General features: G+C 52.3%; 49 protein-coding genes, 4 pseudogenes and 1 riboswitch (2 of these 54 only partly in view). Of the genes and pseudogenes, 30 read left to right on the top strand and 23 right to left on the bottom strand.

The window, feature by feature from the left end:
* The 4 genes from uca to Electrica_RS12620 form a co-directional block, all read left to right on the top strand.
* On the top strand, positions 1–1,511 hold the end of the coding sequence (gene uca, locus Electrica_RS12635) for an urea carboxylase (RefSeq protein ID WP_141964614.1). Its footprint begins 2,095 nt before the window's first position; only the last 1,511 of its 3,606 coding nucleotides appear in the window; its start codon lies beyond the left edge, outside the window; the stop codon is at positions 1,509–1,511.
* Entirely contained in the window at positions 1,508–3,307 is a 1,800-nt protein-coding gene (atzF, locus tag Electrica_RS12630) for an allophanate hydrolase (protein WP_141964613.1), read from the top strand. The genes uca and atzF overlap by 4 nt, the downstream gene beginning before the upstream one ends.
* 222 nt (positions 3,308–3,529) lie before the next feature.
* Entirely contained in the window at positions 3,530–5,452 is a 1,923-nt protein-coding gene (gene mrdA, locus Electrica_RS12625; RefSeq protein WP_167686235.1) for a penicillin-binding protein 2, read from the top strand.
* Positions 5,453–5,618: 166 nt separating this feature from the next.
* On the top strand, positions 5,619–6,359 hold the full coding sequence (locus tag Electrica_RS12620; RefSeq protein ID WP_100684229.1) for a glutamine amidotransferase: 741 nt from the start codon (positions 5,619–5,621) through the stop codon (positions 6,357–6,359).
* Between the two features lie 163 nt (positions 6,360–6,522).
* Here Electrica_RS12620 and Electrica_RS12615 read toward each other — a convergent pair whose 3' ends face one another.
* From Electrica_RS12615 to Electrica_RS12590, 6 genes are all read right to left on the bottom strand, one after another.
* The gene (locus Electrica_RS12615; RefSeq protein WP_167686234.1) at positions 6,523–8,004 is read right to left on the bottom strand and encodes a pyridoxal phosphate-dependent decarboxylase family protein; all 1,482 of its coding nucleotides are present in this window, start codon (positions 8,002–8,004) and stop codon (positions 6,523–6,525) included.
* Between the two features lie 9 nt (positions 8,005–8,013).
* A complete protein-coding gene (locus tag Electrica_RS12610) occupies positions 8,014–9,399 on the bottom strand; it encodes a diaminobutyrate--2-oxoglutarate transaminase (protein WP_131049083.1) in 1,386 nt (461 codons plus the stop codon).
* A 306-nt stretch (positions 9,400–9,705) separates the two neighbouring features.
* Positions 9,706–10,641, bottom strand: a complete 936-nt coding sequence (locus Electrica_RS12605; RefSeq protein WP_141964611.1) for an ABC transporter substrate-binding protein — start codon at positions 10,639–10,641, stop codon at positions 9,706–9,708.
* A gap of 9 nt (positions 10,642–10,650) precedes the next feature.
* Positions 10,651–11,391 (bottom strand): ABC transporter permease, encoded by a 741-nt coding sequence (locus Electrica_RS12600; protein ID WP_131049085.1) that lies wholly within the window; start codon positions 11,389–11,391, stop codon positions 10,651–10,653.
* A complete protein-coding gene (locus tag Electrica_RS12595; protein ID WP_160703375.1) occupies positions 11,388–12,116 on the bottom strand; it encodes an ABC transporter ATP-binding protein in 729 nt (242 codons plus the stop codon). Before Electrica_RS12595 ends, Electrica_RS12600 begins: the two co-directional genes overlap by 4 nt.
* Positions 12,113–12,805: a TenA family protein gene (locus Electrica_RS12590; RefSeq protein WP_141964609.1), complete on the bottom strand. Its 693-nt coding sequence runs from the start codon at positions 12,803–12,805 to the stop codon at positions 12,113–12,115. The genes Electrica_RS12595 and Electrica_RS12590 overlap by 4 nt, the downstream gene beginning before the upstream one ends.
* Positions 12,806–12,870: 65 nt before the next feature.
* A riboswitch (TPP riboswitch) is annotated at positions 12,871–12,972 on the bottom strand.
* Positions 12,973–13,356: 384 nt separating this feature from the next.
* Between Electrica_RS12590 and Electrica_RS12585 the strand changes: the two genes are divergently transcribed.
* The 5 genes from Electrica_RS12585 to Electrica_RS12565 all read left to right on the top strand — a co-directional run bounded on the left by Electrica_RS12585 (position 13,357) and on the right by Electrica_RS12565 (position 17,503).
* On the top strand, positions 13,357–14,598 hold the full coding sequence (locus Electrica_RS12585; RefSeq protein WP_131049086.1) for a sensor domain-containing diguanylate cyclase: 1,242 nt from the start codon (positions 13,357–13,359) through the stop codon (positions 14,596–14,598).
* A 119-nt stretch (positions 14,599–14,717) separates the two neighbouring features.
* Positions 14,718–15,134 (top strand): hypothetical protein, encoded by a 417-nt coding sequence (locus Electrica_RS12580; RefSeq protein WP_141964608.1) that lies wholly within the window; start codon positions 14,718–14,720, stop codon positions 15,132–15,134.
* 5 nt (positions 15,135–15,139) lie between these two features.
* Positions 15,140–15,694 (top strand): RNA polymerase sigma factor, encoded by a 555-nt coding sequence (locus Electrica_RS12575; protein WP_141964607.1) that lies wholly within the window; start codon positions 15,140–15,142, stop codon positions 15,692–15,694.
* A 205-nt stretch (positions 15,695–15,899) separates the two neighbouring features.
* On the top strand, positions 15,900–16,172 hold the full coding sequence (gene hipB, locus Electrica_RS12570) for a type II toxin-antitoxin system antitoxin HipB (protein WP_141964606.1): 273 nt from the start codon (positions 15,900–15,902) through the stop codon (positions 16,170–16,172).
* The gene (locus Electrica_RS12565) at positions 16,172–17,503 is read left to right on the top strand and encodes a type II toxin-antitoxin system HipA family toxin (protein WP_141964605.1); all 1,332 of its coding nucleotides are present in this window, start codon (positions 16,172–16,174) and stop codon (positions 17,501–17,503) included. Before hipB ends, Electrica_RS12565 begins: the two co-directional genes overlap by 1 nt.
* Here Electrica_RS12565 and Electrica_RS12560 read toward each other — a convergent pair.
* On the bottom strand, positions 17,436–18,803 hold the full coding sequence (locus tag Electrica_RS12560; RefSeq protein ID WP_320416073.1) for a glycoside hydrolase family 10 protein: 1,368 nt from the start codon (positions 18,801–18,803) through the stop codon (positions 17,436–17,438). The two genes, Electrica_RS12565 and Electrica_RS12560, sit on opposite strands and share 68 nt — an antisense overlap.
* Positions 18,804–19,546: 743 nt before the next feature.
* Here Electrica_RS12560 and Electrica_RS12555 point away from each other — a divergent pair.
* The 6 genes from Electrica_RS12555 to Electrica_RS12530 all read left to right on the top strand — a co-directional run bounded on the left by Electrica_RS12555 (position 19,547) and on the right by Electrica_RS12530 (position 25,614).
* Positions 19,547–20,605, top strand: a complete 1,059-nt coding sequence (locus Electrica_RS12555) for a branched-chain amino acid ABC transporter substrate-binding protein (protein ID WP_206057711.1) — start codon at positions 19,547–19,549, stop codon at positions 20,603–20,605.
* A 90-nt stretch (positions 20,606–20,695) separates the two neighbouring features.
* Positions 20,696–21,610: an ABC transporter permease subunit gene (locus Electrica_RS12550; RefSeq protein WP_100684215.1), complete on the top strand. Its 915-nt coding sequence runs from the start codon at positions 20,696–20,698 to the stop codon at positions 21,608–21,610.
* A gap of 10 nt (positions 21,611–21,620) precedes the next feature.
* Positions 21,621–22,907 (top strand): high-affinity branched-chain amino acid ABC transporter permease LivM, encoded by a 1,287-nt coding sequence (livM, locus tag Electrica_RS12545; protein WP_141964604.1) that lies wholly within the window; start codon positions 21,621–21,623, stop codon positions 22,905–22,907.
* A complete protein-coding gene (locus Electrica_RS12540; RefSeq protein WP_141964603.1) occupies positions 22,904–23,779 on the top strand; it encodes an ABC transporter ATP-binding protein in 876 nt (291 codons plus the stop codon). The genes livM and Electrica_RS12540 overlap by 4 nt, the downstream gene beginning before the upstream one ends.
* Complete coding sequence (locus tag Electrica_RS12535; protein WP_141964602.1) at positions 23,776–24,492, top strand: ABC transporter ATP-binding protein; 717 nt, start codon at positions 23,776–23,778, stop codon at positions 24,490–24,492. The genes Electrica_RS12540 and Electrica_RS12535 overlap by 4 nt, the downstream gene beginning before the upstream one ends.
* Before the next feature lie 243 nt (positions 24,493–24,735).
* The gene (locus Electrica_RS12530; protein ID WP_131049095.1) at positions 24,736–25,614 is read left to right on the top strand and encodes an NAD(P)-dependent oxidoreductase; all 879 of its coding nucleotides are present in this window, start codon (positions 24,736–24,738) and stop codon (positions 25,612–25,614) included.
* Between the two features lie 256 nt (positions 25,615–25,870).
* On the opposite strand, the gene Electrica_RS12525 is transcribed toward Electrica_RS12530, so the two are convergent.
* Positions 25,871–28,597 carry a glycoside hydrolase family 3 protein gene (locus Electrica_RS12525; protein WP_141964601.1) on the bottom strand — a complete coding sequence of 909 codons (2,727 nt, stop codon included), beginning with the start codon at positions 28,595–28,597 and terminating at the stop codon, positions 25,871–25,873.
* Positions 28,598–29,131: 534 nt separating this feature from the next.
* Between Electrica_RS12525 and Electrica_RS12520 the strand changes: the two genes are divergently transcribed.
* Both Electrica_RS12520 and Electrica_RS12510 read left to right on the top strand, forming a co-directional pair.
* On the top strand, positions 29,132–31,471 hold the full coding sequence (locus Electrica_RS12520; protein WP_141964600.1) for a glycoside hydrolase family 9 protein: 2,340 nt from the start codon (positions 29,132–29,134) through the stop codon (positions 31,469–31,471).
* Between the two features lie 354 nt (positions 31,472–31,825).
* Positions 31,826–32,428 carry a DJ-1/PfpI family protein gene (locus Electrica_RS12510; RefSeq protein ID WP_131049099.1) on the top strand — a complete coding sequence of 201 codons (603 nt, stop codon included), beginning with the start codon at positions 31,826–31,828 and terminating at the stop codon, positions 32,426–32,428.
* 412 nt (positions 32,429–32,840) lie between these two features.
* Here Electrica_RS12510 and Electrica_RS12500 read toward each other — a convergent pair whose 3' ends face one another.
* From Electrica_RS12500 to Electrica_RS12490, 3 genes are all read right to left on the bottom strand, one after another.
* Positions 32,841–33,854 carry a LacI family DNA-binding transcriptional regulator gene (locus Electrica_RS12500; protein WP_227699357.1) on the bottom strand — a complete coding sequence of 338 codons (1,014 nt, stop codon included), beginning with the start codon at positions 33,852–33,854 and terminating at the stop codon, positions 32,841–32,843.
* 109 nt (positions 33,855–33,963) lie between these two features.
* On the bottom strand, positions 33,964–34,863 hold the full coding sequence (locus tag Electrica_RS12495; RefSeq protein WP_228267412.1) for a MalM family protein: 900 nt from the start codon (positions 34,861–34,863) through the stop codon (positions 33,964–33,966).
* A gap of 151 nt (positions 34,864–35,014) precedes the next feature.
* Positions 35,015–36,304, bottom strand: coding sequence for a carbohydrate porin (locus tag Electrica_RS12490; protein WP_100684207.1), 1,290 nt, complete (start codon positions 36,302–36,304; stop codon positions 35,015–35,017).
* A 1,205-nt stretch (positions 36,305–37,509) separates the two neighbouring features.
* Here Electrica_RS12490 and Electrica_RS12485 point away from each other — a divergent pair.
* From Electrica_RS12485 to tnpC, 8 genes are all read left to right on the top strand, one after another.
* Positions 37,510–37,815, top strand: a complete 306-nt coding sequence (locus Electrica_RS12485) for a PTS sugar transporter subunit IIB (RefSeq protein WP_131049102.1) — start codon at positions 37,510–37,512, stop codon at positions 37,813–37,815.
* A 19-nt stretch (positions 37,816–37,834) separates the two neighbouring features.
* On the top strand, positions 37,835–39,169 hold the full coding sequence (locus Electrica_RS12480) for a PTS sugar transporter subunit IIC (RefSeq protein ID WP_131049103.1): 1,335 nt from the start codon (positions 37,835–37,837) through the stop codon (positions 39,167–39,169).
* A gap of 38 nt (positions 39,170–39,207) precedes the next feature.
* Entirely contained in the window at positions 39,208–40,587 is a 1,380-nt protein-coding gene (locus tag Electrica_RS12475; protein WP_141964598.1) for a glycoside hydrolase family 1 protein, read from the top strand.
* The gene (locus Electrica_RS12470; RefSeq protein WP_100684203.1) at positions 40,577–40,909 is read left to right on the top strand and encodes a PTS lactose/cellobiose transporter subunit IIA; all 333 of its coding nucleotides are present in this window, start codon (positions 40,577–40,579) and stop codon (positions 40,907–40,909) included. The genes Electrica_RS12475 and Electrica_RS12470 overlap by 11 nt, the downstream gene beginning before the upstream one ends.
* Positions 40,910–41,380: 471 nt before the next feature.
* Positions 41,381–42,157: a GNAT family protein gene (locus tag Electrica_RS12465; RefSeq protein WP_266095182.1), complete on the top strand. Its 777-nt coding sequence runs from the start codon at positions 41,381–41,383 to the stop codon at positions 42,155–42,157.
* Positions 42,158–42,210: 53 nt separating this feature from the next.
* Positions 42,211–42,885 carry an IS66-like element accessory protein TnpA gene (gene tnpA / locus Electrica_RS12460; protein WP_141964153.1) on the top strand — a complete coding sequence of 225 codons (675 nt, stop codon included), beginning with the start codon at positions 42,211–42,213 and terminating at the stop codon, positions 42,883–42,885.
* Complete coding sequence (gene tnpB / locus Electrica_RS12455) at positions 42,882–43,229, top strand: IS66 family insertion sequence element accessory protein TnpB (RefSeq protein ID WP_141964154.1); 348 nt, start codon at positions 42,882–42,884, stop codon at positions 43,227–43,229. The genes tnpA and tnpB overlap by 4 nt, the downstream gene beginning before the upstream one ends.
* 19 nt (positions 43,230–43,248) lie before the next feature.
* Positions 43,249–44,805, top strand: a complete 1,557-nt coding sequence (gene tnpC / locus Electrica_RS12450) for an IS66 family transposase (RefSeq protein ID WP_141964155.1) — start codon at positions 43,249–43,251, stop codon at positions 44,803–44,805.
* 120 nt (positions 44,806–44,925) lie between these two features.
* Here tnpC and Electrica_RS12445 read toward each other — a convergent pair whose 3' ends face one another.
* Positions 44,926–46,503: an EAL domain-containing protein gene (locus Electrica_RS12445; protein WP_228267410.1), complete on the bottom strand. Its 1,578-nt coding sequence runs from the start codon at positions 46,501–46,503 to the stop codon at positions 44,926–44,928.
* A 607-nt stretch (positions 46,504–47,110) separates the two neighbouring features.
* Here Electrica_RS12445 and Electrica_RS12440 point away from each other — a divergent pair.
* The gene (locus Electrica_RS12440) at positions 47,111–48,514 is read left to right on the top strand and encodes an ISNCY-like element ISKpn21 family transposase (protein ID WP_001567368.1); all 1,404 of its coding nucleotides are present in this window, start codon (positions 47,111–47,113) and stop codon (positions 48,512–48,514) included.
* A gap of 28 nt (positions 48,515–48,542) precedes the next feature.
* Here the strand turns inward: Electrica_RS12440 and Electrica_RS12435 are convergent, their stop codons facing one another.
* Entirely contained in the window at positions 48,543–49,175 is a 633-nt protein-coding gene (locus Electrica_RS12435) for a DUF6904 family protein (RefSeq protein ID WP_001567369.1), read from the bottom strand.
* A gap of 203 nt (positions 49,176–49,378) precedes the next feature.
* Here Electrica_RS12435 and Electrica_RS12430 point away from each other — a divergent pair.
* Positions 49,379–49,918, top strand: a pseudogene (locus Electrica_RS12430) (helix-turn-helix domain-containing protein); the annotation flags it as partial.
* Between the two features lie 49 nt (positions 49,919–49,967).
* Here the strand turns inward: Electrica_RS12430 and Electrica_RS12425 are convergent.
* The 4 genes from Electrica_RS12425 to Electrica_RS12410 all read right to left on the bottom strand — a co-directional run bounded on the left by Electrica_RS12425 (position 49,968) and on the right by Electrica_RS12410 (position 52,093).
* A complete protein-coding gene (locus Electrica_RS12425; protein WP_141964596.1) occupies positions 49,968–50,162 on the bottom strand; it encodes a hypothetical protein in 195 nt (64 codons plus the stop codon).
* 148 nt (positions 50,163–50,310) lie between these two features.
* Positions 50,311–51,324, bottom strand: coding sequence for an alpha/beta hydrolase family protein (locus tag Electrica_RS12420; RefSeq protein ID WP_131050348.1), 1,014 nt, complete (start codon positions 51,322–51,324; stop codon positions 50,311–50,313).
* Positions 51,325–51,349: 25 nt separating this feature from the next.
* Complete coding sequence (locus tag Electrica_RS29295) at positions 51,350–51,445, bottom strand: helix-turn-helix domain-containing protein (protein ID WP_407081259.1); 96 nt, start codon at positions 51,443–51,445, stop codon at positions 51,350–51,352.
* 51 nt (positions 51,446–51,496) lie between these two features.
* Positions 51,497–52,093, bottom strand: coding sequence for a TetR/AcrR family transcriptional regulator (locus tag Electrica_RS12410; RefSeq protein ID WP_131050349.1), 597 nt, complete (start codon positions 52,091–52,093; stop codon positions 51,497–51,499).
* An 87-nt stretch (positions 52,094–52,180) separates the two neighbouring features.
* Between Electrica_RS12410 and Electrica_RS12405 the strand changes: the two genes are divergently transcribed.
* Positions 52,181–53,080, top strand: a complete 900-nt coding sequence (locus Electrica_RS12405; RefSeq protein ID WP_131050350.1) for an ABC transporter six-transmembrane domain-containing protein — start codon at positions 52,181–52,183, stop codon at positions 53,078–53,080.
* A gap of 253 nt (positions 53,081–53,333) precedes the next feature.
* On the opposite strand, the pseudogene Electrica_RS12400 reads toward Electrica_RS12405, so the two are convergent.
* Positions 53,334–53,498, bottom strand: a pseudogene (locus Electrica_RS12400) (SOS response-associated peptidase); the annotation flags it as partial.
* Positions 53,499–53,992: 494 nt separating this feature from the next.
* A pseudogene (locus Electrica_RS29290) lies at positions 53,993–54,281 on the bottom strand (DUF637 domain-containing protein); the annotation flags it as partial.
* A gap of 36 nt (positions 54,282–54,317) precedes the next feature.
* Between Electrica_RS29290 and Electrica_RS12390 the strand changes: the two are divergent.
* Both Electrica_RS12390 and Electrica_RS12385 read left to right on the top strand, forming a co-directional pair.
* Positions 54,318–54,764: pseudogene (locus Electrica_RS12390) on the top strand (helix-turn-helix domain-containing protein); the annotation flags it as partial.
* Between the two features lie 106 nt (positions 54,765–54,870).
* The gene (locus Electrica_RS12385; RefSeq protein ID WP_141964595.1) at positions 54,871–55,662 is read left to right on the top strand and encodes a tetratricopeptide repeat protein; all 792 of its coding nucleotides are present in this window, start codon (positions 54,871–54,873) and stop codon (positions 55,660–55,662) included.
* A gap of 159 nt (positions 55,663–55,821) precedes the next feature.
* Here Electrica_RS12385 and Electrica_RS12380 read toward each other — a convergent pair whose 3' ends face one another.
* The 4 genes from Electrica_RS12380 to Electrica_RS12365 form a co-directional block, all read right to left on the bottom strand.
* Positions 55,822–56,358 carry a dihydrofolate reductase family protein gene (locus Electrica_RS12380; protein WP_100683703.1) on the bottom strand — a complete coding sequence of 179 codons (537 nt, stop codon included), beginning with the start codon at positions 56,356–56,358 and terminating at the stop codon, positions 55,822–55,824.
* Between the two features lie 50 nt (positions 56,359–56,408).
* Positions 56,409–56,891: a GNAT family N-acetyltransferase gene (locus Electrica_RS12375; protein WP_141964594.1), complete on the bottom strand. Its 483-nt coding sequence runs from the start codon at positions 56,889–56,891 to the stop codon at positions 56,409–56,411.
* Positions 56,882–57,160 (bottom strand): type II toxin-antitoxin system TacA family antitoxin, encoded by a 279-nt coding sequence (locus Electrica_RS12370; protein ID WP_100683705.1) that lies wholly within the window; start codon positions 57,158–57,160, stop codon positions 56,882–56,884. The genes Electrica_RS12375 and Electrica_RS12370 overlap by 10 nt, the downstream gene beginning before the upstream one ends.
* 79 nt (positions 57,161–57,239) lie before the next feature.
* A protein-coding gene (locus tag Electrica_RS12365) for a DJ-1/PfpI family protein (protein WP_141964593.1) crosses the window boundary here: on the bottom strand, positions 57,240–57,671 show its 3' portion. 171 nt of this gene lie beyond the right edge of the window; 432 of the gene's 603 nt are visible here — the last part of the coding sequence; its start codon lies beyond the right edge, outside the window — the gene reads right to left on this strand; it ends in the stop codon at positions 57,240–57,242.

The following is a 57,671-nucleotide window of genomic DNA, read 5'->3' as shown; positions in this document are numbered from 1 at the left end:
ACGCCGTCGGCGCGGTCGATTTTACTGGCGATATGCCGGTTATTCTAGGCCCGGATGGCCCGAGTCTCGGCGGTTTCGTCTGCCCTGTGACGGTGATTGAGGCCGATCTCTGGCAACTGGGGCAGCTGAAAGCCGGCGACAAGGTGCGGTTTGTCGCCGTGGATCTGTCCACGGCCCGTCGACTGGCGGCAGGCTACCGGGAGGAGCTGGCGACGCTGGAGGCAATGCCCGTGGCGTGGCAACCCGCGCGGTTAACTTCCCCAGTGGTGATGAGCTGCGGAGAGGCGGATAAGCGTCTGGTGGCCCGTCTTTCCGGTGATACCCATCTGCTACTGGAAGCGGGCGAGGCGGAGCTCGATCTGGTGCTGCGCTTTCGCATTCATGCCCTGATGCAGGCGCTGGAGAGCCAGGCCCGACCGGGGGTGATTGACCTGACGCCGGGTATTCGCTCTCTGCAAATTCATTTCCAGCCGGAAACCCTGACGCCTGACGCGCTGTTAAGCTGGGTGAGCGCAGAGTGGGCGGCGGTGTGCGTCAGCGACGATCTGCAGGTACCGACCCGGGTGGTGCATCTGCCGCTGTCGTGGGACGACCCTGCCTGTCGCACCGCTATCGATAAATATATGACCACCGTGCGGCGTGACGCGCCATGGTGCCCGAGCAACCTCGAATTTATCCGCCGGATTAACGACTTACCGGACGAACAGGCGGTATGGCAGACGGTGTTTGACGCCAGCTATCTGGTGATGGGGCTGGGCGATGTCTATCTCGGCGCGCCGGTGGCGACGCCGCTCGATCCGCGTCATCGTCTGGTGACCACTAAATACAATCCGGCACGGACCTGGACGGCGGAAAACTCGGTGGGGATCGGCGGCGCCTATCTGTGCGTCTACGGTATGGAAGGACCTGGGGGCTACCAGTTTGTTGGTCGTACGCTGCAGATGTGGAATCGCTATCATGAGGTTGCCGACTTCGCCGGTAAACCCTGGTTGCTGCGCGTTTTCGACCAGCTGCGTTTTTACCCGGTTTCTGCCGAGGAACTGCTGCAGATCCGCCGCGATTTTCCGCTTGGCCGCTATCCGCTGCGCATTGAGCACAGCACCCTGCGGCTGGCGGAGTATCAACAGTTTCTGCAGCGGGAAGCCGTAAGCATCAACGCATTTCGCCAACATCAGCAGCGGGCCTTCAATGAGGAACGCGAGCGCTGGATAGCCAGCGGCCAGGCGCATTTCGATAGCCAGGAGGTGGCGGCTGAAGTGGATGACGAAGCACCTCTGCAGCGCGGGCAGCAGGGCGTGGAGAGTCCGATCTCCGGCAACCTGTGGCAGGTGCAGGCCGCCGTGGGGAGTCATGTTCGCGCTGGCGACGTTCTGGTGGTGCTGGAGTCAATGAAAATGGAGATCCCGCTACTGGCGCCGTGCGACGGCGTGGTGCAACAGATGAATTTTCAGCCTGGGGCATCGGTACGCGCCGGGCAACGTGTGGCGGTGATCATGGAGGAGAACGTATGAGTCAGCCAACCTTTGATTTACGCCTTGCGACCCTCGCAGAGGCTTACCGACGCGACGAATTGACCCCGCGCACGCTGCTGGCCGAACTCCGCCAGAAGGCGCAGGTGTTGAATCCGGAATATCAGCTGTTTATTCATATCCTGACGGCGGAAGAGCAGGAGCCCTGGCTGGCGGCGCTGGATACGGTTGCACCGGAGTCGCTACCACTGTACGGCGTGCCGTTTGCCATCAAAGATAATATCGATCTTGCGGGAATTACCTCCACCGCTGCCTGTCCGGCTTTCGCCCGCACCGCGACTGAGGATGCCACTATCGTGGCCCAGTTGATCGCCCTTGGCGCCATCCCGGTCGGCAAAACCAATCTCGATCAGTTTGCCACCGGCCTGAACGGGACGCGTTCGCCCTATGGCCGCTGTCGTAACGCTTATCACGCGGACTATCCCTCCGGCGGATCCAGCGCCGGTTCCGCGCTGGCGGTGGCGCTCGGGGTTGCCAGCTTCGCCCTCGGAACCGACACCGCCGGCAGCGGGCGGGTACCGGCTTCGCTCAATAACCTGACGGGGCTGAAGGCCAGCAAGGGGCTTATCTCTACCGCTGGAGTAGTGCCAGCCTGTCGGACCCTCGACTGTACGACGTTTTTTACCGCCACGGCCGACGAGGCCAGCCAGCTGTTGGCCCTGACCGCCAGGCCCGATCCGCGAGATGTCTACAGTCGCCGTAACCCGCTGTGGAACGGTCGTCAGGCGTTTGGCGCCCCGGCGCCGGGTTTTCGCTTCGGCGTGCCGCAGACGTTGAACTTCCTTGGTTGTGCGCAGAGCGAGTCACTGTTTATGCAGGCGAAAGCACGTTTGATGGATCTTGGCGGCGTCCCTGTCAATCTCGATATGACGCCGTTTCTCGCCGCCGCACGCCTGCTGTACGACGGCCCGTGGGTCGCAGAACGTTATGCGGTGGTGGGGCCGTTGATTGCGCAGCAGCCTGACGCGGTGCTGCCGGTGATTCGCGACGTTCTGGCGAAAGCGCCGGATACCGATGCCGTGGCCACATTCCGGGCAATGTACCAACTACAAGAGTACAAGGCGCAGTGTGATGCGTTGCTGGAGACACTGGACTGTGTGCTGACGCCGACCTGTCCGCGCCCGGTGACGCTGGCTGAACTGGCGGCAGAGCCGGTGCAGCGCAATGCCGATCTGGGCTACTACACCAACTTTATGAACCTACTGGATTATGCGGCGGTGAATGTGCCGGTCGGTTTTCTGGCAAACGGATTGCCCTCCGGCGTCACCTTGTTTGGCCGGGTTTTCACCGACCAGTACCTTCTCGGTGTGGCCGATGCTTTCCAGCGCGTACAGCCACTACCGCTGGTCGGCGGGAGCCTGCTGGCCGCATCTTTGCCTGCCGCCACCGGCAGTCACGATCGCATGGCGCTGGTAGTCTGCGGTGCCCATCTTGACGGCCTGGCACTGAACGGGCAGCTGCGGGAGCGGGGCGGGCATTTGCTGGCGGCCATGCACAGCGCCCCGCATTATCGGCTGTATGCGCTGGCCGACGGGCGCCGTCCGGGGATGGTGCGTGACGAAAACGACGGCACGGCCATCGCCGTGGAGGTCTGGGAGCTGCCTTCGTCCGAGCTGGGCTCGCTGCTGGCGGCTATTCCCGCCCCGTTGGGACTTGGCAAGGTCGAACTGTCTGACGGGCGCTGGCTGAGCGGTTTTATCTGCGAAGGATATGGTCTGCAGGGCGCCACCGACATTACCGGCTACGGAGGCTGGCGGGCCTGGCTGACCCGCGGCTGACCCCTGGGCCTCTGTCTTAACCGGGCAGAGGCCGATTTATGACAACGTCACATCCATTTTCATCCCCTGGTTTCTGCGATGGTCTGTCAGGCATCTAACATGCTGAAACATTTCTGCTAAATCATTAGCAACCTTTCTGTAGGGTTGGCGCGTCGATAACGCTATTCTGCCCCGCTTTTTATTTTTTTCGCTTTTTATGCAAACTCAAGTGAATTGCCGCTAATGACCCTATTGAGAGATGAAATTCGCGATCACTCAGCGGAAGAGATGCTGTTTATTCGTCGTGCCGCGATCGCGTTTCTACTGGTGGTGGTCTGCTTTGGCGTGCTGGTTTTTAACCTCTATCGTTTACAGGTTGAGCAGCACGATTTCTATCAGACCCGATCGAATCAGAATGACATTAAAATGCTGCCTATCGCGCCAAGTCGTGGGCTTATTTTCGATCGCAACGGTATCCCGCTGGTACAGAACATCACCCTGTACCGCCTGCAGGTGATCCCGAGCAAAATTACCGATATGACCGCGTTGCTGAACGCGTTGACGCCGATCGTCGATTTGACCCCCGATGATATCGCCAGCTTCCGCGACGATATGCATCACAACAGTCGTTACAAGCAGGTGACGCTGAAGTCGGCCCTGAGCGATGTTGAAGTGGCGCGGTTTGCGGTGAACGAGTTTCGTTTTCCTGGCGTCACCGTGGAGAACTACCAGCAGCGTGACTACCCCTATGGCGCCCAGCTGGCGCACGTGGTCGGCTATGTGTCGAAAATCAACGATAGCGATCTGCAACGACTGGCTAAAAACGGCGAGTCGGAGAACTATGCCGCGGACCATAATATCGGCAAGCAGGGTATCGAAGGCTATTACGAAAAAGAGCTGCACGGTATTACCGGTTATCAGGAGGTGGAAGTCGATAACCACGGGCGCGTGGTGCGTCTGCTCAAAGAGGTGCCGCCGGTCGCCGGGAAGAATATCTACCTGACGCTGGATCTGCATTTACAGCAGTATATTGAAGGGGTACTGAAGGGGCAGCGGGCGGCGGTGGTGGTGGTTGATCCGCGCGATGGCGGCGTGCTGGCGATGGTCTCCAGTCCTAGCTATGACCCGAATCCCTTCGTGAAGGGAATTGGCTATAAGGCCTACCGTTCTCTGCTTGATAATCCGGACCGCCCGCTGATTAACCGCGTGACCCAGGGGCTCTATCCGCCGGCATCGACGGTAAAACCCTATATGGCGCTGTCGGCGCTTTCCGCTGGCGTGATTACGCCCACCACCACCTTTTTCGGCGCGCCGACCTGGACGCTGCCCGGTACCCAGCGCCGCTACCGCGACTGGCTGAAAACCGGCCACGGGATGTTGAATGTGACCAAGGCGATTGAGGAGTCGGCGGACACCTTCTTCTATCAGGTGGCCTTTGAAATGGGCATTGACCGCATTCACAGCTGGCTGAGCAAGTTTGGCTACGGGCAGTTGACGGGGATTGATTTGAATGAAGAGTATGCCGGAGTGTTGCCGAGCCGCGAGTGGAAGCAGAAGGTGCACAAAAAACCGTGGTATCAGGGGGATACGATTTCGGTCGGCATCGGCCAGGGCTACTGGATCGCCACACCGGTCCAGATGGTCAAGGCCCTGACGACGCTTATCAACAACGGCAAGGTAAAAAATCCTCATCTGCTCTATTCCATGAAGCGCGGCAATAAAGTTGAACGCTATCAGCCGCCGGATAATACGCCGCAGGTGGGCGACCCGAAATCGCCGTACTGGGGTATCGTGCGCAACGGGATGTACGGTATGGCTAATTTGCCAAACGGCACCGGTTATAAACTGTTCCATACCGCGCCGTATCAGATTGCCGCAAAATCCGGTACCTCGCAGGTCTTCAGCCTGAAAGAGAATCAGACCTACAATGCGAAGATGATCCCGGTCAGATTACGCGACCATATTTTCTATACCTTGTTTGCCCCGTATCAGCATCCAAAGGTGGCGATGGCGCTGATTCTGGAAAACGGCGGCGGCGATGGCGTTGTCGCCGGGCCGACGGCGCGTGCTATTCTTGACCACATCTTTGATCCAGCCAACGCCCCGGATGTGGCGCAAGGGGCTGAAACCGGCGTTCCGCAGATAGACAGCGCCGACGCGCAGTAGTGGCGAGTCGTGGCGGAGAGTATCGCCCGGCGCGGGCATGGCTTCACCTTGCCGGCGCCGCGCTTATTCCCGCACGGCGGTCATTCATAGAGATTGGTTATTTGTCGAAACAGCCGCTTTTCTCCATAGTGAAAGAACTGAGGAAAGCATCGAAGGGTAACGGGGTATGGCGTTGAGAAACAAACTTCTTATTGTGCAGACCGGGGCGCCGCCGGCGGAAATTGAGGCTGAACAAGGCGATCTTCCACTGTGGTTTGGTCGGCTGCTTGCGCCCTGGCAGCGGCAGATAGCTACCGTGCGTGTCTATGCGGGGGAAGCGCTGCCGGCTCCGGATAGTCAGACCGTGGCGGTGTTGACCGGCTCATGGGCGATGGTCACCGATCGGCTGGCGTGGAGCGAGAAAACCGCGGCATGGATCCGTTCAGCGATGGCGGTGGAGATGCCATTATTTGGCATCTGCTATGGTCATCAGCTGATGGCCGATGCGCTGGGCGGCGAGGTGGCATATCATCCGGCAGGGCGCGAAACGGGATGCAAGGCGATTACGCTTTCCGCCGCCGGACGAACGGACCCGCTGTTAAGCGACCGTCCGGCACATTTCCCTGCGCACCTCAGCCATCTGCAAACGGTCGTCAGGCTGCCGCCGGAGGCGACGGTGCTGGGCGCTTCTGAGCACGATCCCCACCAGATAGTGCGCTATGCCCGCCATGCGTTGTCAACGCAGTTCCATCCGGAATTTACCCCTGAGATTGCGCGTTCATTAATCCGCTATCGCGACGACGTGCTGCGGACAGAGGGGATCGACCCGCAGCAACTGCTGGATAAGGTGGAGCCGTGTCCCGTTGCCGCAGGAATATTAACCCGCTTCGTGGCCAACTATCTGGAGCCGGATATCTCGCATCCGTAATACGCCGCTGACCGCGCGCCCATGCTTAGGTGACAGTGTCACTTGTTTCAGGCGGCAAACCGACGTAAAAAAGCCGATAAGGTGAGTTATCGGCTGTTATCAGGCAAGTTTCCCGGCGGGGATTATTGAGCGGGGCGGCCTGTTACTGCCGCCCCGCTTGATGTTACTTCGCCAGCAGTTCCTGCGCGGTGCGTTCCACCAGATTCAGCAGCACCTTCACGTCCTCAAGCGTCACGATCGGGTTCAGCAGCGTCAGCTTCAGGCAGGTCATGCCGTTGTGCTCGGTCACGCCGACGTTGGCTCGCCCGGAGTCGAGCAGCGCATCCCCGACACGTTGGTTGAGCAGGGCGATAGCGGCATCATCGCTGCCGGCCATCTGCGCCGGGCGAGAGCGGAACAGCACGCTCGCCAGCTGCGGCTGCATGACCAGCTCCAGCGTTGGCTGAGATTTAACATACTCCGCCACGTTTTTCGCCATGGTGACGCCGTGATCGATGATCTCTGCGTACTGCTTCTGCCCCAGCGCTTCCAGACCCATCCACAGCTTCAGCGCATCGAAGCGACGGGTGGTCTGCAGCGATTTGGCGACCAGATTCGGCACGCCGTGTTCTTCATCGAACTCGGAGTTCAGATAGGCCGCCTGATAGCGCATCAGCTCGTAGTGGCGCGCATCTTTTAACAGGAACGCGCCGCAGCTGATGGTCTGGAAGAACTGCTTGTGGAAGTCCAGGGTAATGGAGTCCACGCACTCAATGCCGTCCAGATAGTCGCGGTACTGCTCAGAGAGCAGCAACGCGCCGCCCCATGCCGCATCCACGTGCAGCCAGATCTGATGTTCCGCCGCCACGCCAGCGATAGCACGCAGCGGGTCGATAGCCCCCGCGTCGGTGGTACCAGCGGTGGCGACGATCGCCATAATCTGCTCGCCGTTTGCCTGCGCATCGGCAATTTTCGCTTTCAGGTCAGCCACGTCCATCCGCGCAAATTCGTCGCTTTTCACCGGCGTTACGGCGCGGTAGCCGAGACCCATCAGCGCCATGTTCTTCTGCACCGAGAAGTGGGCGTTTTCAGAGCACAGCACTTTATACTGACGCACGTCACCCGGCAGACCGTCCTGCTGGATGGAGTGCCCCCGACGAGCGAAGAAGGCATCGCGCGCCAGCATCAGCCCCATCAGGTTGCTTTGGGTACCGCCGCTGGTGAAGACGCCAGCGTCGCCGGCCGGGTAGCCGACCTGCGCGCGCAGCCATTCGATCAGCTTCATCTCGATGATAGTCGCCGACGGGCTTTGGTCCCAGGAGTCCATGCTCTGGTTGGTGGCGTTAATCAGCACTTCCGCCGCCTGGCTTACCACCAGGCTCGGACAATGCAGATGCGCCACGCACTGCGGGTGATGCACCGACAGGCTGTCTTTCAGGAAGTACTCGATAGCCCGTTCAATCGCCGCCTGGTTACCCAGACCCTGCTCGGTGAACTCAAGAGTAATGCGCTCGCGCAGTTCGCTGACGCTCTTACCCTGATACATCTCAGGCTGCTGCAGCCATTGCGCGACGGCCTGGCTGGTCTGGGCGATCGCCTGCTGATAAGCCTCAATACTTTGCGGCGAACCAGCAAGAATCGGATTCAATTTGGACATTGCGGTCACTCGCTCCACTCAGACCGGTTGCACACCGGCGGCCAGCATGGCCTGTTCAAATTTGTCGAGGAAAATTTCCAGCTCGGCGTTGCTGATCAGCAGCGACGGCAGCAGGCGCAGGACGCAGCCGCCACGGCCGCCGCGTTCGAGGATCAGGCCCGCTTCGAAACATTTCTTCTGCAGCAGGGCGGACAGCGCGCCGTCAGCCGGGTAGCAGCCCATATGATCCTGCTCGCCGTTCGGGTTGACTATCTCGATACCGATCATCAGACCCAGACCGCGAATGTGACCCATGACCGGGAAGCGTTTCTGCATGTCGGCCAGTTTGCCTTTCAGCCACTCGCCCTGGGCGGCCACTTTGTCAGCAATGCCGTTATCTTTCAGATGACGCAGAGTGGTCAACCCGGTGGCCATTGCCAGCTGGTTACCGCGGAAGGTACCGGTATGGTGACCCGGTTCCCAGGCGTCAAACTGCTTTTTGATACCCAGTACGGCCAGCGGCAGACCGCCGCCTACAGCTTTCGACATCACGATGATGTCCGGCTCAATACCGGCGTGTTCGAAGGCAAACAGTTTACCGGTACGGGCAAAGCCAGCCTGAACTTCGTCGATGATCAGCAGAATGCCGTGTTCCTGAGTCACTTTGCGGATGCGCTGCAGCCACTCGACCGGAGCCGGGTTCACGCCGCCTTCGCCCTGAACGGCTTCGAGAATCACCGCCGCCGGTTTACGCACGCCGCTTTCCACATCGTTGATCAGGTTTTCGAAGTAGTAAGTCAGCGCTTTCACGCCCGCTTCGCCGCCGATACCCAGCGGGCAGCGGTACTGATGCGGATACGGCATAAACTGTACTTCCGGCATCATGCCGTTGACCGCTTCTTTCGGCGACAGGTTGCCGGTCACCGACAGCGCGCCGTGGGTCATCCCGTGGTAGCCGCCGGAGAAGCTGATGACCGAAGAACGGCCGGTGTATTTTTTCGCCAGTTTCAGGGCCGCTTCCACGGCGTCAGCGCCGGACGGGCCGGTGAACTGCAGGCAGTATTCTTTACCTTCACCCGGTAACAGGGAGAGCAGGTATTCGGAGAAGCGATCTTTTAACGGGGTAGTCAGATCGAGCGTATGTAACGGCAAGCCGCTGGTAATGACACTTTGGATGCTTTGCAGCACATCAGGGTGGTTATGGCCAAGAGCGAGGGTACCAGCACCGGCAAGGCAATCCAGATACTGTTTGTTATCCGCATCGGTTAACCACACGCCTTCCGCTTTTGTGATAGCCAGCGGCAGCTTGCGCGGGTAACTCCTGACGTTCGATTCGAATTCAGCCTGACGGGCCAAAAAGGTTTCGTTGTTAGCGTCCAATAAATCTGCACTTAAAGTATCAATACGGACTTTATCCGTCATCATATCACTCCCACAACCAGCGTTACGGTTGAACTCTGGTTGAATAATTGGTTTAAGAAAATGAATCGCCATTCATAAAGCGCGCACAATATATGGCTTTTTAAATCGTCATTCAATGTTTTATTTATTGAGGTATTTTTACGTTATTTTTACACCGCAAAAATCAATGCTAATGCATTGATTTTAATGGATTATACAAAGTGTTATAAAACCATTAAAAGTGTAATTCTTAGTGAGGGAAAGCGCCGGGGTTTATTACCGCTTCGCTAAATGAGCTGACGGAAATTCTTCCGTCAGCAGTAAGGTTACTCAATCCAGTTCGACCGCATATTGCGTTAAAGGTGTGATTTTTTTAACCAACTTGTTGTTATATAAAAACTGTTCATAAGCCTCGTAGCGGGCCTTATCCAGCGCCGCAGGCCTGGCGGCAAACAGGGGGGCCGTCTGCTGCCAGGCCTGCTTGTTCAGTTCGCTATTCAGCTCCGGATGGGCGGCGGCAAACGCCTGCCAGGTTTCCTGCGGATGTGCGCGCAGATAGGCGACACCTTCCTGCAGCGCGGCGAGGAATTTTTTGATTTTGGCCGCATGAATTTCATCGCGCCGCGCGACAATCACCAGCTCATCGTAGGCCGGCACGCCGAAATCTTCGACGTTCATCACCTGCGGGTCTTTACCCTGCAGTTTAAGCTCCAGCGCTTCAATATTACGATAGCCGCCAATCACCGCATCAACCTGACCGGCCAGCAGGGCGCTGGTCAGCTGGAAATTGACGTTAATCAGCTTGATGCTTTGCGGATCGATATGGGCATGTTGCGCCATCGTCGCCAGCGTAGCCTGCTCGATACCGCTGACCGAGTAGCCGACTTTTTTCCCTTTTAGGTCGGCGGGGGTTTTGATGCGTTTATCCAGGGCGATCACCGTGTTCAACGGCGAGTTAATCAATGTACCGACCCGCACCAGCGGTAGCCCCTCATCAGCAAAAAAGTGCACCTGCGGCTGATAGGTGATAGCCAGATCCGCCTGGCCGGCGGCCACCAGACGCGGCGGCAGGGCCGGGTCAGACGGCGGTACTATCTTAACGTCCAGCCCTTGCGCTTTAAAGGCACCAATCTGTTCCGCCACCATAATCGGCGCGTGGTCCGGGTTAATGTACCAGTCCAGCACCAGGGTCAGCTTTTCGTTGGCCATCGCCTGTCCGCTGATAAACGCGGTTAATGCGACAGCGGTGAAAACGGGTTTACGCATGATTATTCCTTATTCCGGCGTCCAGTTGATCAGCCGGTGTAACAGAGCATCCACTGCCAGCCATAGCACAATGGTCAGCAGCACTAAAATAAACAACGCCGCAAAGCAGACATCGGTTTGCATGCGCGCATTGGCATTGAGCATCACATAGCCCAGTCCTTCGGCGGACCCGACCCATTCGCCGATGATCGCGCCGATTGGCGCGACGGCAGCGGCCATGCGCAGACCGGAGCCCAGCGCCGGCAGGGCGGCCATCAGGCGGACATGGCGGAGCTGCGCCCCTGAGGAGGCGCCCATTGTTCGAGCCAGATCGAGGTAGTCGTGATTAACCCGCCGCAGACCGTCAAAAAATGCCGACGTCACGGGGAAGAAAATCACCAGAACCGCCATCATCACTTTGGCGCTCATCCCGAAGCCAAACCACAGCACCAGCAGCGGGGCGAGGGCGAAGACCGGAATCGCCTGACTGGTCAGCACCAGCGGCATCAGCCAGCGCTGTAAGCGCGGCGATATCATCATGCACAGGGCCAATACCACCCCGAGCAGCACCCCGAGCGCCAGACCACTGAGGATCTCGCTCAAGGTAACCAGCGCGTGCCAGCCCAGCCAGCTGCGGTTGTCCCACAGGGCGACAGCCACCGCCGATGGAGACGGCAGCAGGAACGCCGGGATGCCGCTGCGACTGAGCAGCCACCAGAACACCAGCAGGCCGCAGAACACCACGCCGCCGCGACAGAGTTTCCCTCTCATCTGTTGGCCCTCATCAACTGTTGCAGCAGCTCTGCCTGGCCCAGCAACAGCGCCGGATCGTCAGGCGCCCGCGGCGGTATCCCCGCCAGGTGATGGGAATCATCGATGCCGCCGGGCGGCGGCGCGAGCACCAGCAGGCGATGGCTGAGCCGGCAGGCTTCCATCGGGTCGTGGGTAATCAACACCACGGTACGCTGAGTCAGCAGTTCCGCCGCCAGCGTCTGGATACGCGTGCGGGTAAGGGTGTCCAGCGCCGAAAAAGGCTCATCCATTAACACGATCGGCCGATCTTCATACAGCGTGCGCGCCAGCGCCGCCCGCTGACGCATGCCGCCGGAGAGCGAGGCCGGACGATCGTTGGCGCAGTGGCTGAGCCCCACCTGCTCCAATAAGGTTGCGACCCGCTGGCGATCGACGCGCTCCCCGCGCAGGCGGGCGCCAAGCGCAACGTTGTCGCGCACGCTCAGCCACGGATAGAGCAGATCTTTTTGCCCCATCCAGGCCAGACGAGGGCCCAGCGGCCGCCCGTCGCTGGCCTGAACCTGACCGTGGGTGGGGGCGGCCAGTCCGGCGATAATTCGCAGCAGACTGGTTTTTCCGGCGCCGCTGGCGCCCAGCAGCGAAACCCACTGTCCAGCGGGAATATCGAACGACAGCTTGTCAAAAATGACCCGCGAGCCGAAGCGCAGGCTTAATTCCCGCACGGCAATGGTCGGAGCCATCACCGGCCAACCGCCGCGGCATTCAGCCCCATCTGCCAGAAGTTGGCTTCCAGACGGGTGGCGGTGGTGAAGATGACGCTCAGCTCTGCGAGGCGCGACTCGCCGCCGCGCTGCTGCCAGACGCTTTCCAGCAGGCCGATGGCCGCGGTGACGCCGTCGAGATAGCCCGCATCGCCGTAGTTACGGATCCAGGAAGCATAGGGGTTGTCGGTGAGTCGGGTGGCCGGGTCGTGGAGCAATCCAAGGCCGATTTCCGCATAGCCAGCCACGCAGGGCATCAGCGCCGCCAGCAGATCGAGCGCATCGCCGGCATGACCGATATCCAGCACGTAGCGGGTGTAGTTCACCGTTTCCGGCGCTTCGCTTTCGGCGGCCATTGTGGCTTCATCCAGCCCCCAGCTCGCGCAATAGCCGACGTGCAGCGGCAGTTCGCCAAGGATCGCGTTCATTGAGGCGGCCGCGGCGCGCATCTCCGGGAGCGTGCGCAGTTTGCTGACCAACAGGGCATAGCACCGGGCAAAGTGGATCAGGAACAGGTAGTCCTGCGTCAGATAGCGTCGGAAAGCGCGTTCGGGCAGGGTTCCCTCGGCAAGCTGGCGGAGAAAGGGATGGGCGACGTACTGTTCCCAGTCGCATCCCGCCTGCTGGCGCAGACGACCATAAATACCCTGGGTAAAGATCGGCAGAATCACAGGACCTCCTGATAGCGGGGAGATCCGGGTGTGCGGAAGTATGAACAGGCAATGGCGGTAAACTGGCAAAATTGCCGACCCGTCCCTTCGCTGGCATGACCCAGATCAGGTTCAAAGGGTTCGGCTTACGCCATCTCAGCCCTCACGGGACACCCCTCGGTTGCGCCATGTTATACGGCATTCACTTTTTGATTACAATCCCGGCCGCGGGTGATTTTGCGCCGGTTTATGTGACACTGTCACGTTTTATGGTGCTTAAATGCTCAACGGCGGCTGGCTTTCGATGCGTTTTTAGCTGGCTGTTTGTGCGAAATTAAGCCTATCGGCAAATCACTCAGCAACGGCGGGCACCATGCCGGGCCCGGCTTCTGTCATCGACAGCGCCGTTTTGCTTTCCCGATATCCTTCCCGTAAGCAAAAAGGAACTATACTTCCGGCGTCTGCATCTCGGTTCTGAACTTTCGACATCATTTCATTAGCTTACGCCGTTGGACTATATTGACGATAAGCGCGTCGTTCAGGGACGTGATGCCTGCTTGCTGGAGGGCTGCATGTTATTAAAAGAGTTAATGATTTTTGATTTACTCACTACGCCTGTCTGGGTGGTTCATCCTTTCAAAGAAGCCGTCGTCTATTGTAATCAGGCCTCCAGAACTCTTAGCGGAGAGATGTCGCTGGATGACATGCGCAAAGGCCCGCTCTCCACCTGTCCAGAGCGCAGCCTGCAGAATTATCTGTACTACTTCAAAAACATTGCTGAAGTATTCGAAGTATGGACCATTCAAACGACGGAGGGTCCGCGTCCGGTTTATTGTAAAACCACCCTGATTAAATCAGCAGAATATGACACTTTAATTCTTTTCGAAGCCGTCAAAATCCTGCAGCAAAATGACGCGGTTAAGGCGCACCCCGCACATCATTACAAACGGCGCAGTAATCGTTTCTTCGCGCGATTTTTTATGACCAGTTCCGCCCCGATGCTGCTTATCGACCCTGAACAGGACGGCCGAATTGTTGATGCCAATATCGCCGCGCTGCGGTTTTATAACTACACCGCCGATGAGATGCGCACCCGCCATACCTGGCAAATCAATATCCTGGGAAAGGACGTGCTTCCCGTTATGCACGGCGTGGCAAGCTTGCCCGGTGGCCACAAGCCGCTTAACTTTACCCATATTCTGTCCGATGGCTCTATCCGCTATGTTCAGACTTATGCCGGGCCGGTGGTGCTGAATCATACCCGGTTGATGCTGTGTATTATTCATGACGTTACGGAAGAGGTGCATCTGAAGGCAGAACTTGAATTTGCGGCCACTCACGATCCTTTAACCGGATTACTCAATCGACGTGAGTTTTATCGCATTGTGGATTCCTCGTTATCTCACGCTGAAGGTTTTTGTCTGCTGCTGGTTGATGTCGATAATTTTAAAGCGATTAATGATAACTACGGACATCAAAAAGGCGATGAGGTGCTGCAGGCGATTTCCCGAATACTTGAGTCCACCGCCAAAATTGAGGACAAAATCTATCGCTGGGGCGGAGAGGAGTTTTTATTATTTCTCCCCGGAGCGTCAATCGCGCCGGCGCTGGCGATGGCGGAAGCGATTCGCCACGCGGTCAGCTGTTACCATACCCCTGAGTATACCGGTACGGTGACGGTCAGCATTGGCGTCGCTGAACATCAAGAGGGGGAAGAGATCAATCAGCTGTTTAATCGCGTCGATAAAGCGCTGTATGCGGCGAAGAAAGAAGGGCGCAATCAAGTGAAGCTGTATCTGGTCGAAAAATATTAAAAATCGGGAGCAAGACTGGTCTGCCGAACATCTTTTTTATTTTTTTAGCAATATTTCCGCAGCTCATTCGTCTACCTCAGCACAAGGTTACTTTTCACTACGTTAATGAGGTCATACTGATGAGAGGTTTTGGAATGCACGGATATGAGCGCGATCGCCGCTTCGGTCATCATCGCATGGCTAAGCCGCTGATTATCGGCGTGGTACTGATCGCAATTCTTGGGCTGCTGGTGATGTCGCTGTGGAATGCGCTGCTGCCGGCCATTCTTGGCGTCAAGAGCATTGGTTTCTGGCAGGCGTTAGGTCTCCTGGCGCTGTCGCGTATTCTGTTTGGCGGTCTGGGCTTGCATCCCGGTATGTTCGGGATGCGGCGCCGGATGCACGAACGCTGGATGAAGATGAGCCCGGAACAGCGCGAAGAGTTTGTTCAGCGCTTCCACCATCGCAACCCGCGTGGGCACTGCGGCTGGCGTGAACGCCGGGAGGAAAAAGCCCCGCCGCAGAACGATGCGGTCAAAACGACGCCAGACGAGTGAGTCAGATGAAAACAGGGGGCGCCGGGGAGTCGCTGTTGCTATCGGCAATCAACGCCTGTCGCTCACGGCTGAGCGCGTTTATTCGCGGCCGGACGCCGGTACGCGACGATGCGGATGATATCCTGCAGGAAGTCACCTGTCAGCTGATGACCGTGGAACAGCCGGTGGAGAACGTGGCGGCATGGCTGTTTCGCGCGGCGCGCAACGAGATGACCGACCGGGCGCGCAAAAAACGCGAGCTGCCCTTAGCGGGCTATGTGAACCCGGATGACTTTCTGCCGGAGGATGAGCTTGCAGAGACGCTGTTTGGCGTACCGCAGACGCCGGAAGAAGAGTATCTGAAAGCGTTGCTGTGGGAGGCGTTGAATCAGGCACTGTCCGAACTGCCGGCCGCCCAGCGCGAGGTCTTTGAGAAGACCGAACTGCAGGGATACAGCTATAAGGCGCTGGCTGAAGAGTGCGGTGCCAGCGAGCAGGCGCTGCTCTCGCGCAAACATAAAGCCGTGCTCTATCTTCGTACCCGTTTGCGAACCTTCTACGATGAGCTGGTCGGCGGCTGAGTCCGCCGCCCGGCCCACGCTTTCCCCTTGCGCTGCGCGCCTGACAAAAGCCTGAATACCACCAAAATATCCCCACTGGGGGATATTTTTATATTTATCCCCTAGTGGGGATATTAAGGGGAGTGGTGCGGAACCGCTCCGGTTGACATTATCCCCGGTAGGGTATAAATAGTGCTTTATCCGCAGAAGAGGATAAGGAGACACGATGAGCCCTTCACCAACGATATACAGCCCGGTTCAGCTGGCAAACTATCTCAAGCTGGTACGCCAGAAAAACCAGTGGACGCAGAGCGACCTCGCGCAGCGAATGGGGATTAAACAGGCCACCGTCTCTAACTTTGAAAATCATCCCGAGAAAACGACGTTAACCACGGTGTTTAAAATTTTACAGTCGCTGGAACTGTCGATGGCGATTTGCGAAAAAAATGCGCCGGATAGCGGCAATAACCGTGATAACCCACAGGATCTGGACTGGTAATGGCCACTCTCGTGACATGGATGAACAATGAGCGGGTCGGCGAGCTTATCAAGCAGGCCAACGGCGCGCATCTTTTCCGCTATGAAGAGGCGTGGATGCGCAATCCTCGCGCCAGGCCGCTCTCACTGTCGCTCCCGCTGCAGTACGGTAACATTACCGATGAGGCGGTGTTTAATTACTTTGACAATCTGCTGCCAGACAGTCCGCGGGTACGGGACCGCATTGTTAAGCGCTATCGGGCGCGTTCAAAGCAGCCGTTTGATCTGCTGGCCGAGATCGGCCGGGACAGCGTCGGCGCGGTGACATTACTCCCGCCAGGAGAAAATGCGCCCCGGGGAGCGCTAAGCTGGGAGCCGCTGGATAACCACGCCCTGGACGCGCTGCTGACGGCCTACCGGTCGGATATACCGCTCGGGATGGTCAACGAACATGATGATTTCAGGATCTCGGTGGCCGGGGCCCAGGAGAAAACCGCGCTGCTGAAAATCGGCGAGCAGTGGTGTATCCCGACGGGTACCACGCCGACCACCCACATCATTAAGCTGCCCATTGGCGAAATCAAACAGCCGGATGCGGTGCTGGATCTCAGCGAAAGCGTCGATAACGAATATTTGTGTTTAGCTCTGGCTCGCGCGCTGGGTTTTGCCGTTCCGCAGGCCAGTATTATTCAGACCGCCAGCACCAGGGCGCTGGCGGTTGAACGTTTCGATCGCCGCTGGGCGCAGGAGAAGACGGTGCTGCTGCGTTTGCCGCAGGAAGACCTGTGTCAGGCCTTCGGCATTCCGTCATCGGTTAAGTATGAGTCCGACGGCGGGCCGGGCATTCGGGCAATTATGGCTTTTCTGGTTGGCTCCAGCGAGGCACTCGAGGATCGCTATAACTTTATGAAGTTTATGGTGTTTCAGTGGCTGATTGGCGCAACCGATGGCCACGCGAAAAACTTCTCGATTTACCTCCAGCCGGGCGGCAGCTACCGCTTAACCCCGTTCTACGACATTATCTCCGCGTTTCCGCTGCTTGGCGGGAAGGGGCTGCACCTGAGCGATCTCAAGCTGTCAATGAGTCTGAAGGCCAGTAAAGGACGTAAAACGGAGATCCAGACGCTCTATCCGCGTCACTTTCTCGCCACGGCTAAAGAGGTCGGGTTTGCCCGGCAGCAGATGCTGGAGATTCTGCGCTATTTTGTCGATAACGTTCCCCGCGCGGTTGAGGCGGTAAAGGGGACTTTACCGCCTGACTTTTCACAACCGATGTATGAGGCGATCACCGATCGCTTACTGTGGGTCCATTCACGCTTGCAGAACGCAATGGCGGCGTCGCCGGCGGGCTGAGTGCAGGCCCGGCGTAACTTCCCCAGCGGCTTTTCAGGTAGTTCACCGCCTGCTGGGTCTGCGGCTGGTTGAGATAGTTTTCCCGGAACAGGATAGTCCCCTGGATTTGCGGCATCGACTCGTTCAAATCCAGCTGTTTCTTCAGCTCCGGCACGCCGCCGTTGACCATCCAGTCGGGCTCATTCTTCGACGGTTCGCCAATTTTATACAGCGCCACGCCGATATACAGCCGGGTGCCGGTCGGTTTCACCACGTCGGCCCACCATTTCGCCAGCACATCATAGCGGGCCGCATCACGGGCAAAGGGCCAGTACAGCTGGGGGGCGATGTAGTCGAGCAGACCCTGCTGAACCCAGCTGCGGGTATCGGCGTAAGACTCATCATACGCCGCCGCGCCGCGGGTATCAGAGCCCGCCGGATCGTGGGAGCGGTTACGCCAGACGCCCGCCGGACTGACGCCAAACTCCACATCGGGATTGAGCTGCTTGATGGTGCGTGATACCTGGGCTATCAGCTGCTGGGTATTGTGTCGCCGCCAGTCCGCTTTGGAAGCATATCCCTGCCCGTACTGCTGGTAGGTCTGCGAGTCGTTCAGCGCCGAACCCGGCGACTCGGTGTAGAAGTAATCGTCAAACTGCACGCCGTCAACCGGGTAGTGTTCCACCACTTCGGCAACGATGCTGGTTATCCAGTCGCGCACTTGCGGAATCCCCGGGTCGAGAACAAAGCGGTCGCCGGCGGTACGAATCCAGTCGCGATGCAGCACGAAGACGCTGGAGGGGACTTGCGACAGCGTCCCGTTGAGTTCGCTGACGGTTTTGGGCCGGGTGTTCACGGAGACGCGATAGGGGTTAAACCAGGCATGGACCCGCATACCGCGTTTGTGGGCTTCATCGAGCATAAACTGCAGCGGGTCGTAGCCCGGATCCTGGCCGATGTGGCCGGTCAGCATATCGGACCACGGCAAAATTTTTGACGGCCATAGCGCGGTGCCATCCGGTTTGACCTGAAAGAAGACGGTATTGATACCGAGGCTTTGCAGCTTATCCAGTTTATCGGTCAACGCTTTCTGCTGCTGGCGGATACGCAGCGCAGGGTCGCCAGTCGTCACCGAGGCGACCGGCGGCCAGTCAAGACGAGATACCGTTGTCAGCCAGACGCCGCGTACCGGCTCATGGGTTTTGGGGGCATGGGGCTGTTTCTGCGCTGGGGGGAACGGAGTCACCAGAGAGCCGGGCGGTTTGCCGGAACAGCTCACCAACAGCAGCGCGGCAGCCACAGCCGCGGCGGACAGAGTCACTTTAGAGAAAACAGGGACGCTACGAGAGCAGAAAATCATATTCGTCATCGTTATAGGTCGTTGCGTTGAAGAGGCATTTTCCTACGATTCGAATTCAAGTCAATCAGTGTGTGTATTCTCCCGCTGTTTCCTGGGCAGAGTGGGCCCCGGCGGTTGCTTGCGCCGCCACAGCGGCGGGTTGTTATCGCCCCTTTTCCTGTCAGAGGAGGCCCGCTTTCACAATGGAAATAATAAGAGTGGGTTATGAGTGCGTAGCGTGGAATCCGCTGTTAACGCGCCGCTTGTCATGCGTCTTGTTATATTGTTCACAATACCGCAACAAAATTATTCATACTCATGATCATTTTCGCACTTTTGCACCAGGGCAGTGCGCAACGAGTGAAAAGAGCAACTATGTTTAGCTCGCTGGTCGATATGGACGCTGCAGTTCCCGACTCGCCACGTGATGGCAACCGACCTCCTGACTGGTGCTGAAATGCGCGTCAGCCGCAGGCGATGACGGTGTTATCACGCGTTATTGCCATCCATTACCCGGCTGTCTGACGCGCCATCTCTCCCTGGCGGGATTTTTGCTTCTTCCACTCTGGCCGTGACGGCACATTGTCAGCCTTCGGCAAACCAAACAGTAATTGATATTTTCCGCGCCATAACCGGGCGCAAGGCTATAAATCGCTGAGGAATATCGAATGTCTCTGAAACTGAAAAAGTTGATGCTTCATGTTGCGATTGCGGGTTGTATGAGCGTGGCATTTTACGCGCAGGCGGATGTGAAGATTGGTGTTGCCGGACCGTTTACCGGGCCGAATGCGACTTACGGCGCCCAGTACTGGAAAGGGGCTTCGCAGGCGGCGGCGGATATTAATGCGGCGGGAGGAATTAAAGGCGAAAAAATTGTGCTGGTTCAGGGTGACGATGCCTGCGAACCCAAACAGGCGGTAGCGGTGGCGAACCGCCTGGTCGATGAGTCCGGCGTCTCCGCCGTGGTGGGGCATTTCTGTTCGTCATCCACCATGCCGGCCTCCGAGGTCTATGACGAGGCCGGTATTCTGACCATCACCCCGGGCTCGACGAACCCGCAAATCACCGAACGCGGTATGAAAGATATGTTCCGTATGTGCGGTCGCGACGACCAGCAAGGGGCGATTGCGGCGAACTATATACTGGATGTGCTGAAGGCGAAAAAAATCGCCGTGATCCACGATAAAGATACCTATGGTCAGGGACTGGCGGATGCCACCCGCGCCGCGCTGGCGAAACGCGGGACGAAAGAGGTGCTGTACGAGGGGCTGTCCCGTGGTGAGAAGGATTTCAATGCGCTGGTCACCAAAATTGGCGCGCTGAAGCCTGACGTCGTCTATTTCGGCGGCTGTCATCCGGAAGCCGGTCCGCTGGTTCGGCAGATGAGAGAACAGGGGGTACAGGCGAAATTCTTCTCCGGCGATTGCATCGTGACGCAGGAGCTGGTGACCGCCGCCGGTGGCCCACAGTTCACTGACGGCGTGCTGATGACCTTCGGTCAGGATCCGCGAACCATTGCGGAAGGGAAAGCGGTGATTGAAAAATTCCGCGCCAGCGGTTTCGAACCGGAAGGTTATACCCTGTATGCCTACGCGTCGATCCAGGCGATCGCCGCCGCCTATAATGCCGTCGGAACCGATAACACCAAAGCCAGCGAATGGCTGAAAAACCACAGCGTTGATACCGTCATGGGCAAAAAGGCCTGGGATGGCAAGGGCGACCTGAAGGTATCGGATTACGTGGTTTATAAGTGGGATGATAAAGGCAAATATCACCAGCTTTAACCGCCATAACTCTCCGCCCCTGAGCAAGGGGCTATTCGCGAAAAGGCAGGCCAGGCTGTTTGCTGCCCGTTTACCGGCAGGATGGTGTCTATGGAAGCGTTCTTTTTACAACAATTGATCAATGGGCTGACGCTGGGCGCCGTATATGGATTAATCGCCATCGGCTATACCATGGTGTACGGCATCATCGGCATGATTAACTTCGCTCACGGCGAGGTGTATATGATTTCGGCCTATCTGTGCGCTATCGGGCTGGCGTTGCTCTCCGGGTTTGGGATTCACTCTTTTCCTTTGCTGATCTTTGCCACGCTGATCTTCACTATTGTGGTGACCGGCGTCTACGGCTGGACTATCGAACGTATCGCCTACCGGCCATTGCGCAACTCCACCCGCCTGGCGCCGCTGATCTCAGCTATCGGCATGTCGCTTATCCTGCAGAACTATGTCCAAATCAGCCAGGGACCCAATCAACAGGGGATCCCGACGCTGCTCTCCGGGGTACTGCGTTTTGAGGTTGGCGACGGCATCGTGCAAATCACCTGGACCAAAATATTTATCCTCGTCGCGGCGCTGGTGGGCATGATTGTCCTGACGTGGATAATCCAGCATACCCGGCTCGGGCGTATCTGTCGGGCGACGCAGCAGGATCGGCGCATGGCCGCCATCCTTGGGATTAATACCGACAGGGTTATCTCGCTGGTTTTTGTCATTGGCGCGGCGATGGCCGGTCTGGCTGGCGTGCTGGTGACCATGAACTACGGCACCTTTGATTTCTATATCGGTTTTATTATCGGTATCAAAGCCTTTACCGCCGCCGTGCTGGGGGGGATTGGCTCGCTACCTGGCGCGATGCTCGGCGGTTTACTGCTGGGAGTGGCCGAAGCGCAGTTCGCCGGGCTGGTGAACTCGGATTACAAAGATGTTTTTTCCTTCGCGCTGCTGGTGGCGATCCTGATTTTCCGTCCGCAAGGGTTGCTGGGTCGTCCGATGGTTGCCAAGGTTTAAGGGGGCGAACATGGCTGAAGTGTCCCGTAAGCCGGGGCTGGATATCAGGCGCTGCCTGATCGACAGCATCCTGGCCGGATTGTGCGCGCTGATCGTATTTGGCCCGATCGTGGGCATTGTGCTTAAAGGTTACAGTTACAATCTGTCAACGCAGCGGGTGTTGATACTGGTTGGCATCGTGATGCTCGGGCGGCTGCTGCTCAGTCTGCTGTTGCAAAGTCGCAGCGGTCGCCAGTTCCTCGCCCGCTTTGAAGGAACGCATGATGGCGTATATGTGAGACCCGCGGGCTATCGTTCGCGGCTGCGCTGGGTGATTCCGCTGCTGGTGGTCCTCGCCATCCTGTTCCCGATTATCGCCACGAAATATCTGCTGACGGTGGCCATTCTCGGGCTGATTTATGTCCTGCTGGGACTGGGGCTGAATATTGTGGTCGGTCTGGCGGGTCTGCTCGACCTGGGCTATGTGGCCTTTTATGCCATTGGCGCCTACGGGCTGGCGCTGGGTTATCAGTATCTGGGGCTGGGTTTCTGGGCAATGCTGCCGACAGGCGCCATTATGGCGGCGCTGGCCGGCGCGCTGCTGGGATTTCCGGTGCTGCGCATGCATGGCGATTATCTGGCGATTGTTACCCTTGGGTTTGGTGAAATTATCCGCCTGGTGCTGAACAACTGGGTCAGTTTTACCGGCGGACCGAATGGGGTTTCCGTCCCGGCGCCGACGCTGTTCGGTCTTGAGTTTGGCCGGCGGGCCAAAGACGGCGGGGTGCCCATCCACGAGTTTCTGCACATCAGCTATAACCCCAACCTCAAATTTATCTTTATCTACGCCGTGCTTTGCCTGGTGGTCCTGCTGGTGCTGTTTATTAAGCACCGACTGGCGCGGATGCCTGTCGGACGCGCATGGGAGGCGCTGCGTGAAGATGAGATAGCCTGTCGGGCCATGGGACTGAATCATGTGCTGGTGAAACTCTCGGCGTTTATGCTGGGGGCGTCTACGGCGGGGATTGCCGGGGTCTTTTTTGCCACCTATCAGGGGTTTGTTAACCCGACCTCGTTTACCTTTTTTGAGTCGGCGCTGATTCTGGCCATCGTTGTACTGGGCGGTATGGGCTCGACGCTGGGCGTGGTGCTGGCCGCATTTGTCCTGACGGTGGCCCCGGAACTGCTCCGCGGGTTCGACGAATATCGGGTGCTGCTGTTTGGTGTCTTGATGGTGCTGATGATGATCTGGCGGCCGCGTGGGCTGGTACGTACCAGTCGTACCGGGGTGGCGGTACGCAAGGGAGTGGCGCCATGAATGACCATATTTTGCAGGTCGAGCATCTGATGATGCATTTTGGCGGTATTAAAGCGCTCAATGATGTCAATCTTGAGGTCAAAAGAGGGTCGATTACCGCGCTGATTGGCCCTAATGGCGCGGGAAAAACCACGGTATTTAACTGTCTGACCGGGTTTTATCGCGCGACCGGCGGGACGATCAGGCTGCATGCCCGTTCGCGGATGACCGACGTGATTCAGGTACTGGGACAAAAGCTTCATCCGACGGATTTTCTCCATCCTGCCGCGCTGGGATCGCGGCTGTATTACAAAATGTTCGGTGGGGCCCATCTGGTTAACCGGGCGGGGCTGGCGCGGACCTTCCAGAATATCCGGCTGTTTCGTGAGATGTCGGTGATTGAAAATCTGCTGGTGGCCCAGCATATGCAGGTAAATCGTCATTTACTCGCCGGGATCTTCAATACCCGTGGGTATCGCAATGCCGAAAGCCGGGCGCTGGATCGGGCCTTCTACTGGCTGGAGGTGGTCGGGATGGCGGATTGCGCTAATCTGCTGGCGGGAACGCTCTCCTACGGGCAGCAGCGGCGGCTGGAGATTGCCCGCACGATGTGTACCGGGCCCGAGATTATCTGTCTCGATGAGCCGGCGGCGGGGCTGAATCCCGTTGAGACTCAGGCGCTAAGTCAGATTATCCGCTTCCTGCGCCAGTATCACGGCGTGACGGTATTATTGATTGAACATGATATGGGGATGGTGATGGCGATTTCCGATCACGTGATCGTGCTCGATCATGGCGATGTTATCGCCCGTGGCGAACCGAAGGAGATTCAGTCGAATATCAGCGTGATCGCGGCCTATCTGGGAACCGATGAAGAGGAGCTTGCCGAATGAGCCAACCGTTGCTGGAATTTCGTCAGGTTGATGTGTTCTATGGTCAGATTCAGGCGTTGAAGCAGGTCTCCTTAACGGTAAAGGAAGGAGAGACGGTGGCGCTAATCGGCGCCAACGGTGCCGGGAAATCGACGCTGTTAATGTCCATTTTTGGTCAGCCGCGCATCGCCGAAGGAGAGATTCGCTATCGCGGCGAGGATATCAGCCGACGGTCCACCCATTTTATTGCCAGTAACGGTATCGCCCAGGCGCCGGAAGGGCGGCGGATTTTTGCCGATATGACGGTGGAAGAAAACCTGCTGATGGGGACAATTCCCGTGGGCAGCCGCTATCAGAATGAAGACAAGGCGCGAATGTATCAGCTTTTTCCTCGTCTGGAAGAGCGACGGGCGCAGCGCGCCATGACGCTATCGGGAGGCGAGCAGCAGATGCTGGCGATTGCCAGGGCATTGATGAGCCGGCCAAAACTGTTACTGCTGGATGAGCCCAGTCTTGGCCTGGCGCCGCTGGTGGTCAAACAGATATTCCAGATCCTGCGTGAGCTGACGCAGCAGGGTATGACGCTGTTTCTGGTGGAACAGAATGCGCATCATGCGCTGAAGCTTTCCGACCGCGCCTACGTTATGGTGAATGGTCAGATTCAATTAACCGGAACGGGCAGGGAGCTGTTGAACAATCCGCAAGTGAGGAATGCCTATCTCGGCGTGGCCTGATAAGTGACGGTGTCACTATTTCGCGTAATTCAAGCGTAAAACTATCCCCCTCCGCCGACGATTTTCTGCCGGCGTTTGCCTTTCTCGCCAGGGCAAGCTGCTGATTTGTGCAGGATAAAGGCGATAAACGTGCTGGCCTTTATTCCGCGGATGCGGGCATACTGAATGACCTTTATCTGCTCAGCGCGCTACCGACGTCAGCGGGACGCAATGCAGGTGCGAAATTCACGCGGGAGAAATGGAATGAACTTACCGGTAGTTGCCGTTATTGGGCTCGGTGCCATGGGGCATGCTTTTGCCAGCAATCTGTTAAAAAAAGGTTTCACTGTTCATGGCTGGAACCGTACCCCTGAGCGGGGTGAGGATTTGATAGCCAGCGGATTAACTCTTCATGCGACGCCGCAACAAGCCGCGGCAGCGGCGGAGGTGATTCTGTCGGTTCTGACCGATGGCGAAGCGACCCTGAATGCGATTCGCGAAATAGCTCCGGTTTGCCAGCCAGATGCCGTTTTTTGCCAGATGGGGACGATTGGCGTGGAAGAAACGCAGGAGGCTGTGGATCTGCTGGCGTCGCTTCGCCCATCGATGGTCTACCTCGATGCGCCGGTGTCGGGAACCAAAAAACCGGCGGAGAATGCGCAAATTCTGGTGCTGGCCAGCGGGGATCGTCAGCGAGGGGCGAAGGCCGAGAGCGTCTTTGCCGCAATAGCGCGCGGCACACAATGGTTTGGCGACGCCGGCAACAGTCAGAAAATGAAGCTGGTACTGAACGCCTGGCTGATCACCATGATGGAAGGGGTGGCTGAAAGTACGTTACTGGCGGCGAAATTAGGTTTTACTCCCGAAGCGTTGTGGGGCGCGCTTGACGGCGGCCCGCTGGCGGCACCGTATGTGAAAGCCAAGCTGGAGATGATCGCGGCGAATGATTTTGCTCCGCAGATGCAGCTCAGTCATGCGCTGAAAGATGCGCGGCTGGCGCTTGACGCGGCGGAAGAGACCCAGCTGCCGATTCTGGCCGCCATTGCCGACTGTTGGGATGAAGCCGCCGCCGAGGGATTTGCCGGGCGTGACCTGGCGTCGGTCTATGCCTGGCTGGCGGGAAGACCGACTGGCGGACAGTAATATGCCAAAAAAAGCAGGGTGCCTGCGTGAATTGTTGTGCATTCCCGGAGTGCTAACAGCCTGGAATTCACGTAGCGCACGCATTTTTCATTAAATCGTTATAAATCATAATGTCATGCGTAGCGATTCCCGTTTTGGGCACCGCTACGCCGACAAAGTATGGCGGGCTGGCTATTTCACCAGGCTTAACACCCTATCCGACAGCCATAGACTGAAACTGTCGGATAGCGTTAGCCATAGAGACTTACATCAGGATTTACCTTGGGGTTCCATCACAATTGACCCGGACGATGTTATCCATCTCCGGCTTCATGCTCGCAGGCGTCCAGTTAATTAATCCCAAATCGAGTTGGGCATTCGCCGTGGTCGTCAGAATAAATGGCGTATTGGTTTTACAAAAATCCATATTTTCTTTGAAACAGGTTAACGGAATGCTTAGCGTGACCCATTTATTTAGTGGGAGAGTATTTAAGGTATCATTGATGGCAATGGAGGAGGCGCATGGCCAACCGCACTGCATACCGATTTCCATTTTGCGGTCGGGGTTTTTCTTAAGGCGCAAAGTTACCATCAAGTTACTGTTCGCCTTGAGGTAATTATTCCGGTTGATCCCTTTAACATTGGTTGTCTGTAATTGAACAGAGGCCCCGGTACTCTCGCTGGTCCCCATAAATGTGACCTCACGTGCATCCTGCTGCCTTTTATAATCGACAGGGCGCACGCTAATATACTGCATTGCGGATTTACCGTTTACCGATACCTCAGTACCGGTCCAGTTACTCTCATCTCCCATTCTTAAACGATGCTCTTCAGAAGCCTTTTCACCGAACAGCTCAAGTCGGGTGGTGGTGACTGGCGATTTCTCCATGCTTAACTCCCGGCACCCCAGACGACGCTTATCAAGCGGTAAGCGATCCAGATCTTGATAATTCGCCGCCGGTCGTGAAGGCGAGTTGTAGGACAATCCGTAACCGAAATTAAATAATACATTCTCTTTGTCCGGCTTTTGCTCAAATTCCGGGCGCTGCCATTCAGCGATATTGGTTGGCGTTCTGTTGATGGTGGTCGCACATTTTTGTGCTGGCCATGAGAACGACAACGTTCCTTGGAAATCATGATTTATCGTGTTGTTAGCATCACGGAAAATAACATCGGTAATGCCTTGCGCTTCGGTCCCGGGTAACCAGGCGGCAACGAATGCATCGGCAAGATTGATCTCTTCGTTGACATAGAGCGGTCTGCCAGAGAGCAAAATAACAACCGTCGGGATGCCGGCTTTATTGAGTTGCCTTAATAGTTTGACATCACCGGAATAACCAGCCTTCAGCTCTGAGTAAGATAGCGTTTTATTATCAGGAATATCACCTAACCACTCTGCATAAGAGTCTTCACCCATGGCAACAATCGCCACGTTGGGCCTTTCTTTAAGATCCAACTCGCTTGAGGAGAGGGTCATGACGTTGTGTTTGCCAATGGATTTCTCCACTGCCCCCACGATGGTAACGGCGCCAGGAAAATCCGATAAGTTATTCTCCGTCCCTTGCCAGGTGAGGCTCCAGCCGCCAATTTGCTTGCTAATATCATTCGCGGCGCTACCCGCCACCAGGACTTTAAGATCCCGGCTAAGGGGCAGGATATTATTCTTGTTCTTTAGTAAAACTAATGATTTACGTACCGCTTCCCGTGCCAGGGCGCGGTGGTCAGGATTTCCAAGAATGCTCTGACTTCCTGCAAGACTGCGCTGAGACGGCATCGGTTTATCCCACATACCGGCCCGCATTTTGACCCTCAGGATGCGACTGACAGCATCGTCAATTCTGGAAACGGGAATAGTTTTGTTATTTACACTATCAAGTAAGCTGGTCCGAAATGACATCCAGTCCTTTCTTGCCGTGACCATGAAAATATCTATTCCAGCCATGACTGCTGCTTCGCAGGCCCCCATACTACAACCTGATATTTCACTATGGCCGTTCCAGTCGGATATGACTACGCCATCAAAACCCATTTTGTCCTTAAGTACCTGGGTGAGCATATAATAGCTGCCGTGCAGTTTACCGTTATACTCGCTCCCGGCCTTCATTCCCTGCGCGGAATTTTTATCGTTTTTCCAGCTATTAAACGAGGCCATCACGGCCTGCGCGCCGGCATCCAGGCCTGAAAAATATCCTACCGCGTGTATATTACGCAGGTCATCCTCTGAATAATGGGTATCGCCGCGATCAACACCGTACAGGGTACCGCCATCGCCAACAAAATGCTTGACGGTGGAAATAACGTGATGTTGTCCCTTCAGGTCAGATGCAGAACCTTGTAGACCCCTGACCATCTCTTTTGCATAGGCATAAACGATCGACGGGTCCTCAGAATAGCCTTCGTAAGTGCGTCCCCAGCGATCGTCACGTGGTACAGCGACAGTGGGAGCAAAGGTCCAGTCAAGACCTGTGGCCGCAACTTCGAGTGCCGTTGCCTGACCAATTCTATAAATTAAATCCGGATCGCGGGCGGCCCCTAAGCCAATATTATGTGGGAAGAGTGTGGCCTGGAAGACGTTGTTATGGCCATGAACAGCATCGGTAGCCCACATAAAGGGGATTCTGAAACCACGGCCAGCAAAAGCCTTATCCGTTGCTTTCCAGTATTTATCTGCTTCAGTGACCCAGCTACGGGCCAGGGAATGCTTATTGTTATCCGGCCAACCTCCGCCGCCGTTAAGAACGGAGCCAATTTTATATTGAACCACTTCCTCAGGCGTGATTTCCCGAAAGTCGGGCTGCAGCATTTGACCAATTTTTTCTTCAAGGGTCATCTTTGCAAGAATGTCTTTGACTTTATTCTCAAGTATTTCATCTTTGGCAATGGCGCTATGTATCGTAGGCCAGTCGGAAAAGTAAGGCGCAACGGCAACTTCATTCGATGCCAACGCGACATTGGCGGTCAATAAGGCAGCCAGCGCGCAGTTAGCCCCCAGCATGATTTTCATACACTAACCCCAGAGTAAGTTTCATAGAAATCGATTTCACATGCATGTCTATGCCGTGTTCATGTTTTATGCATGACGCATTCGTGAGCTATAAGAGCATGAACAACCTTCGCAATCTATGCCTTGCTGAAGGAACTGCAAGGCTCATCTTCTAAACATAGATGGCAATCACAAAAATCGATCGGATATCTAGAAATCGATTTCAGATGAGTGGTGATGTAGCTATGATGGCAATGGAGTCGTACATGACACAAGGTGCTTTACATGTAGTTTCTTATGGAAATCATATGGTCAGCTATATTTACTGAGGTTGCTTAATGACTGCCGACTGGCGTTGATAGTAATTCCGGGATGGGCTGTGTATATGAATTTGTAAATCAACAAAAACTACAAAATATTTAGCACGTAAACAATTCCATTCATCAGAAGGCGGCGAAAGGAGTTGCATCAATCTATTTAATTGCTGATTGATTTTTCTGTGATCTATTTTGTTGAATCATTAGGTTTAGGGTGCCTCAATTCGGAGAGTTTACAATGAAAATACGCAGAACAGTTAAGTTCTCACTCATTTTCTCAAGTCTTTTTGCTTTACAGGGTTGTGTCAACGGTGATGGCAGCGCGAATGATCCGAGTGCCAGCCCGGCAGAGGAATTAGTGAATAATGGTAGTTTCGCCTCTGGGACGGATGGTTGGTGGGGCGCAGGCGGCCAGCTGGAGCGGGTAGACAGTATGGGATGTTTCACCTTCACGAATGGCGGGGCGAACCCCTGGGATGTCATTTTTGCGCAGTCCGGGATCCCGCTGGCCGAAGGTCAGTCTTATAATCTTAGCTTTACAGCAGTCACGAAGAAGCCGATTAGCGCCAAGATTTTGGTTCAACAAGATGGCGCGCCATATACCAACTATTTCGTGCAAGACGTTGAATTAAACGAAACGCGAAAAGATTTTAATTTTAAATTCACGCCGAAATCAGCAGATGAGAAGGCCCAGTTCCAGCTACAGCTGGGTACCCAGTCTCCGACAACGGTTTGTCTTAGCAACGTTTCCTTGAAAGGGCCCCGGCTGAAGTTAGCAACGAACTTTGCGCCGATTAGGGTAAACCAGGTCGGGTACTTGCCGCATGCCTTGAAACGAGCAACCATGGTGAGTGATTCGACGCAGCCATTGAACTGGACTCTGCTCAATAGTGTGGGGACGAAAGTCGCAGAAGGTCAGACTAAACCTTTCGGTATTAATCGTGCCTCGAATGAGAACGTGCATATTATCGATTTCAGCCAGTACACTGAAGAAGCAGACAAATTAACTTTGGTTGTTGATGGTAAAAAGAGCCATCCATTTAATATCAGTAGCAAACTGTATCATCAGCTGAAGTACGATGCGCTCTCTTTCTTCTACCAGCAGCGTAGCGGTATTGCTATTGAGAAAGAGTATGTTCAACGCCCCGATCTTGCTCGTCCGGCGGGGCATCCATCAGAGCGAGTAACCTGCTTTAATAAGACCGACGCCAAAGGTAATAAATGGCCTGGCTGTGATTATAAACTGGATGTTACCGGTGGCTGGTATGATGCGGGGGACCAGGGTAAATACGTGGTAAACGGGGGTATTTCCACATGGACCTTAATGAATTTCTTTGAGCACGAGAAATACTCTCGCAATATTAAGGAAAGTGCATTTCGCGATGGTAAGGTAAAAATCCCAGAAAATCACAATAGCAAGAACGATCTTCTGGATGAAGCGCGCTGGATGATGGACTTCATGCTGGCAATGCAGGTCCCTGATGGCAAGAAGGCGTGGGTGCCCGTCGGAGATCAATCCGCGCATCTTGAGGCGCTCAGGCTGACAGAGATCGATGCTTCAGGGATGGCGTTCCACAAAGTGGCCGATGAGGCCTGGACCGGCATGCCGCTTCCTCCACATAAAGATCCTCAACCGCGTTATTTAAGTCAGCCGAGTACTGCAGCGACCTTAAATCTGGCGGCGACGGCGGCGCAATGTGCACGTGTCTGGAAAGATACGGACGCGGCCTATGCGAAACGCTGTCTCACTGCGGCAGAGAAAGCATGGAAATCGGCTAATAAACATCCGAATATTTATGCCTACGATAACTTTGTTGGTTCTGGCCCGTATGATGATACCAAAGTGGATGATGAGTTCTATTGGGCTGCGGCTGAGCTGTTTACCACAACAGGTAAAGCGGAATATCTCGATGCGATAAAACATTCGCGCTACTACCTCGCCAGTCCTAAGGGCGATAAAGAGGCGACGGGCGATCTCTTCTGGCAGGATGTCTCTGCTGCCGGTACCATTACCCTGGCGATGGTGCCTAACAATCTTCCAGCTGAAGAAGTTAGCAAAGCCAGACAGACCATTATTAATACTGCGAATGCCTACGCGCAAAGCGTTCAGACCGAAGGATATCTGATCCCTTATTCTGCTGAGCAGTATCCATGGGGTTCTAACTCGAATCTGATGAACCGGAGTATTTTCCTTGGTCTGGCGCATGATTTCACCGGAGACCGCAAATATGTCCAGGCGATGTCTGACGCCATGGATTATATTCTCGGTCGCAACCCGCTTGATCAATCCTATGTATCCGGTTACGGTAGCCGGCCGCTCAAAAATCCACACCATCGATTTTGGGCACAGCAGATCGATCCGTCATCACCGCTTGTGCCGCCAGGCGTAATGTCCGGCGGGCCAAACTCGATAAATTTCAGCGACCCTATCGCTGCCAGTCTCAAAGGACATTGTGTCGGGCAAACGTGCTGGAAAGATGAAATTGGCGCATGGACTCTGAATGAAGTGACGATTAACTGGAATGCTCCTTTCTTCTGGACAACCAGCTATATTGATGAAGGCTATCTGAATAAGTAAAATTGAAAATATAATATGAGGTGCGGCATGATGATATGCCGCACCTTTTTTTATGGCTGCTAATGAGTGTGAGTTCAACGGGTCATGGAATGGGGATGCGTGAGGGCAGTCACTGAGTTCGCTTATTCGCCGTTGGCGGGCAACGAGGGGTAGTGACCGGGTATAGGTGCGATATCTGCCAGCTGCTCGTCTCGTCGGGGCAGAAAACAGGCGCTGATACCGCCTGCCTGTTCCGGGTTTACCCTTCCACCATGGTGCGTCTTCTCGCCAGACACCGGATGACTGAGATCAGACAGACATAAAAATTATCACAACAAGTGGCCGCATTCGCTTACAAATGAGAGGGAGATGTCCATGAATACTAATAACGAAATACTGTTTGTGCTAATCCCAGAATATGCCGACTGGGAGTTTGCTCTGCTGGCTCCAGGACTGCGCCGGGGATTCGGTATTTGGGAGCCGCAATATGAAGTCAGGACCGTTGCTGCCGACGATGGGCCAGTAATGTCAATCGGAGGAGTTCGCTCTCTGCCGGATTATACTTTCCAAACTTTGCCTGACGATTATGCCGCTCTGGTGCTGGTAGGCGGTACGAATTGGTGGGGGAAAGAGGCGCAGCGAGTTGTGCCCCTGGTAAAACGAGCGATGGAGCGGCAGATTGTGGTCGGTGCAATATGCGATGCTTCAGCGTTCCTGGGCGCAAATGGTTTTCTCAATGATGTCGACCATACTTCAAATGGGCTGACATACTTACAGAACAAGGCGGGAGCAGCCTATAACGGAGCAGCAAGGTACCTAAATGCACCTTCTGTTCGTGATGGCAATCTGGTAACCGCCAGCGGCGTCGGTTTTCTTGATTTTACCTGCAATATGCTTGCCGCATTAAATGCTGCTCAGGAAAAGGAAATTGAAGCAATGAAAGCGGCGTTTACATCCGGGATGTTTCCCGAAGCCTGATGCGGTTACTGATAACGGGACAGCAAAGTGAAACGGATCTGGGATATTGATGAGCTGAAAGAACACTGTAGTCTGAGGTTTGAAGAAAACCGACGGCTCAAAACCAAGCCCGCCAGAAATCACCTGCCATTTGCTGTTCAGCTTAAGTTTTATCAGAACACAGGACGTTTCCCTTCGACAATCAATGAGATCCCGGAAACACCACTCCATTATTTAGCCGAGATCAGTTGGAGGAGGAAGGCCCGCATTAATTTTCAGGCCGGAAGGAGAGTAGACTGGCAGCATAAAATGAAACCTTCCTGGCTCACAAGGAAAGGTTTTTCTCGATATGGATGATGATTAGAGAATGTAAAACATCCATGAACTTTCGCTAAAGTTGAGTTGACCAAAAAGCTCACTCATCAATGGTCACTTATTTGAATTCCAGAGCAGTTTTCCGGTTGACAATCTGTAGCTCAGGAAGCAGGGATTCATTTTCGTTTTTTACTTCATCACCACCGTTAATTAAGCTAAGCAGCGTCTGCGCTAACTTAACCCCGGTTTCATAAATTGGCTGCTTAATGGTGGTGAGGGGAGGGTTGCTGTATGTTGAAAAGGGCAAATCATCGAAGCCAATGATGGAAATATCATCAGGCACATCTAAATCAGCCTCTTTGAGGCCAAGTATTGCGCCATATGCAGTTTGATCATTGGCACAGAATATGGCGCTGAAATCAATATTACTGGCGACCAGATTCTTGATCGCCTGACGACCACCTTCTTCGCTAAAGTCACCTTGCACAACGAGGTCGGGATTATACTCAATACCGGCAATGCTCAGCGCCTGACGGTAGCCATTGAGACGATCAATCGCATCCTTTTGATCCGTCTTGCCAACAATATGCGCAATCTTTCGATGCCCGAGATCTAATAAGTATTGCGTTGCCATATAACCGCCGAGGCTATTATTGACATTAAACGAACGGACCTGCGCTGTATTAATATCATGGCCTGCTGCTACGATAGGGACCTGAAGAGATAATTCGATAAGACTCTGTTGGCTAACGTGCCCGGTTAATATAATTATGCCATCCACGCGTCGATCTATTAATAACTGCATACGTTCGAGTTCCTGCTGCGATTTCCAGTGACCGCTCACAACAACAGGAACGTAACCGGTTCCTTCAAGGGTTTTTTCCACACCACGCAACATTTCATTAGAAAATGGACTATCAAGATGCTGTGTCAGCACGCCAAGCGTCATTGACTGGCCGCTCTTTAATGATTGCGCCATGAGATTGGGCCGGAAATCTAACTCCTTTATAGCCTGCTCAACCGCAATACGCTTCTCTTCAGCAACTTTAGCCGATCCTGTCAATATACGAGAAACGGTACTTGCAGAGACACCTGCGACACGAGCAATATCATAAACTGTCGTGCTTTTCATCCTGGCTTTCTTCACGTTCTTCACGTTGCTCTCTATTACATTTAATGGTTCAATAGAATCGTCATGGTTACCCATAGAGCAGGGTACGATAGATGTGGTGAGTACTCAACTATAAATTTTTCCTTTCATTATCCTCAATCACAGAAAAGAAAACATCTCTGGCTTTTGTAAATCCGGAACATTCAGCTTCACGAACATAGCCGATCGCTTGTTCATAGTCTTTGAAAGATAAAGATTTTCGTATCATTTCATAATATTGTTGCGCGCTAATACCGGCAACAGGTCTGGGTGTATTTTGCAGACAAACAGGCGTCCTTGCCGGGATTTCGTCAGGAGCATAACGCTCATCAGCACTTTTTATAAGTTCAAGCTTTATCCGGCCCGTGGTTGAATGGGGGACAGCGAGCTTAGAAAATTTACCAACATCTGAAACCCGATCGTAACGCATGCTATTTTGTAACAATTCATTGTTGACAACAGTACTTCCGGAAGCGTCTTTCGTGGTTGTAAAAATTAACAAATACAGTTTTGTATAACCATCCGGTAATGAGAATGAGCCTTTGTAGAGGTTGGCGCCGAATGAATCCTCGCTATAGGGGAAATGGCTACTTTTTATTACATTAATAACGTTAAAGTTTTCATCTAAAATCATCACCGATGGAATGAACACGCTAAAATCTAATGGCGAGCTTAGTTTTACAGAGCGACCTGCCTGTTTGCCTTCGACAGAATAGGCCGCAACATAACTTTTCTCTGAGTTAAAAGAAAAAACCTGGCTGTTTTCATTGATTTGGGCTATGACACTATAGCCCTGGACAGGGATATAATTGATATTACTGAGTTTATCGATAGCAGTCTTTGCCTCAAGAGCATTTCGGTCGATGGCGACCTGTTCCTGAAATGAATGAGCATTCATACCTGATGTCGATGCTACAAATGAATTACAGCCAGTCACCATCAGGCTGATGAGTAATAGAGACAGATTTAGCGAAGATTTTTTATTTTTCATACTTAATAAAGCCCCTGTGATAGTAATTTTTTAAAATCGAGTAAGTATTAGCGAGAGCTGTTTATTATAAAATTAATTATGCTAGTGCGGTGAGCGTCACATCAGATGTAAAGCGGATCTTTAGATCCGCTTTACTATCGACCTGCCGTCATTACCACCACATATCGGCCTGGACACCGACGAGGAAGTCGCCGCGACTGTCCATCCAGCTCACATCGTATTTACGGTCAACATAAGTCGCGAGCAGTCGAATTTCCGGGGATGGCCCCATTCCCGTATTTACGGTGAATGTCGGAACAAAACTAATTTTACTGGAGCGGCTGCCCTGGTCCATATTGTTCACGACAAGTTTATTATCGGCATAGCCAACTTCTGTCTGTATTGAGAAGAACTCATTGAATGGGAAAACAGAGCGTAATGATGCTGCATACCATGAGTCATGGTGGCCCGCTTCATAATCATTATATTGATAGGTGAAGGTTGGTAAAATATGGACATTCGCGCCATACCATCCCCCCCATACAAACATGCGATACGATTGGTCGCCCTCCTGGACCTTTGTTTGATATGGTTTGTAGCCACTATTTACGTCTTGCAATGTTTTCTGGTAGAGAGAGCCTTTACGATACATCGATGTATTCGTTAAGGTCGCTCCCAATAGATCTCCGGAACCTAGTCCACGACCTGCCTGAAAAATAACTTTTGAAAAACCACCCGTAGCTGTAAAGAAATCATCCCGGGAATAGATGACTGTTCCTTCTATGCCTTTAGTTGCATACTTTTTATCATCACCAATGAATGAGTTATCTGGCATCTGTTTAGCGGCGATCTCAAAATCCCATGCGCCATATTTTGCGCTGGAGTGCACAGTGTGCATGATCGCCGAACTACCGTCCGGGCGTTCAGTATGGTCAGTATCATTACTGACGATGTAAGCCAGATCCCATTTTCCACCACCCAATTCAAGGTCTTTAACCCCAATACCCGTGCCTGAGTAATCGGTATAGAAATAATCGGTTGTGAATACATAGTTTTCGCGATCGTAGTATCTCAGTCCACCCCATACTTTCCCCGTCGGGGTGATGCCGCCGAGTTCTACATAACTTTCAGAAATACCCGTTTCTCGCGGCGCCGCGCGGGTTTGTAATCCATCACCTTTAGATTCGATTGTCAGATGAATATCGACAGATTTACCATCATTTAAATTCCATAGTTTATTCAGTCGCCCCTCCCAGCTGTTGTCAACTTCAGCCCCAAGACGGCCCATGTTTTTATCAATTTCATCAGCATAACCCGCTTTGCTAAAGTTATCTCTGGCATCAAAAAGGGACCCGGCTCTTATATATCCGTGGAAACCGATGGCTTCACTCGCCGTTACCTGCGAGGAAAGCATGATCCCAAAGCAGAGCATGATTGAACGTGCGAGGTAGTTCTTTTTCATAGTAATCCCTTTTCAAAGTATATTGATATGTTAAAAGTCTTTAAGTAAAAACAATCATCGATAGGGTAGTGCTATTTAAACAATGGATGATTAATCCCTTGCTCTTGTTTATTGTTAGTGCAAGTCCGGTCCTTTCTTTATTAAATAAAATTAAAATCTGGGCGCAGTTAATCAATAATGAGATTAACTGTTTTTGTGTTAATCGTTTTGAAAAAATAATGGCTGTACTTATACCGATTATGAGATCTGCGTTAACGATAACCGTTCTGCAGCAATGCACTTCGCATTTTATAATCTCAATCTCACAAGCCAATTCCATGCGATGGGGAAATCTCAATACATTACTTCAGCGTTCATTTCAGGACTTGATACTCCTGATGATTTCCACTGTTGTCACATTAAAGATATCCCGGCATGAATATCACCCAGTATTAATCAATTTCATAAGCCATATCCTCATAGAGGTTTTACATAATTAACAAAGTCACAATGAGATAAGAGGGGGGTATTCACGTGACCCTGCTTCGCCTATGCCACCTTAGAACCGGTTTGTGGATTTTACGCAGTCTTAAACCAGCATTAGACATCGATTGGTATTTAATCTCTAAGAAATCGGTTTCATGATCAACTGTATTTTAACCTTTTGTTATGAATTGTGCGATTCGTCACATTTGTTAATAATTAATAACATTATGAATTTATTGTATTTTTTGTTTAAATCCAATCAATATACGACTCAGTGAAATTTATTTTTGGTTGCTGATTTTTTAGATATCGGTTTCATTATGTCTCTGGCGATACTCATGCACATCTCAAATTGTAGCGCTCGGCCTCTGAAGGTCTTGCCGGGGCAAACAGCGAGGAACAGGGTATGAAAAGTGCGATTTCATGGCGTTTCCCAGGTAGTTATGCAGATGATAGCCCCTGTCATTTCTGTCGGTTTTACGACGAACGATGGGCTGGCACAGTAGGTTATGCCTGTTACGTATGAGACAGAACAGGGTTTGATACCGGTATCTATCCAGTTCGAGAAGGGGAATGATGATTAAGTGAAAAGCATGATTTTATAACACATTGTTATTTATTGTATTTTTTAATTTGCGTAGTGATCGTCATCACGATTATAGCATTTATTCTTGAAATCGATTTCCTAGAAAAGGATATGGATTTATATTGCATCGAACTATCAATATGGAGATTTAAAAATGAAGAAGATCATGCTTTGCTGCTCTGCAGGTATGTCCACCAGTTTGCTTGTTAAAAAAATGGAAGCAGCTGCAGCAGCGAAGAACCTGGATGTCGAAATCAAGGCTTTTGGTGTTGCTGAATTTGATGAGAATATGCCCAACTACCATGTTGTACTGCTTGGACCACAAATCAAGTATATGCAGAATAATTTATCCTCCAAAGCGGCCGTTCATGGAATTAAAGTCCATCCTATTGAAATGCTGGATTATGGGATGCTGCGCGGAGATCGGGTGCTGGATATTGCATTAGAACTGGCTAAATGAATGTAGGGTGGAACAGCAGATGAGCTCATTTTATAATTTTTTGGTTGGCATAATTGAAAAACGGCTTGCGCCGATGGCCGGCGTTATTGCACAGCAACGGTATGTCCTGGCAATACGTGATGGATTCATCGCCGCGCTGCCGTTTATGATTGTCGGCAGTTTTATGCTTGTTTTTATCTTCCCCCCCATATCGAGTAATACCAGCTTTCAATTTGCGAAAGCATGGCTAAATTTTTCGGCAAACTATCGTGAACAGTTGATGTTGCCGTTTAATATGAGCATGGGATTAATGACCATATTTATTTCAGTCGGGGTAGGGGCCAGTTTAGGAAAACAATATTCTTTAGATCCTATCACTACGGGTCTTCTGTCGTTGATGTCGTTTATGCTGGTTGCAGCCGATCTTAAGAACGGCGCCCTGTCAATGCAGTATTTTTCCGGGCAAGGTATCTTCACCGCGTTACTTTGTTCAATATATGCGACAGAAGTCTATCGTTGGTTGAAAAAACGCAATATCACCATTAAGTTGCCGGAGCAGGTACCACCTGGCGTTTCCAGGTCGTTTGAAGTCCTTATTCCCGTTATTGTCATTATGATGACCTTGCATCCTCTGAACCTTTTTGTTCACCATGCTACAGGGATGATTTTACCTGAGGCTATTATGGCGATGCTTAAACCCTTAGTGGCTGCATCAGATAGTCTTTTAGCTGTTATTCTGGCTGTGCTGTTGTGTCAAATCCTGTGGTTCGCAGGTATACACGGGACGATGATTGTTACCGGGATTATGAATCCTTTCTGGATGGCGAATCTTGCGTCTAACCAGGCTGCATTGGCTGCCGGGGAAGCAATTCCACATACTTTTGTACAAGGATTCTGGGATCATTACTTATTTATAGGAGGAGTGGGTTCAACCCTACCACTGGCCATCCTGTTGATTAGAAGCAGGGCGGCTCATCTTCGGACTATCGGACGTATGGGGTTTGTGCCCGGTCTTTTCAACATTAACGAACCTATCTTGTTCGGCGCGCCGATCATCATGAACCCGATTCTATTCATTCCGTTTGTATTTATTCCGGTGATTAACGCAATTCTTGCATGGTACGCAATTGATCTGGGATTAGTAGAAAAGGTTGTGATGTTGACCGCATGGACTACTCCCGCACCCATTGGCGCATCATGGGCGACTAACTGGGCTATTGCCCCTGTAGTCCTGTGCTTTATCTGTATGGCAATAGCTGCGTTAATGTATTACCCGTTCGTAAAAGCATATGAGAAAACGTTGCTAGCGGCAGATGATTCAAACGTAGAAAGTAATAATGAAGAAAGCTTTGAATTAAAGTCAGAAAAAGTCTGATACGTAAAATTTAAATATTTAAAGTCATGAGGTTATGTATGGAATACAAATTCCCGGATGGGTTTTGGTGGGGGAGCGCTTCATCTGCGACGCAATCAGAAGGTTCGGTTGATGGCGATGGAAAAGCAAAAAACATATGGGATCATTGGTATAATATTGAGCCAAACAGATTTCATGACCAGGTTGGACCTGCTGAAACATCAACGTTCTATAAGAATTATCATCAAGATATTCTTTTAATGAAGCGTATTGGACACAATAGTTTTCGGACCTCTATCTCCTGGGCACGATTGATGCCGGATGGCGAGAAAATTAACATCGAAGCCGTCAAGTTTTATAATAATGTCATTGATGATCTAATCGCAAATGGCATTGAACCTATTTTCGGGCTATTCCATTTCGATATGCCGCTATACTGGCAGGAGTTGGGTGGCTGGCAAAGCAGGGAAACTGTTGCAGCCTATGAAACGTATGCAAAAGTTTGTTTCGAACTGTTTGGCGACAGGGTTAAGCACTGGGTTACTTTTAATGAGCCGGTAGTCGTCGTTGAAGGGGGATATTTATACGATTTCCACTATCCCAATAATGTAAACTTCCGCAGCGCTGCGCAAGTTGCGTTTCATATCATGCTGGCACACAGTAAGGCGGTAAGAGCTTATAAAAGTATGGAGTTGTCCGGTAAGATTGGCATAGTGCTCAACCTGACGCCTTCTTACCCACGTTCAAATAACGAAGAAGATTTGAAAGCATCTTTTATTGCTGACCTGTTCTTCAACCGTTCGTTCCTCGAGCCAGCAATAAATGGTATATATCCGGTCGAGCTGGTAGAGATTTTAAAGACCTACGATCAACTACCAGAATTTGAAAGTGAAGACTTAGAAATCATTAAACAAGGTAAGGTTGATTTCCTCGGGGTCAACTATTATCAACCACGAAGAGTCAAAGCCAGAGCAACGATGATCAATCCTGATTCACCGTTTATGCCTGATTGGTTCTTTGAAAATTATGAAATGCCTGGCCGAAAAATGAACGTCTATCGTGGCTGGGAAATTTATGAAAAAGGCATTTATGATATCTTAATCAACCTGCGCGATAACTATGGGAATATCCCTTGCTATATTTCAGAAAATGGCATGGGTGTTGAAAATGAGACAAGATTTATTGCTGATGATGGGCAGGTAAAAGATCATTATCGGATTGATTTTATCCGAGAACACCTGAAGTGGGTACACCGTGCTATTAGTGAAGGGTCTCAATGCCATGGCTATCATTTATGGACCTTTATTGACAACTGGTCGTGGATGAATGCTTACAAAAACCGTTATGGTTTCATTAGCCTCGATCTGGATTCTCAGGTTCGCACCGTCAAACAGAGCGGTGAATGGTTTGCAGAAGTTTCCGTGAATAATGGATTTTGATGAGGAAAGTATGTTAGATACTGAAGAAGTCGTAATGGGCATTATCGTTAATGCCGGCCACTCCAGAAGTTTATGCTATGAAGCGTTACATCATGCGAAGGCGGGTGATTTTGATCATGCCACTGAATTACTTGCAATGGCTGCTGAAGCTGGCAAAGAAGCACATGCCATACAAACTAAGCTGATAGAAGAAGATGAAGGGATGGGGAAAACCACGATGACTCTTGTGATGGTACATGCGCAAGATCATCTGATGACATCTATTCTTTGTCGCGAAATTATCACTGAGCTGGTTCAAATTTATAAAAATAAATTGAATTAGAATTGATAATAAAGGCGCCCATAATTTGGTATCACGCTAGCTCAGCAACTATAGCGTAGCCATATTATCCGGGCGCCATTTTAACATCGTCTACATCATGACTTTTATAGTGCCGACCTTATCCAAGAAGGGTGGGGATGCCAGAATAATAAAGCCAGGCCTGGTCAGTAAAAACGACATAAACGCCATATTCTGGAATTAGCGCTCTGATTCAACTGTTGCAGTCGCTGCCGGAAGTGCCAGTCTGCATCGCCTTTATCGCCCCGGACACTGTGAATAAAGACGGACCAGATGCCATCTGATTATTTCTGACAACAATACCGGTATTTACCTCGGAATAAAGGGTGATTAAATATGACATTAAAGCATGCGCTGTGCGGATGGGTACCTTCGGATTTTGACCTCTATCAGGAAGCCTACCTGAAGTACGGAGGCAGCGTGAATATGCACCCGGACGTTGTACGCTTTTTTATGGATGAAAAAAAATTAACATTCGATTTCTGGCATACCGAGCATAACGGGGATATCACCGCCGCGTATTTCGTGACGGATAAAAAATATCCCGGTCTGAATGTCTGTCAGGATTACCCGGTATCGTATGACGAAATCATTCTGCCCGCAGCCCCCGATCAGAAGGTTATCCTCCCGACGAAAACCAACCGACTGTCGTCGGTCCTGCGAGGGTGTGTCCGTAATTCCATCCCGGCCTTTGGCCAGGCGCCCGAGGTGTACCGAATTAAAGAGACGTTTTCGACGAAAACGACCCGGAAGCGGAATGGTGAACTGAAACGCTTTATTAATGCGGGCGGGGAAATCCGCTCCCTGGCTGAGATGGCAGCCGGCGAGATTGCTGACCTGTACGTCACGCTGTTCAGGTCCCGGTTTGTGGATTCGGTCAGGTGTTATGACAAATTCAGGATTGAAGCGCTCCTTAGCGCGCTACCACAGATGGTTTCCGGGAATGCGCTCTTTTTTCACGGGGCGCCGTGTGCTCTCGACCTGATGCTCTGTGCGGACAACCGTAGCTTTCTGTATGTCGATGTGCCGAACGGGGGATTCGATCCGCAGCTGTCCGCGTTCAGTCCGGGCAGCCTGGTGATGTGGACAAATATCCAGGCGGCGCAGGAGCGGTGCCGGCGAGACAATAAGACGCTGTATTTCTCGATTGGCCGGAATGGTAAGGGGTGGGGCTATAAACAACAATGGGCTGACCTCTTTCGTAAGCGCCCCATCTGCGACGTCTTGTGAAAATTGTCCTGTCTGGCAACAATCGCGCCCATCTATTTTGATGGACACGAACGATGAATTCCCAGACAACAAAAGATATTCCCTGCTTCCGTTCTTATTTGCCTGATGCCCTGCGTTTAAGATTTGAAGATAAACTGACCATCCGGGCCATCGCTCAGCGCCTCGGTCTCAGTCATTCCACAATACATACGCTTTTTCAGCGCTTTATTGCATCCGGTATCGCATGGCCATTGCCCGATTCAGTCTCATTCGCTCAGCTTGACGCCATCCTTTATGCCAACAGAAAAAATGAATCCACTCGCCCTGAAATCAGCGAGGAAAAATGGCGAAAAGAACGGCGAGCCAGCTACAGCCGTGAATTTAAGGTCAGTCTGGCTAAGCAGGCATTACAACCCGGTGCTGTTGTTGCCCGGATCGCCAGAGAGCACGATATCAATGATAACCTGCTGTTTAAATGGAAAAGCCAGTACGAGGACGGCTTACTGAGCGATGATGATATACAGGAATGCATGCCTGTCCCGGTGGCACTGACTGATACGCCAGAGCCGATCAGACCAGTTACAAATCCCTTCTGGCGTAACAAGCCTGATGAGTGCCCTGAGTGCGATCCCGAAAACGTCCCACGGTGCGAGCTGCATCTTAAATCAGGTGTGGTAAAACTGTTTGACCCTCTCACTCCGGAACTGTTACGGGCGCTAATCCGCGAAATGAAAGGCGGTGCCCGATGATAACTCTGCCAACCGGTACCAGAATCTGGATCATCGCTGGCGTCACAGATATGCGTTGTGGCTTCAACGGGCTGGCTTCGAAGGTGCAGAATACGCTGAAAGATGACCCGTTCTCCGGGCATATCTTCGTCTTCCGGGGCCGCAGTGGCAAAATGGTGAAAATACTGTGGGCCGATCGTGACGGGTTGTGCCTGTTCGCCAAACGCCTCGAGCAGGGCCGCTTCGTGTGGCCGGTGACCCGCGACGGGAAAGTGCATCTGACACCCGCCCAGTTGTCCATGCTTCTGGAGGGGATCGCGTGGCAACATCCAAAACGGACGGAACGGCCTGGTATACGGATATAACCCGTGATAAAACAGGGGAATGAACAACACACTCCCCGACGACATCGAGCAACTGAAGGCCCTGCTGATCGCACAGCAGGCGGTTATCGTCCGTCTGTCCGGTGAAATAACCGGCTATGCCCGCGAGATCGACTCACTCAGGGCGCTGGTCGCTAAACTGCAGAGAATGTTGTTCGGCCGCAGCAGCGAGAAAAACCGCGAGAAGATAGAAAAGAAGATCGCGCAGGCAGAAAAGCGCATAACCGAGCTCCAGAACAGGCTTGGCGAGGCGCAGTCGCAACTCACCTCAATGGCCGGAGATACGGGATCAAAAACATCAGACACTCCCGCCCGCAAAGCGCTTCCGGTAACACTCCCCCGTGACAGGCGGGTTATCTCCCCGGCAGAAACCGAATGCCCGGTCTGCAGCGGCAAACTAAAACCGCTGGGGGAAAGCATCTCTGAACAGCTGGATATCATCAACACTGCGTTCAGGGTAATCGAAACGGTCCGCCCAAAACTGGCCTGCAGTCGGTGCGACTGCATCGTGCAGGCACCACTGCCACCAAAACCCATCGAGCGCAGTTACGCCAGTCCGGCTCTGCTGGCACGCATTATCATGGCGAAGTTCGCTGAACACCTGCCGCTGTATCGTCAGTCGGAAATCTACGCCCGGCAGGGCGTGGAGCTGAGCCGCAATACGATGGGGCGCTGGGTTGACATTATGGGAGAACAACTTCGTCCGCTGTATGATGAACTGAACCACTATGTGCTGATGCCGGGTAAAGTGCATGCAGACGACACGCCGGTGAGTGTACTGGAGCCTGGTCAGGGTAAAACCCGTACCGGGCGGCTGTGGGTCTATGTTCGTGACGATCGTAACGCCGGCTCAACCATGCCGGCTGCCGTGTGGTTCTCCTACTCTCCCGACCGCAAAGGTATCCATCCACAGCAACATCTGGCGGACTACAGTGGTATCCTGCAGGCCGATGCCTACGCGGGTTACAACGCTCTTTATGAAAGCGGGCGGGTAACCGAAGCGGCCTGTATGGCACATGCCCGACGCAAGCTCCACGATGTTCACGTTCGCCATCCAACGGCGGTAACAGCAGAGGCGCTGAACCGTATCGGGGCGCTGTACGCCATCGAATCGGAGATCCGCGGTAGTCCGGCAGAAGAGCGACTGACAGCCAGGAAAGCCAGAAGTGTTCCGCTGATGCAGTCGCTGTACGACTGGATACAACAGCAGATGGGCACGCTGTCGCGTCACTCAGATACGGCGAAAGCGTTCGCATACCTGCTGAAACAATGGGATGCACTGAACGAATACTGCCGCAATGGCTGGGTGGAGATCGACAATAATCTGTGCGAAAACGCACTTCGAGTGGTGGCGCTGGGACGGCGTAACTACATGTTCTTCGGCTCTGATAGTGGTGGTGACAGTGCGGCAGTGATGTACAGCCTGCTCGGAAGCTGCAAACTCAACGGCATCGAGCCGGAGGCCTGGCTGCACCACGTGATCAGTGTCATCAATACCTGGCCTGCCAACCGCGTGAAAGATCTGTTGCCCTGGAACGTCACCCTCTCTGTAAACTAATTTTTACCCCACGTCCTTCACGAGGCGCTTACCCTCTTTCCCGTGAGGAAAGTCCTGATGTTATAACCGTCCATGGCTATTCCCTGTTACAGGGATGAAAAAGATCATGAATACAGTTTGTCAGGCTTCGTTTCTGCCATTCTGTTGGCAGTACCAGTGATAAAAATCGGATGCAGGCATGGGTCTGCCATAATGATATCCCTGAACGTAAGGTACCTGGTTTTTTGTCAGCCAGTCGACCTGGTGCGCGGCGGTAACACCTTCTGCAATGGTAGTAAGGCCCAGGCGCTTACTGAGGCCGACAATGGTGTCCAGTACCGGCGTATCGGCCCCGGCTGAGGTCAGGCTGTCGATGAATATTTTATCGATTTTCAGATAATCTACCGGCAGACTCTGAAGTAAACTCAGCGAGCAGTAACCCGTACCAAAATCATCCACGGCCACCTGGCAGCCTTTCTTGCGCAGCTCATAAAGTTTCTCTGCGGCCACACCGGTGTCTTCAACCAGACTCCGCTCGGTAATCTCCAGCACCAGACGGAAAGATGTGTCGAGGGACACCCATAGCCTCAGCACATCGGTAGTGAATGACCGCTCCATCAGGTGGGCTGCAGCAATATTCACGCCCAGATGGAAGGAGTCTGTCACCTGCCAGTTCCTGACATCTTTCCCAATCAGACCGAACAGATGTTGCGTCAGACTGACAATCAGGCCTTCCTCTTCAGCCGCGCGGATGAACACTAACGGCGAGATGGTTCTGCCGTCGGGGCGCTGCCAGCGCATCAGAGCCTCCGCACCGGAACACGCTCCCGTAGCAGTTTCACAGACCGGCTGGTAGTGCACGGTAAATTCACCGTCCGCCATCCCTTTCCTGATTTCATCTGCCAGAGACATCTTTCTGGATTCCCAGCGGCGCCACATGTACAGCATGGCAAAGGTCAGTAACAAAGACAGGGGGCCGAGGAAAAGCAGGTTACGCAGCATGTAATAGCGAAGCGACAGCAGGGGGGTAAGAACCAGAAGATGCGCCTGACTGACGTCAGAACGAAACTCAGATCTTAACATTGTCTTATGAGGAATTAATTTCTCCTCGCCCGAGATAACGGGCCCGTCACCAAACCGGAGTTGCTGAACCGCATGATTCCCTTCATCAAGGGAATCCATCAGATCGGTGAAGTACCGGGTGTCCACCATGCTGAACGCAGTCATTCGGTTGCCGGCGCCGTATGCGTAGATGACTGCCGCATGCCCTGGCACGCTGCTGGTACCTTCTGTCGCGGTTATTTTCAGAGTGCCTGTGGGAGCTGAAACGGGAACGCCGAAAACCGCGGAGACACTTTGCTGCCTGGCTCCGGTCACCGACGAACAGACCAGAATATCCTCCTTGACCAGTCCGGTACTGCGGATGTAGGGGGTGAGGGAGCCGGTCGCCGTCATTTGCTGCAGGACGCTTTCGCAGGGCATGGAAGCAAGTCTGGCGGTAACCTGGTTGGCATGGCGGGCAATGGATGTCACGTGATCGACATGGCTCAACAGAATGTCCGCCGTCACGGCCGTATCTCTGTTCAGCTGACGAAAAGCCATTCCGGACGACAGCAGTACAAGCAGGATCGCGGGAGCAAGAATACTGACAGCCAGCGCCCTTTTTTTTATTTTCATCATTCGTCCTGTGAGGTATTTCCATAAACAGGCTATCACCATTTTCCCGGGTGATAATCATAAAATCCCTTTCGTTTCAGGGGCATTTAAGCAGGCACCGGTGCCCGGAGGTACTCTGTGGTGAGCATTATCGCAAGATATTATACCGATAAATATTTTGAGCAGGGTTGATTTTTTTCTTTAAGCTGTGTCAGGAATTATTGCCGGAGAGGTCTGGTCGCTCTCGGGCAAGTGGCGGGCTGATAAATTCATGGAGGAGATCGCTATGCGCAAAGTACGATTCACCGAACACCCGATCTGACCGCGCAATTTGCCATGAGCTTACGCCTGATCTGCAGGACACTGTTGCTGAACAGGGCGGTATTCCTTTATCAGCCGGATAACAGCGAGCATCACATGAATCCCTGAATGACCAAGACTGCGGAAGAATTGATCCGAAGCCTGAAAAAGGGCCCGGAAGCTGATTTAGCCTGGCATTGATATTGGGAGGGATCATAACCTCTCGTGTATGCAGCTTTGATTTAACATAATATACATTATGCGCACCGTTGGTGTAATGGCTCAATAGTAATGTCCGCCTGTGGCTCAATTCAGATGTCCGCGCTATGGTAAGCTTCACTGGTCCGTTTAAACTACCGGGAGGCATATCATGAGCGCAGAAAGCTCAGGAGTGTTTACTTTGAAAGAGATCAACCGGATCAAGATTATACAGGACGTCATTGAACGTCGCATCACAACGCGCCGTGCGGCCGAGCACCTCGGTATCAGCGACAGGCAATGCCGCAGACTTCTTGCCCGTTACCGTGAAGGCGGACCGCTTGGTATGGCCAGCAGACGATGTGGCATGCGTGGTAACCGCCAGTTGCCACCCGGGCTCGCAGATCAGGCTCTGGAACTGATCAAGACGCGTTATGCTGATTTCGGTCCGACTCTGGCGCGTGAAAAGCTCGAAGAACTCCACGGACTGTTTCTTGGCAAAGAAACTGTCCGGCGCATCATGGTGCGGGCTGGCTTATGGGTTCCCCGTAAACAACGTGCCGCAAGGATCCCTCAACCACGGTACCGGCGTCCGTGTACTGGTGAGCTGATACAAATAGATGGCTGTGATCACGACTGGTTTGAAGGCCGTGGCCCGGCCTGCACCGCGCTGGTCTATGTTGATGATGCAACCAGCAAACTGATGGAACTGTTGTTTGTTAAATCGGAGTCCACGTTTTCTTACTTCGAAGCCACGCGGCGCTATATCGATAAGCATGGTAAACCGCTGGCACTGTACAGCGATAAAGCCGGTGTTTTTCGTGTTAACAATAAACACGCCACAGGCGGAGACGGGCATACTCAGTTTGGGCGAGCCATGCATGAACTGAACATCCAGACTATCTGTGCAGAAACCAGTCCCGCCAAAGGGCGTGTAGAACGAGCTCACCTCACTTTACAGGATCGTCTGGTCAAAGAGCTGCGGTTACAGGGCATTTGTTCAATGGAGGCTGCAAATGACTTCGCTGAGGCCTATATGGCTGACTATAACCGCCGTTTTGGCAAAGTACCGCGACATGATTTTGACGTACACCGTGCTGTAGAACATGATGAGGACCTGGGGCTTATTTTCACTGTTCGTGAAAAACGTAAAGTCTCAAAATCGTTGACGATACAATATGATAAAATGTTGTACCTGATTGAAGACAGCGAACTGAGTCGCCGTGCAATAGGTAAATATATCGATGTGTATCACTATCCTGATGGCAGAAAAGAGCTGCGCCTGAACGGTACGCTACTTCCCTACTCTACCTACGACCGACTGTCAGAAATCGACCAGGGCGCGATTGTCGATAACAAGCGTCTTGGCCGAACCCTGGAGTTTATCAGTCTGGTGCAGAGCAAGCGGGATAACACGCGCTCTCAGTCAATTCCCGCTGGAGATGGCCCTTCCCGACGACGGCCAAAGCAGGAAGGGAAGAAATCCCAGCGCTCACTGGATAATGATGACATGCTCGAAGCACTCAAACAGCTTCAGTCACGTTCAGAGGACATTTTTGGTAAAAGAGCCCGCTGATGGTACTCACTGGCCGGACAGTGGTTGCTCACCAGTTGATATTGTCCGGCCAGACCCATGATGTATTATTCATTTCGTTCAGCATCTTTATGTCCTGCTTTTCACGGGCATACTTACCCCATAATGAATGAAAAGAACGAACAATACTGATTAACTGCTTTTTTCTTTGCTCCGGAGATAGGCTGATAAAATAGCAGCACCTGCTGTCAATATTATCCTCAATGAAATTAAAATCAGAGTCTGATGCATATTTTACTGTTAGCATAATATCATTCGACGTTGTTCTCTCAGACTCTGTTAATGCTGATTCTATCAGGTATTCAAAGGCATACATGACAGACAGCTGGTTTTTGTCTGTCTGAATATAACCCATTGAGTTTCTGAGTATTGAGGACTGTACCAGGACCAGAGGCCATAAAAGCTCAACACCATAAAGCTTATATGTATCATGTTGATCATACTGATGTTGCTCAACACGACGATTACCTTCCCGTGCTTTACGAATATCATAGGCAAGGGATAACATAAATCCGTCTTTAACTTTAATCAGTGGGCTTTCATCCACGATGTAATGAATGAGTTCATGTAATTCATTCAGGGCTTCTGAATCTCCCCACAGTATAAAACCTGCATTGTTCGGCGTTAACTCGTATCGAAGCATGGGCTCAATCATCCTGTTGTTTCAGTCGGAGGAAAGTCTATCAGTAAAGAGAATGAGAGATCAAAGTGGTCATTTTAATTGAGCTGGATAACGGACATTTCAATTGAGCCTTGACAGTTGGTGTATCAGCTAAATTGAGATGTCCGTCTCTGACCAAATAGACATGTCCGCGCTACAGTCTCACCACAGAAAGGATGAGACTCATGACGGCATACGGAACGGAGTTTTTCTCAATGAACGATGTAAACCGACTCAGGATCCTTCAGGACGTTATCGACCGCCGTCTTACCACACGTCTTGCAGCAACCCGGCTTGAGATATCTGACAGACACTGCCGACGGTTGCTGGAGCGCTATCGTGAACATGGGCCACTTTCACTTGTTAACCGCCGTCGTGGCCAGCCTGGCAACCGGCAACTCATGCCGGGCCTCGCTGAACGAGCACTACGTATTATCCGCGAACGCTACGCTGATTTTGGCCCGACTTTAGCCTGTGAAAAGCTCGCCGAGGTTCATGGGCTGTATCTGGCCAAAGAGACGGTACGCAAGCTGATGACACAGGCTGGTTTATGGATCCCCTGCAAGCAACGAGCACCAAAGATTCAGCAGCCACGCTATCGCCGTGCCTGTTGCGGTGAACTGATCCAGATTGATGGTTGCGACCATCACTGGTTTGAGAACCGTGCTCCCGCCTGTACTGCTCTGGTTTATGTTGATGATGCGACGAGCCGCCTGATGCAAGTTGCTTGATGTCTGCTGTGAGCGAAGCGGACCTTAAATGCCCTGTAATACCTTATAAACAATCACGACTAAATACGTCAGCTCGTTTTCGTACTGAAATCCCGAATAAAATTTCCCGGGTTTCGAAGCGCTTGCTTTGCTTGTCGAAAAGTCGAATCCATGGCTGATTTTCGTCTGCCTGTTTCAGGTTTTCCAACAACGCCAGAATCACAGGTCCGACACCGATGCCGCCCAGCGCAACCGTCAAATCCTGTTTAGCTGTTCAGCAAGATAAAAACCTTACTCTGGATGTTATTACGGAGAATAACGGTGCAAGAAGGCTTTATGAAATTGGGCAAAAAAAACTCTTTTTTCCGCCCCTTTGTTTGGCTTCCGGCATGTAATAAGAATGCAGTTCAATCCACACAGTTCTGATTCAGGATCCATGATGAGACAGTCCTGAGTGCTCCGGGCGAATATGCGTATCTCCCTGACAGCAGAAACAATCCCTGTTTCCACAAAGGCCACTGAGAGGAAAGCTGATAATCAAACCATTCACTTCTTAAAAGCCCGTGAGTGGCCCCCGGCAACTGCCTGATGCAACGGGGAGTGCCCACCGGTAGTGTTTTGGCCCAGGCCGCTGCTGTTTCATCAGAGTCTACATTCCGGTCATCCTTGCCCATCAGAATTAATACCGGAGTATGTGTGCCGGAAATATCTTTCGTCGCATCAGCCAGGGCATTCCTGCGTTCGAAGTCCTGGCGCGTACATCGGGAGTTGCAGGGGAGAACAACTGCTTCTTCTGTAAACTGACGGTCAAAAACCACTGCTTCATGCTTTTTAGCTTCCTGAATATCATTCAGAGTGCGACCTTCGATTTTAAGTCTTTGTCCTGTATAGTATATGCTCTGATTCCGCCAGTTTATCGCCGCACCTGTCAGTACAGCAAATTGAGTTGCTGTCAGCTGGCTTGCCTGCGGTACAACCCAACCTGCCTGCGAGAAGCCAAGATAACCTCCGCGACTTTTTTTCAGTTCTGGCTGTTCCCTCAGTTTTTTTAACGCCAAAACCGCCTCCTCTGCGCGATCTGGCATTGTCTGTGCCAGCCAGTTACCTGTACTTTTACCCACGCCAGGTTTATCCCATGAATAAACGGCTATTCCCTGTGAGACAAGGAATTTAACCAATGGAATATATCCACCTTCTGACCAGCGGTCCTGAGGTCCGTCTCCATGAACTAAAAGCACAAATGGAGGAGAAAGCTTACCGGGAGGCAGAATCAACGTTCCCGCCAGAACATCGTTATTATGCTTAAAAGATACAGAGCGTTGTTGCCCGTACCCTGAAAGTTCGAAATCAGATAATCGGGTAAGAAAAAAAATAATGAAAACGACAATTACAATTGAAAATGAAACTATATATTTAATCATGTATAAGCCTTTATAATTTATAAAATTAAATATCAGCTGGCTCTTTTATTACTTTATAAACGGTTGAGCGTGAAATATTGAGTTCCCGTGATATTTTTGTTGCACTGTATCCATTGTTTATAAGGCCTATTATTTTAGGAATGTTAATCTGATGCTCAGAAGTAACCGTCCGTCAGGGCTGGCGCAGGCGATCATGGAGTATGTTTCGTTGAATAAAATCATCTATATCTTCCTTCGCCAGCTTAACTAAACCTTCAGAGGGTAAGGTTAACAGGTGTTCACCGTAACCAAATAGCATGGCATCCAACTGCCGCGCTACGCGTTGCGCATCGACAATGCGAAACGTACGCTCATCCATGCCTGACTGGATAATGTTCACCAGCACCTGCTGCCACTTGTCCAAAACGGTCCGCATCAAACTCGCGTAGGCTTCGTCATGGGAGGAAAGCAACCATAAGGAACCATATAGCTTTCGGGTCGGGTCTGGGGCGTTGGAAATCATACCATCAATAAATTCCTGCAACTTTTCACTGGCGCTTAAAGGTTGAATGATGGAGCAAAACTCTTCCAGTTCGTCATTCATAAAGTTTGTTACCGCTGCGAGACACAGGGACTGCCAGTCTTTAAAATAGTGATATGTATGGCTACGGGATATGCCTAAATATTCAGTCAGATCGCGCGTTGTAACCTTTTCAATCCCCTTCTCAATAAACAAGTCCACAGCAGCCTTAAGAATTCTCTCTTTCATCAGCTCGGATTTAGCTTTCATCATTCACCTCTATTGACTTTGAGCAAATGCTCAAATAGCATGTTTTTATCATTGAGCAATCGCTCTATTTTAACAAAATTATCACTGATGAACACTGAAAATATCCCTGTGCCCTCCGCGAACACAAGTGCCTCTGGCACCTTAAGATTACTTGCCAGTCGCTACCGCAAAAAACTGTTGTTTACATTTTTGCTGGTTGTTGCCGAAAACGTCACCTATCTGTTGTACCCCATCCTTGCAGGCGCCTCCATTAACGCCATACTGTCGGGGCTGACGTTAAATGCAGTACTTTATGGGCTGATGATCTTATTTATCTGGTGCCTGGGTGCGGCGCGCAGAAGCGTGGATACCCGGACTTTTGCCAGAATCTATGCGACCCTGGCGGTCTCTGTGGTCATGGCACAACGTAAAAATAATTTTAATCATTCAACCGTTGCAGCGCGCGTGGCGTTGTCGCGAGAGTTTGTTGATTTCTTTGAATTGCATCTGCCTATGCTCATCACTTCGCTGGTATCGATGTGCGGTGCTGCGGTGATGTTGATGATTATTGAATCCTGGGCAGGTGTTGCCTGTCTGGTCATTCTGGCTTTCCTTGCATGCTTTCTACCCGGTTTTGCCAGGAAAAATGAAACGCTATATAACAGGCTTAACAACCGTCTTGAAAAGGAGGTTGATTTTGTTACGAAAGCTACAACTTTATCTTTGCAGCGACATTATTCTACGCTCGCCAAATTACGTATACGCCTCTCTGACCGTGAAGCCATAGGCTATCTGTCCATTGGTGTGCTTGTCGCCCTGCTATTTAGCCTGACCATTATCTGGATGACGAAGTCGGCGGGGATAAGCGCCGGGCATATTTACTCAGTGATGACCTATATGTGGATGTTTGCCACCAGTCTTGATGATGGCCCACAACTGCTCGAGAAAATTTCACAGCTAAAGGATATTGGTAAACGGGTGAGCACTGATACAGGGGAAGAGAAGTGAGCGCTTCCATGCCTAATGCCGGCGTAAATCACCCCGGTATTTCTTGATAAAAAATTAAATTAATCAGAACTGTGTGGACTGAACTGCATTCTTATTACATGCCGAAAGCCAAAAAGAGCGGCGGAAAAATAAAGTGAATTAATGTTAATGTATGCGTACATTAGCATTAATTTCTATGAAAAATGTATACTCAGGGTGTCTTACATGTGGTAAGTCACGTTGTATGAGATTCAAGTCCCGTTACGCTGGTCGTTCACCCGGCTGGCTTGATAAGCTCCGCCCCCTGGTTTTTCACATTCCCTACAGCGCGCGTCACTGGATGCCAGATGAAATGATCCGCAGATACTGCTCCCTCGGAAGCAATCTCTTCTGCCTCTTTTCCACTAACATCCTGACGCATCCATTCCCGGATAGCTTCACTGATTTTACCTTCATTACGCAACTGGCGTGCTATTTTTGAGGCATTTTTAATTGCCGAACCAGCCCCTGGCAATATAGTTACGGCCGCCAGTGTGTAGTCAAGTTTTGTTTCAGCCTCAGCAAATGAGCTGATAGTCCCTACTACAGGCATCATGTCAATAAGCAGAAAAGATATTGAGGTTCTGTTATCGATACGCTGCTGTGCCGCTTTATCTCCGTTTTTGGCCGCTTCATAATCGGCCGCAACAGCGGCCACCATGGGCTCAATCAAGTGTTCATCAAAGTTATAGCGATAAACCAGTTGAGCGGCATCTGCGCCACTGTATGCTCCTGAAGAGCTGTTTGTCACAACTGCACCAGCTAATGAACCAATAACTCTGGCAACCTGTTCATTAGTTTCTTTTTGCTGCATGGCATTGAGTAAATCAGCAATCTGGCCCGTCACATCAGCATCATATTTTGGAGCAAACAGACTGGGATACATGATAACCCCGGCCATTTCTGCCGCCAGCGCTCCTGCAGCGGCCCCTTTCCCGTCACCGCGACCGATTTCTGCACTGATGCCCGAGACCACCGCGTGACTCAGGGCCCTGCAAGGCAGCCCCAGTACCTCGCCGTTGTCACCAATCAGCCCTGCTCCTTCAGCATTAATCTGGTTGCCAATGTTTGCCAGCAGGGCATTTGTCAGATTGTCCTTGAAGCTACCGCCATTGATACTAGTATTCAGGCTGGAGCTGATAAGCGACTGCCCGGCCACGCGCTGGACCACTTTCCCCCACCCTTCATTTTTTACCAGCGCCGGTATGAGGAGTTTTCTATGGCTATACATGATGCCGGGATGTTCACCGTGAAAGAAATCAACCGCCTCAAAATTCTTCAGGATGTCATTGAGCGTAACCTACGTCCTGGCCAGGCTGCCGAGATGCTCGGCATCACGCCACGTCATTGCAGCCGTCTGCTGAAACGTTATCGCCAGTCCGGGTCGCTTGGTATGAATAACCAGAGTCGTGGTCGCACTGGTAACCGTCTGTTGCCCACGTCACTGACTGACCAGGCACTGAGTATCATCCGGGAACGCTACCGCGATTTTGGCACCACGCTGGCACGGGAGAAACTGGAGGAAGTCCACGGCCTGGTCCTGGGCAAGGAAATCATCAGACGTCTCATGATAAAAGCCGGACTCTGGATCCCCCGCAGACAACGCGCACCGAAAATTCATCAGCCTCGTTACCGGCGGCCCTGTACTGGCGAGCTGATACAAATACTACGCTGGCAGACCCGAGCTTGTTTGTGGCAAGTTCAAAGCGGTAGAATCGACCATCAGTGCTGCAAAGTATCGGGTAACGGTGAGCACCCAAAGGATATTTGAGATGATTAAATTCCCAACTAAAAAGCGCGTTGATGTATATAAAAACGCCGTCAGTTCTGAGCAATTACAGCAGGATCTGGCTGCAGCTCAGGAGTTTATGTTCGATGCCTGGGAAACTGATGACCTGGACACGGTGCTGAAACTCATAAGAAAAGCTATCAAAAAATCTCCGCTCTGCGCTGACGCATACTCCTTCTACAGCAAGATATCTGAAGAGTCTCCTGAGTCAAAAGTCAGTTATCTTGAAACGGCGCTGTATGCTGCCAACATCGCACTTGGCGAAGATTTCCAGGAATTCGCGGGCAATTTCTGGGGATTTGTCGAAACACGTCCCTATATGAGAGCAAAAGCAGCTTTGGCTGATGCCTTATGGGAGTCAGGTAATTTCCACCCAGCCATGGCTCATTGCCGAGAAATGCTTAAGCTCAATCCGAACGATAACCAGGGGATTCGTCATTTATTAACGAACTATTACCTTGAACTCGAAATGGTGGATGATCTGACCTTATTACTGGATGATTATTCAGGTGATGTGCGCCCGTTTCTTCAGTATACACGCGCCCTCCTCGCCTACCGACAGTCATCCCCGGATGCCGATGATATCGCTAAAGCTACGATTGATTCTAATAGACACATCCCCGGGTTGTTATCGAAGTACAGATTGCAGCCCAAGTCTAACAGTGGATACATCACGTTAGGTGGAATGGATGAAGCCATTTATTACGTGAATAATAATATAAAGCCCTGGATTCGCACCCCTGGTGCAATTGAATGGATTGTCAATCGCATTTAAATGATGCAGGCGATTACTCAGGCCTTCATCATTAATTCAACTATAAGCCATTTCTTGCGGTCTTTAATTCTAAAAAATGGAACTTCCCTGCCCTTCATTACTGACTACCGGCTGGGATATTTCGCTTAAGCGCAGGCCTACGCTATGTTTATATGCGGTTTATGGCGTCAGACGATAGTACGACTGCACCAGACCCGAGGGGAAGCTTCGGCTTGATAACAGCGTCAAATCAATATCATGGGGAAGGGATCCGAACAGCGGCTTTCCCGAACCGAGCAGGACAGGAATGGTAGTGATAACAATATCGGCAACCAGCCCTTCGCGCAGGAACGACTGTATCAGCTGCCCGCCGTCGATATAGACGCGATGTGCGTTCTGCGTCGCCAGGTCATCAATCACCTCTTTCGGCGTGCGATTAGAGAACTGCACTTTGCCCTTAAGTGCCCCGGGCACAGGGGTATCGGCTAACTGCCGGGAGAGCACCAGCACGGGCCGGTCATAAGGCCATTCGTCAAAGGTCAGTATCTTCTCATAGCTCCCCCGGCCCATAACGATCCAATCTTTGTCAGCGATGAACGCGGCATAACCATGATCCTCTGTCGGATCATCGCGCTGTAACAGCCAGCCAATATCGCCATCCTGGCGGGCGATGTAGCCATCAAGACTGACCGCGATAAAAACATGTGTGGTGACCATAAGGCGCTCCGTATTCAAGGTGCTGGCAGAGCCGCTACAGCGGCGCAATTTCAGAGTCTGATCGGGAACAATAATGTCAGAACGTTAACAATAGAAGGCTCAAAACCAAACCGGGTATAAAAATCCCTGACTTCATCATTCAGGGCGTGGACGAGAAGCGCCCTCACGCCAACCTGCACTGCGATGTTTTGGGTGCGGTATATGGCGTCCTTAAGCAGCGCAGCTCCGAGTCCCTTTCCTGCCCAGGATACATCGACCGCAAGCCTTCCCTGAACGATGACCGGTACGGACTCAGGTGCATTACGACGGTAGGTCCCAGGAACTGTGTTTCGGTGCACACTTCCGGAAGACAAGCAGTAATACGCGATCACCCTGTTTGTGTTCCCGGCACAGACCACATAGACCCTTGAAATGCCCGTACTGTGGTTTTTCAGTGCTTTCTTCTTCAACCACTCATTAAGACCTGGGTCCTGGCAACAAAATTCAGCAATGTCGTGTTCAGGGGTGAGTGATTCCGGGGGCCTCATTCCCATGGCGATTTGCGGTTCATCAGGTTATCAATACGCGCCTGGCGCTCCGCTGTCATAGGGGCATCAAGCTCTTCAATAAATGACTCAAACTGCTTATCGTCCAGCAGAAATAAGCGCTGATCCAGCAGAATGTCCTGGGCCTCGCGGCAGGCCGCCTCGAGCATAAAATCAGTACGTGATTTTGATACAAGGTTTGCGGCCATGTCGATAAGATCGCGTTGTGATGTTTTTGCCCGAATATTTATCGGGGCTTCACGGATGTCCGGTTTCATAGATACCTCTTGTGTAGCATTTCTATATACAATTATAGACTTCGTATATAGAAATGCTACACAAATCAACACAGCAAACTCAAACCCCTGGCGTATTCTCGGTCCAGTCAAACGCCAGCTGTTTTGCCGTACGCTCGGCCAGCGCCCGTTCGGAAAAGCGTTCGACTAAATGCAGGCACATATCAATACCCGCCGAGATCCCGGCGGAGGAGACAATCGGCCCCTCATCAACCCAACGCACGCCCTCTTTTACGGCTAGCTGCGGGAACATCGTTCGCAGATCGGCGATATTCTCCCAATGGGTGGTGGCCGCTTTGTCGGATAAAATGCCGGCCCTGGCGAGTAAAAACGCCCCTGTGCACACGGAGGCGGTGATCGCCGTGGTGAATGACTGCTGACGGATCCAGGCAATGACATGGTCCTTTTTCAGCTCTGCATCCACCACGCCGCCGGGAATAATCAGGCAGTCTATTGGTGGGGCGTTGGCTATCGTCACTTCAGGGGTAAGTTT

Origin of the sequence: Klebsiella electrica, from assembly GCF_006711645.1 — a bacterium.
Lineage (GTDB): Bacteria > Pseudomonadota > Gammaproteobacteria > Enterobacterales > Enterobacteriaceae > Klebsiella > Klebsiella electrica.
The sequence above is the reverse complement of the archived record's forward strand: the minus strand, read 5'-3'. Positions and strand labels throughout refer to the sequence as shown.

What these genes read in the sequence shown, in the direction of transcription:
- atzF (WP_141964613.1), top strand. Translation starts at nt 1,508, where the DNA reads ATGAGTCAGCCAACCTTTGATTTACGCCTTGCGACCCTCGCAGAGGCT.
- mrdA (WP_167686235.1), top strand. Translation starts at nt 3,530, where the DNA reads ATGACCCTATTGAGAGATGAAATTCGCGATCACTCAGCGGAAGAGATG.
- Electrica_RS12620 (WP_100684229.1), top strand. Translation starts at nt 5,619, where the DNA reads ATGGCGTTGAGAAACAAACTTCTTATTGTGCAGACCGGGGCGCCGCCG.
- Electrica_RS12610 (WP_131049083.1), bottom strand. Translation starts at nt 9,399, where the DNA reads ATGATGACGGATAAAGTCCGTATTGATACTTTAAGTGCAGATTTATTG.
- Electrica_RS12605 (WP_141964611.1), bottom strand. Translation starts at nt 10,641, where the DNA reads ATGCGTAAACCCGTTTTCACCGCTGTCGCATTAACCGCGTTTATCAGC.
- Electrica_RS12600 (WP_131049085.1), bottom strand. Translation starts at nt 11,391, where the DNA reads ATGAGAGGGAAACTCTGTCGCGGCGGCGTGGTGTTCTGCGGCCTGCTG.
- Electrica_RS12585 (WP_131049086.1), top strand. Translation starts at nt 13,357, where the DNA reads ATGTTATTAAAAGAGTTAATGATTTTTGATTTACTCACTACGCCTGTC.
- Electrica_RS12580 (WP_141964608.1), top strand. Translation starts at nt 14,718, where the DNA reads ATGAGAGGTTTTGGAATGCACGGATATGAGCGCGATCGCCGCTTCGGT.
- Electrica_RS12575 (WP_141964607.1), top strand. Translation starts at nt 15,140, where the DNA reads ATGAAAACAGGGGGCGCCGGGGAGTCGCTGTTGCTATCGGCAATCAAC.
- hipB (WP_141964606.1), top strand. Translation starts at nt 15,900, where the DNA reads ATGAGCCCTTCACCAACGATATACAGCCCGGTTCAGCTGGCAAACTAT.
- Electrica_RS12565 (WP_141964605.1), top strand. Translation starts at nt 16,172, where the DNA reads ATGGCCACTCTCGTGACATGGATGAACAATGAGCGGGTCGGCGAGCTT.
- Electrica_RS12550 (WP_100684215.1), top strand. Translation starts at nt 20,696, where the DNA reads ATGGAAGCGTTCTTTTTACAACAATTGATCAATGGGCTGACGCTGGGC.
- livM (WP_141964604.1), top strand. Translation starts at nt 21,621, where the DNA reads ATGGCTGAAGTGTCCCGTAAGCCGGGGCTGGATATCAGGCGCTGCCTG.
- Electrica_RS12540 (WP_141964603.1), top strand. Translation starts at nt 22,904, where the DNA reads ATGAATGACCATATTTTGCAGGTCGAGCATCTGATGATGCATTTTGGC.
- Electrica_RS12535 (WP_141964602.1), top strand. Translation starts at nt 23,776, where the DNA reads ATGAGCCAACCGTTGCTGGAATTTCGTCAGGTTGATGTGTTCTATGGT.
- Electrica_RS12530 (WP_131049095.1), top strand. Translation starts at nt 24,736, where the DNA reads ATGAACTTACCGGTAGTTGCCGTTATTGGGCTCGGTGCCATGGGGCAT.
- Electrica_RS12525 (WP_141964601.1), bottom strand. Translation starts at nt 28,597, where the DNA reads ATGAAAATCATGCTGGGGGCTAACTGCGCGCTGGCTGCCTTATTGACC.
- Electrica_RS12520 (WP_141964600.1), top strand. Translation starts at nt 29,132, where the DNA reads ATGAAAATACGCAGAACAGTTAAGTTCTCACTCATTTTCTCAAGTCTT.
- Electrica_RS12510 (WP_131049099.1), top strand. Translation starts at nt 31,826, where the DNA reads ATGAATACTAATAACGAAATACTGTTTGTGCTAATCCCAGAATATGCC.
- Electrica_RS12500 (WP_227699357.1), bottom strand. Translation starts at nt 33,854, where the DNA reads ATGAAAAGCACGACAGTTTATGATATTGCTCGTGTCGCAGGTGTCTCT.
- Electrica_RS12495 (WP_228267412.1), bottom strand. Translation starts at nt 34,863, where the DNA reads ATGAAAAATAAAAAATCTTCGCTAAATCTGTCTCTATTACTCATCAGC.
- Electrica_RS12490 (WP_100684207.1), bottom strand. Translation starts at nt 36,304, where the DNA reads ATGAAAAAGAACTACCTCGCACGTTCAATCATGCTCTGCTTTGGGATC.
- Electrica_RS12485 (WP_131049102.1), top strand. Translation starts at nt 37,510, where the DNA reads ATGAAGAAGATCATGCTTTGCTGCTCTGCAGGTATGTCCACCAGTTTG.
- Electrica_RS12480 (WP_131049103.1), top strand. Translation starts at nt 37,835, where the DNA reads ATGAGCTCATTTTATAATTTTTTGGTTGGCATAATTGAAAAACGGCTT.
- Electrica_RS12475 (WP_141964598.1), top strand. Translation starts at nt 39,208, where the DNA reads ATGGAATACAAATTCCCGGATGGGTTTTGGTGGGGGAGCGCTTCATCT.
- Electrica_RS12470 (WP_100684203.1), top strand. Translation starts at nt 40,577, where the DNA reads ATGGATTTTGATGAGGAAAGTATGTTAGATACTGAAGAAGTCGTAATG.
- Electrica_RS12465 (WP_266095182.1), top strand. Translation starts at nt 41,381, where the DNA reads ATGGATGAAAAAAAATTAACATTCGATTTCTGGCATACCGAGCATAAC.
- tnpA (WP_141964153.1), top strand. Translation starts at nt 42,211, where the DNA reads ATGAATTCCCAGACAACAAAAGATATTCCCTGCTTCCGTTCTTATTTG.
- tnpB (WP_141964154.1), top strand. Translation starts at nt 42,882, where the DNA reads ATGATAACTCTGCCAACCGGTACCAGAATCTGGATCATCGCTGGCGTC.
- tnpC (WP_141964155.1), top strand. Translation starts at nt 43,249, where the DNA reads ATGAACAACACACTCCCCGACGACATCGAGCAACTGAAGGCCCTGCTG.
- Electrica_RS12445 (WP_228267410.1), bottom strand. Translation starts at nt 46,503, where the DNA reads ATGGTGATAGCCTGTTTATGGAAATACCTCACAGGACGAATGATGAAA.
- Electrica_RS12440 (WP_001567368.1), top strand. Translation starts at nt 47,111, where the DNA reads ATGAGCGCAGAAAGCTCAGGAGTGTTTACTTTGAAAGAGATCAACCGG.
- Electrica_RS12435 (WP_001567369.1), bottom strand. Translation starts at nt 49,175, where the DNA reads ATGCTTCGATACGAGTTAACGCCGAACAATGCAGGTTTTATACTGTGG.
- Electrica_RS12420 (WP_131050348.1), bottom strand. Translation starts at nt 51,324, where the DNA reads ATGATTAAATATATAGTTTCATTTTCAATTGTAATTGTCGTTTTCATT.
- Electrica_RS12410 (WP_131050349.1), bottom strand. Translation starts at nt 52,093, where the DNA reads ATGAAAGCTAAATCCGAGCTGATGAAAGAGAGAATTCTTAAGGCTGCT.
- Electrica_RS12405 (WP_131050350.1), top strand. Translation starts at nt 52,181, where the DNA reads ATGAACACTGAAAATATCCCTGTGCCCTCCGCGAACACAAGTGCCTCT.
- Electrica_RS12385 (WP_141964595.1), top strand. Translation starts at nt 54,871, where the DNA reads ATGATTAAATTCCCAACTAAAAAGCGCGTTGATGTATATAAAAACGCC.
- Electrica_RS12380 (WP_100683703.1), bottom strand. Translation starts at nt 56,358, where the DNA reads ATGGTCACCACACATGTTTTTATCGCGGTCAGTCTTGATGGCTACATC.
- Electrica_RS12375 (WP_141964594.1), bottom strand. Translation starts at nt 56,891, where the DNA reads ATGGGAATGAGGCCCCCGGAATCACTCACCCCTGAACACGACATTGCT.
- Electrica_RS12370 (WP_100683705.1), bottom strand. Translation starts at nt 57,160, where the DNA reads ATGAAACCGGACATCCGTGAAGCCCCGATAAATATTCGGGCAAAAACA.